Annotated in this window: 46 protein-coding genes, 1 tRNA gene, 1 other RNA gene and 3 pseudogenes (1 of these 51 cut by a window edge); 21 read left to right on the forward strand and 30 right to left on the reverse strand. The window is 70.8% G+C overall.

The annotated features are described in order from the left end of the window. Both ACFY9V_RS31890 and hppD read right to left on the reverse strand, forming a co-directional pair. Positions 1 to 503 carry the 5' portion of an FAD-linked oxidase C-terminal domain-containing protein gene (locus ACFY9V_RS31890; protein WP_355343057.1) on the reverse strand. The gene continues 868 nt to the left of window position 1, outside the view, so only the first 503 of its 1371 coding nucleotides appear in the window; the start codon lies at positions 501 to 503; its stop codon lies off the left edge, out of view. A 66-nt stretch (positions 504 to 569) separates the two neighbouring features. Continuing rightward, complete coding sequence (hppD, locus tag ACFY9V_RS31895) at positions 570 to 1685, reverse strand: 4-hydroxyphenylpyruvate dioxygenase (protein WP_355343054.1); 1116 nt, start codon at positions 1683 to 1685, stop codon at positions 570 to 572. 124 nt (positions 1686 to 1809) lie between these two features. Here hppD and ACFY9V_RS31900 point away from each other — a divergent pair, with 124 nt between their 5' ends. The 7 genes from ACFY9V_RS31900 (at position 1810) to ACFY9V_RS31930 (ending at position 8408) form a co-directional block, all read left to right on the forward strand. After that, entirely contained in the window at positions 1810 to 2280 is a 471-nt protein-coding gene (locus ACFY9V_RS31900; protein ID WP_093716663.1) for an Lrp/AsnC family transcriptional regulator, read from the forward strand. Positions 2281 to 2321: 41 nt separating this feature from the next. Beyond that, positions 2322 to 2969: an ABC transporter permease gene (locus tag ACFY9V_RS31905; protein ID WP_355343051.1), complete on the forward strand. Its 648-nt coding sequence runs from the start codon at positions 2322 to 2324 to the stop codon at positions 2967 to 2969. Further along, a complete protein-coding gene (locus tag ACFY9V_RS31910; protein WP_391163962.1) occupies positions 2962 to 4257 on the forward strand; it encodes a betaine/proline/choline family ABC transporter ATP-binding protein in 1296 nt (431 codons plus the stop codon). The genes ACFY9V_RS31905 and ACFY9V_RS31910 overlap by 8 nt, the downstream gene beginning before the upstream one ends. Further along, a complete protein-coding gene (locus ACFY9V_RS31915; protein ID WP_391163963.1) occupies positions 4254 to 5201 on the forward strand; it encodes an ABC transporter permease subunit in 948 nt (315 codons plus the stop codon). The genes ACFY9V_RS31910 and ACFY9V_RS31915 overlap by 4 nt, the downstream gene beginning before the upstream one ends. Next, positions 5198 to 6169: a glycine betaine ABC transporter substrate-binding protein gene (locus ACFY9V_RS31920; RefSeq protein ID WP_391163964.1), complete on the forward strand. Its 972-nt coding sequence runs from the start codon at positions 5198 to 5200 to the stop codon at positions 6167 to 6169. The genes ACFY9V_RS31915 and ACFY9V_RS31920 overlap by 4 nt, the downstream gene beginning before the upstream one ends. A gap of 143 nt (positions 6170 to 6312) precedes the next feature. After that, a complete protein-coding gene (locus ACFY9V_RS31925; RefSeq protein WP_391163965.1) occupies positions 6313 to 6924 on the forward strand; it encodes a helix-turn-helix domain-containing protein in 612 nt (203 codons plus the stop codon). Between the two features lie 158 nt (positions 6925 to 7082). Beyond that, positions 7083 to 8408 (forward strand): MFS transporter, encoded by a 1326-nt coding sequence (locus tag ACFY9V_RS31930; RefSeq protein ID WP_391163966.1) that lies wholly within the window; start codon positions 7083 to 7085, stop codon positions 8406 to 8408. 7 nt (positions 8409 to 8415) lie between these two features. Here the strand turns inward: ACFY9V_RS31930 and ACFY9V_RS31935 are convergent, their stop codons facing one another. From ACFY9V_RS31935 to ACFY9V_RS31950, 4 genes are all read right to left on the reverse strand, one after another. Further along, positions 8416 to 9210: a S16 family serine protease gene (locus tag ACFY9V_RS31935; RefSeq protein ID WP_355343036.1), complete on the reverse strand. Its 795-nt coding sequence runs from the start codon at positions 9208 to 9210 to the stop codon at positions 8416 to 8418. 523 nt (positions 9211 to 9733) lie between these two features. Next, positions 9734 to 10474, reverse strand: coding sequence for a helix-turn-helix domain-containing protein (locus ACFY9V_RS31940; RefSeq protein ID WP_355343033.1), 741 nt, complete (start codon positions 10472 to 10474; stop codon positions 9734 to 9736). Between the two features lie 242 nt (positions 10475 to 10716). After that, positions 10717 to 12507: a DEAD/DEAH box helicase gene (locus tag ACFY9V_RS31945; RefSeq protein ID WP_355343030.1), complete on the reverse strand. Its 1791-nt coding sequence runs from the start codon at positions 12505 to 12507 to the stop codon at positions 10717 to 10719. 180 nt (positions 12508 to 12687) lie between these two features. After that, positions 12688 to 14100 (reverse strand): MFS transporter, encoded by a 1413-nt coding sequence (locus ACFY9V_RS31950; protein ID WP_391164002.1) that lies wholly within the window; start codon positions 14098 to 14100, stop codon positions 12688 to 12690. A gap of 312 nt (positions 14101 to 14412) precedes the next feature. On the opposite strand from ACFY9V_RS31950, the gene ACFY9V_RS31955 reads away from it, so the two are divergent. After that, a tRNA-Cys gene (locus ACFY9V_RS31955) sits at positions 14413 to 14487 on the forward strand. Positions 14488 to 15008: 521 nt separating this feature from the next. Then, positions 15009 to 15524 (forward strand): hypothetical protein, encoded by a 516-nt coding sequence (locus ACFY9V_RS31960; protein ID WP_391163967.1) that lies wholly within the window; start codon positions 15009 to 15011, stop codon positions 15522 to 15524. A gap of 42 nt (positions 15525 to 15566) precedes the next feature. On the opposite strand, the pseudogene ACFY9V_RS31965 reads toward ACFY9V_RS31960, so the two are convergent. Next, positions 15567 to 15722, reverse strand: a pseudogene (locus ACFY9V_RS31965) (site-specific integrase); the annotation flags it as partial. Positions 15723 to 15748: 26 nt separating this feature from the next. On the opposite strand from ACFY9V_RS31965, the pseudogene ACFY9V_RS31970 reads away from it, so the two are divergent. Continuing rightward, positions 15749 to 15976: pseudogene (locus ACFY9V_RS31970) on the forward strand (UTRA domain-containing protein); the annotation flags it as partial. A 16-nt stretch (positions 15977 to 15992) separates the two neighbouring features. Here ACFY9V_RS31970 and ACFY9V_RS31975 read toward each other — a convergent pair. Further along, positions 15993 to 16842: pseudogene (locus ACFY9V_RS31975) on the reverse strand (IS5 family transposase). Positions 16843 to 16900: 58 nt separating this feature from the next. Between ACFY9V_RS31975 and ACFY9V_RS31980 the strand changes: the two are divergent. After that, positions 16901 to 17395: a deaminase gene (locus tag ACFY9V_RS31980; RefSeq protein ID WP_391164003.1), complete on the forward strand. Its 495-nt coding sequence runs from the start codon at positions 16901 to 16903 to the stop codon at positions 17393 to 17395. 72 nt (positions 17396 to 17467) lie between these two features. Here ACFY9V_RS31980 and ACFY9V_RS31985 read toward each other — a convergent pair whose 3' ends face one another. Together ACFY9V_RS31985 and ACFY9V_RS31990 are read right to left on the reverse strand one after the other, a co-directional pair. Next, positions 17468 to 19612, reverse strand: coding sequence for a hypothetical protein (locus tag ACFY9V_RS31985; protein ID WP_391163968.1), 2145 nt, complete (start codon positions 19610 to 19612; stop codon positions 17468 to 17470). Between the two features lie 482 nt (positions 19613 to 20094). Then, on the reverse strand, positions 20095 to 21351 hold the full coding sequence (locus tag ACFY9V_RS31990) for a twin-arginine translocation signal domain-containing protein (protein ID WP_391163969.1): 1257 nt from the start codon (positions 21349 to 21351) through the stop codon (positions 20095 to 20097). 244 nt (positions 21352 to 21595) lie between these two features. Between ACFY9V_RS31990 and ACFY9V_RS31995 the strand changes: the two genes are divergently transcribed. The 7 genes from ACFY9V_RS31995 (at position 21596) to ACFY9V_RS32025 (ending at position 26528) form a co-directional block, all read left to right on the forward strand. Further along, positions 21596 to 22102, forward strand: a complete 507-nt coding sequence (locus tag ACFY9V_RS31995; RefSeq protein WP_391163970.1) for an ATP-binding protein — start codon at positions 21596 to 21598, stop codon at positions 22100 to 22102. Between the two features lie 271 nt (positions 22103 to 22373). Further along, positions 22374 to 22550, forward strand: a complete 177-nt coding sequence (locus tag ACFY9V_RS32000) for a hypothetical protein (protein WP_391163971.1) — start codon at positions 22374 to 22376, stop codon at positions 22548 to 22550. Then, positions 22544 to 23041, forward strand: a complete 498-nt coding sequence (locus tag ACFY9V_RS32005) for a DUF6907 domain-containing protein (RefSeq protein ID WP_391163972.1) — start codon at positions 22544 to 22546, stop codon at positions 23039 to 23041. Before ACFY9V_RS32000 ends, ACFY9V_RS32005 begins: the two co-directional genes overlap by 7 nt. A 132-nt stretch (positions 23042 to 23173) precedes the next feature. Beyond that, on the forward strand, positions 23174 to 24277 hold the full coding sequence (locus tag ACFY9V_RS32010; RefSeq protein ID WP_391163973.1) for a methyltransferase domain-containing protein: 1104 nt from the start codon (positions 23174 to 23176) through the stop codon (positions 24275 to 24277). 243 nt (positions 24278 to 24520) lie between these two features. Next, positions 24521 to 25204, forward strand: a complete 684-nt coding sequence (locus tag ACFY9V_RS32015; RefSeq protein ID WP_391047146.1) for an NAD(P)-binding domain-containing protein — start codon at positions 24521 to 24523, stop codon at positions 25202 to 25204. 119 nt (positions 25205 to 25323) lie between these two features. Continuing rightward, positions 25324 to 25770, forward strand: a complete 447-nt coding sequence (locus tag ACFY9V_RS32020; protein WP_391163974.1) for a carboxymuconolactone decarboxylase family protein — start codon at positions 25324 to 25326, stop codon at positions 25768 to 25770. Then, entirely contained in the window at positions 25767 to 26528 is a 762-nt protein-coding gene (locus ACFY9V_RS32025; protein ID WP_391163975.1) for an isocitrate lyase/phosphoenolpyruvate mutase family protein, read from the forward strand. The genes ACFY9V_RS32020 and ACFY9V_RS32025 overlap by 4 nt, the downstream gene beginning before the upstream one ends. 194 nt (positions 26529 to 26722) lie before the next feature. Here ACFY9V_RS32025 and ACFY9V_RS32030 read toward each other — a convergent pair whose 3' ends face one another. The 7 genes from ACFY9V_RS32030 to ACFY9V_RS32060 form a co-directional block, all read right to left on the reverse strand. Continuing rightward, the gene (locus tag ACFY9V_RS32030) at positions 26723 to 29032 is read right to left on the reverse strand and encodes a xanthine dehydrogenase family protein molybdopterin-binding subunit (RefSeq protein ID WP_355343012.1); all 2310 of its coding nucleotides are present in this window, start codon (positions 29030 to 29032) and stop codon (positions 26723 to 26725) included. Then, positions 29029 to 30804: a 2Fe-2S iron-sulfur cluster-binding protein gene (locus tag ACFY9V_RS32035; protein ID WP_391163977.1), complete on the reverse strand. Its 1776-nt coding sequence runs from the start codon at positions 30802 to 30804 to the stop codon at positions 29029 to 29031. The genes ACFY9V_RS32030 and ACFY9V_RS32035 overlap by 4 nt, the downstream gene beginning before the upstream one ends. Then, on the reverse strand, positions 30801 to 31673 hold the full coding sequence (locus tag ACFY9V_RS32040) for an FAD binding domain-containing protein (protein ID WP_355343006.1): 873 nt from the start codon (positions 31671 to 31673) through the stop codon (positions 30801 to 30803). Before ACFY9V_RS32040 ends, ACFY9V_RS32035 begins: the two co-directional genes overlap by 4 nt. Positions 31674 to 31940: 267 nt before the next feature. Beyond that, positions 31941 to 33572, reverse strand: a complete 1632-nt coding sequence (locus tag ACFY9V_RS32045; protein WP_391163978.1) for a family 20 glycosylhydrolase — start codon at positions 33570 to 33572, stop codon at positions 31941 to 31943. A 313-nt stretch (positions 33573 to 33885) separates the two neighbouring features. Beyond that, complete coding sequence (locus ACFY9V_RS32050) at positions 33886 to 35157, reverse strand: hypothetical protein (protein WP_355343000.1); 1272 nt, start codon at positions 35155 to 35157, stop codon at positions 33886 to 33888. Positions 35158 to 35193: 36 nt separating this feature from the next. After that, a complete protein-coding gene (locus ACFY9V_RS32055; RefSeq protein ID WP_093716639.1) occupies positions 35194 to 35493 on the reverse strand; it encodes a DUF3039 domain-containing protein in 300 nt (99 codons plus the stop codon). Positions 35494 to 35504: 11 nt separating this feature from the next. Then, the gene (locus ACFY9V_RS32060) at positions 35505 to 36083 is read right to left on the reverse strand and encodes a YqgE/AlgH family protein (RefSeq protein WP_188284071.1); all 579 of its coding nucleotides are present in this window, start codon (positions 36081 to 36083) and stop codon (positions 35505 to 35507) included. 279 nt (positions 36084 to 36362) lie between these two features. Between ACFY9V_RS32060 and murA the strand changes: the two genes are divergently transcribed. After that, positions 36363 to 37712, forward strand: a complete 1350-nt coding sequence (gene murA / locus ACFY9V_RS32065) for a UDP-N-acetylglucosamine 1-carboxyvinyltransferase (RefSeq protein WP_355342994.1) — start codon at positions 36363 to 36365, stop codon at positions 37710 to 37712. A gap of 63 nt (positions 37713 to 37775) precedes the next feature. Here murA and ACFY9V_RS32070 read toward each other — a convergent pair whose 3' ends face one another. The 7 genes from ACFY9V_RS32070 to ACFY9V_RS32100 form a co-directional block, all read right to left on the reverse strand. Beyond that, positions 37776 to 38057 (reverse strand): HU family DNA-binding protein, encoded by a 282-nt coding sequence (locus tag ACFY9V_RS32070; protein ID WP_355342991.1) that lies wholly within the window; start codon positions 38055 to 38057, stop codon positions 37776 to 37778. Between the two features lie 222 nt (positions 38058 to 38279). After that, a complete protein-coding gene (locus ACFY9V_RS32075) occupies positions 38280 to 39725 on the reverse strand; it encodes a malic enzyme-like NAD(P)-binding protein (RefSeq protein ID WP_391047160.1) in 1446 nt (481 codons plus the stop codon). A gap of 419 nt (positions 39726 to 40144) precedes the next feature. Then, positions 40145 to 42409, reverse strand: a complete 2265-nt coding sequence (locus ACFY9V_RS32080) for a UvrD-helicase domain-containing protein (protein ID WP_391047162.1) — start codon at positions 42407 to 42409, stop codon at positions 40145 to 40147. 161 nt (positions 42410 to 42570) lie between these two features. Continuing rightward, positions 42571 to 43188, reverse strand: coding sequence for an ABATE domain-containing protein (locus ACFY9V_RS32085; RefSeq protein ID WP_391163979.1), 618 nt, complete (start codon positions 43186 to 43188; stop codon positions 42571 to 42573). A gap of 64 nt (positions 43189 to 43252) precedes the next feature. Next, positions 43253 to 44431: a uroporphyrinogen-III synthase gene (locus tag ACFY9V_RS32090; RefSeq protein ID WP_391163980.1), complete on the reverse strand. Its 1179-nt coding sequence runs from the start codon at positions 44429 to 44431 to the stop codon at positions 43253 to 43255. Positions 44432 to 44921: 490 nt separating this feature from the next. Beyond that, a complete protein-coding gene (locus ACFY9V_RS32095; RefSeq protein ID WP_391117364.1) occupies positions 44922 to 45926 on the reverse strand; it encodes a helix-turn-helix domain-containing protein in 1005 nt (334 codons plus the stop codon). Between the two features lie 211 nt (positions 45927 to 46137). Further along, positions 46138 to 50049 (reverse strand): S8 family serine peptidase, encoded by a 3912-nt coding sequence (locus ACFY9V_RS32100; RefSeq protein ID WP_391163981.1) that lies wholly within the window; start codon positions 50047 to 50049, stop codon positions 46138 to 46140. 277 nt (positions 50050 to 50326) lie between these two features. Between ACFY9V_RS32100 and ssrA the strand changes: the two genes are divergently transcribed. Continuing rightward, positions 50327 to 50696, forward strand: a transfer-messenger RNA (tmRNA) gene (ssrA, locus tag ACFY9V_RS32105). Positions 50697 to 50822: 126 nt separating this feature from the next. Here ssrA and smpB read toward each other — a convergent pair. The 4 genes from smpB to ftsE form a co-directional block, all read right to left on the reverse strand. Further along, on the reverse strand, positions 50823 to 51302 hold the full coding sequence (smpB, locus tag ACFY9V_RS32110) for an SsrA-binding protein SmpB (RefSeq protein WP_355342970.1): 480 nt from the start codon (positions 51300 to 51302) through the stop codon (positions 50823 to 50825). An 18-nt stretch (positions 51303 to 51320) separates the two neighbouring features. Further along, on the reverse strand, positions 51321 to 52604 hold the full coding sequence (locus tag ACFY9V_RS32115) for a S41 family peptidase (RefSeq protein ID WP_391163982.1): 1284 nt from the start codon (positions 52602 to 52604) through the stop codon (positions 51321 to 51323). Between the two features lie 159 nt (positions 52605 to 52763). Then, a complete protein-coding gene (gene ftsX, locus ACFY9V_RS32120; protein ID WP_188284085.1) occupies positions 52764 to 53681 on the reverse strand; it encodes a permease-like cell division protein FtsX in 918 nt (305 codons plus the stop codon). 72 nt (positions 53682 to 53753) lie between these two features. After that, positions 53754 to 54443, reverse strand: coding sequence for a cell division ATP-binding protein FtsE (ftsE, locus tag ACFY9V_RS32125; protein ID WP_188284086.1), 690 nt, complete (start codon positions 54441 to 54443; stop codon positions 53754 to 53756). A gap of 330 nt (positions 54444 to 54773) precedes the next feature. Between ftsE and ACFY9V_RS32130 the strand changes: the two genes are divergently transcribed. Beyond that, positions 54774 to 54965, forward strand: coding sequence for a hypothetical protein (locus ACFY9V_RS32130; protein WP_355342964.1), 192 nt, complete (start codon positions 54774 to 54776; stop codon positions 54963 to 54965). Positions 54966 to 55108: 143 nt separating this feature from the next. Here the strand turns inward: ACFY9V_RS32130 and ACFY9V_RS32135 are convergent, their stop codons facing one another. Together ACFY9V_RS32135 and prfB are read right to left on the reverse strand one after the other, a co-directional pair. Continuing rightward, a complete protein-coding gene (locus tag ACFY9V_RS32135; RefSeq protein WP_391163983.1) occupies positions 55109 to 55750 on the reverse strand; it encodes a hypothetical protein in 642 nt (213 codons plus the stop codon). A 285-nt stretch (positions 55751 to 56035) separates the two neighbouring features. Further along, positions 56036 to 57154 carry a peptide chain release factor 2 gene (gene prfB / locus ACFY9V_RS32140; RefSeq protein WP_355342958.1) on the reverse strand — a complete coding sequence of 373 codons (1119 nt, stop codon included), beginning with the start codon at positions 57152 to 57154 and terminating at the stop codon, positions 56036 to 56038. Positions 57155 to 57497: the final 343 nt, after the last annotated feature.

Genomic DNA, 57497 nt, shown 5'->3' on the forward strand with positions numbered 1-57497 from the left:
TCGAGGCCGAGGACGTACTCGGCCGTCACCCCGTACTTCACGCAGCACAGGCCGCCCGCGCCGGTGCCGATGTTGCCGCCGATCGTGCACTGTTCCCAGCTCGACGGGTCCGGCGGGTAGGACAGGCCGTGCTCGCCGACCGCCCTGGACAGCACGGCGTTGACGACGCCCGGTTCGACCACGGCGATCCGGTCGACCGTGTCGATCTCCAGGATGCGGTCCATCTTCACCAGCGAGAGCACGATGCAGCCGTCCATGGCGTTGGCGCCGCCGGACAGCCCGGTCCGCGCCCCCTGCGGTACGACCGGCGCCCGGTGCGCGGTCGCGGTCCGCATGACGTGCTGCACGTCCTCGGTGCTGCGGGGCAGCACGACCGCCGCCGGGGTGCCGACGGCGGAGAAGCTCGCCATGTCCTGGGAGTACGCCGCGACGACGTCGGGGTCGGTCAGTACCGCCTCCGGCGGCAGGCCGCCGCGCAGTGCGGTGATCAGTTCATCGTGCATGTGTTCACCCTGACAGGCCGGGGCCCCGCCCTCAAGGGCGGGACCCCGCGAGACCACAGGGTGAGATCAGAGGTTGCCGCGCAGCTCCTGCTCCCGCTCGATCGCCTCGAACAGGGCCTTGAAGTTGCCCTTGCCGAAGCCCATGGAGCCGTGGCGCTCGATCATCTCGAAGAAGACGGTCGGGCGGTCCTGGACCGGCTTGGTGAAGATCTGGAGCAGGTAGCCGTCCTCGTCGCGGTCCACGAGGAGCTTGAGTTCGCGCAGTGTCTCGACGGGGACGCGGGTCTCGCCCGCCCATTCGCCGAGGGTGTCGTAGTAGGAGTCGGGGGTGTCGAGGAATTCGACACCGGCGGCGCGCATGGCGCGTACGGAGGCGACGATGTCGTTGGTGGCCAGCGCGATGTGCTGGACGCCGGGGCCGCCGTAGAACTCCAGGTACTCGTCGATCTGGGACTTCTTCTTGGCGACGGCCGGCTCGTTGAGCGGGAACTTCACCTTGAGCGTGCCGTCGGCCACGACCTTGGACATCAGCGCCGAGTACTCGGTGGCGATGTCGTCGCCGACGAATTCCTTCATGTTGGTGAAGCCCATGACCCGGTTGTAGAAGGCCACCCACTCGTTCATCCGGCCGAGTTCGACGTTGCCGACGCAGTGGTCGATGGCCTGGAAGAAGCGCCGCGCCGGGGGCTCGACCACCGGCTCGGCGGCGACGAAGCCCGGCATGTAGGGGCCGTCGTAGCCGGTGCGGTCGACCAGGGTGTGCCGGGTCTGGCCGTACGTGGCGATGGCGGCGAGCACGACGGTGCCGTGGTCGTCCTTCAGCTCGTACGGCTCGGTGAGGCCGGTGGCGCCGTGCTCGACGGCGTACGCGTACGCGGCGCGCGCGTCCGGGACCTCCAGGGCGAGGTCGACGACGCCGTCGCCGTGGGCGGCGACGTGGTCGGCCAGGAAGCGGCCGTGGTCGGTGGCGGGCTTGATGACGGAGGTGAACACGAAGCGCGCGCCGCCCGACTCCAGGACGTAGGAGGCGGTCTCGCGGCTGCCGTTCTCGGGTCCCGAGTAGGCGACGCGGCGCATGCCGAAAGCGGTGGAGTAGTAGTGCGCGGCCTGTTTGGCGTTGCCCACGGCGAAGACGACGGCGTCCATGCCCTTTACCGGGAAAGCATCCTGGGTCTCAGTCATGACAAAAGCGTCCCGCCGCTTGTCAGGGTGCGCAATAGTTCCGGATTTCAGTGGACAGTCTGCACAGCGGAAGCGAGGATCGACGGGTCAATCTGTGCAGCATGACCACGGAAGGCGGCGGGGTATGGGGATCGACGCGCTGGACGGGCGGCTGATCACGCTGCTGGACCGGGAGCCGCGGATCGGCGTGCTGGAGGCGTCCCGGCGGCTGGGGGTGGCGCGCGGCACGGTGCAGGCCCGGCTCGACCGGCTGAGGGCCAATGGGGTGATCCGCGGCTTCGGCCCGCAGGTGGACCCGGCGGCGCTCGGCTATCCGGTGACGGCGTTCGCCACGCTGGAGATCAAGCAGGGCCAAGGGGCCGACGTACGGGCGCACTTGACCACTGTGCCGGAGGTGCTGGAGCTGCACACCACGACCGGTCAGGGCGACATGCTCTGCCGTCTGGTGGCCCGTTCCAACGCCGATCTCCAGCGGGTGATCGACCGCGTTGTCGGCTTTGATGGGATTGTCCGGGCCGCCACGGCCATCGTCATGGAGAACCCGGTCCCGCTGCGGATCATCCCGCTGGTGGAGCAGGCGGCGCGCGACACGTAGACGCGCCACGCGGTCGAAGGAGACGGGGAGGTGGCGGCGCGGTGAGCTTCTGGCAGTACCTCTCCAACCGGCACCAGCAACTGCTCACCGACGCCTTCCAGCACGCCAGCGCCGTGTTCCAGTGCATGGTGCTCGCGACCGTGATCGGCGTCCTGATCGGTGTCCTGACCTACCGCAGCGACTGGGCGGGCAATCTCGCGGTCACCTCGACCGCGACCATCCTCACCATCCCGTCGCTGGCCCTGATCGGTCTGCTGATCCCGGTCCTGGGCCTGGGCGTGCCGCCGACGGTGACCGCGCTGACGCTGTACGGGCTGCTGCCGGTCGTCCGCAACTCCATCGTCGGGCTGCGCGGTGTGGACCCGGCGCTGGTGGACGCGGCCAAGGGCATCGGCATGTCGCGGGTGGCCCGGCTGCTGCGGGTGGAGCTGCCGCTGGCCTGGCCGCCGATCCTGACCGGTATCCGGGTCGCCACCCAGATGCTGATGGGTATCGCGGCGGTGGCCGCGTACGCCTCGGGCCCCGGCCTCGGCAACGAGATCTTCCGCGGCATCGCGTCGCTGGGCAGCGCCAACGCGCTCAACGAGGTGCTGTCCGGCACGCTCGGCATCATCGTTCTCGCGCTGCTCTTCGACGCCGCGTACGTGGGCATCGGCCGTCTGACCATTCCGAGGGGGATCCGTGTCTGAGCAGTGGTCACCGCAGGACCGGGAGCAGCCGGCGCCCGCCGGGGTGGCGGGCGCCACCATCGAGCTGGAGAACCTGACCAAGCGCTATCCGGGCAGCCAGGACCCGGCCGTGGACAGCGTCAGCATGGAGATCAAGGCCGGTGAGACGGTGATCTTCGTGGGCCCTTCCGGCTGCGGCAAGTCCACCACGCTGAAGATGATCAACCGGCTGATCGAGCCGTCGTCCGGGCGGATCAGGATCAACGACGAGGACGTCACCGCGATCGATCCGGTCAAGCTGCGCCGCAAGGTCGGGTACGCCATCCAGTCGTCCGGTCTCTTCCCGCACATGACGGTCGCGGAGAACATCGCGCTGGTGCCGAAGATGGTCGGCTGGAGCAAGTCGCGGGTCAAGGACCGGGTCGAGGAGATGCTCGACCTGGTGGGCCTGGACCCGCGGGAGTTCCACGGCCGCTACCCGCGCCAGCTCTCCGGCGGACAGCAGCAACGCGTGGGCGTGGCACGGGCGTTGGCCGCCGACCCGCCGGTGCTGCTGATGGACGAGCCGTTCGGCGCGGTCGACCCGATCACCCGCGACCACCTCCAGGACGAACTGATCAGGCTCCAGCACGAGTTGCACAAGACGATCGTCTTCGTCACGCACGACTTCGACGAGGCCATCAAGCTGGGCGACCGGATCGCGGTGCTCCGCGAGCACTCGCACATCGCCCAGTTCGACACGCCGGAGGCCATTCTCACCAACCCGGCCGACGACTTCGTGTCCGGCTTCGTCGGCGCCGGCGCGGCGCTCAAGCGGCTCAATCTCACCCGCGTGCGCGATGTCGGCATCGCCGACTTCCCCGCGGTGGGCGTCGACGAGCCGTTGCAGTCGGTCTTCGAGCGGCTGCGCACCAGCCAGCACAACGAACTGCTGCTGCTCGACCGGCGGCGGCGCCCGTACAAGTGGCTGCGGCGCGGCGATCTGATGCGCGCCAAGGGGTCGTTGGCACGGGCGGGCACGATCGTGCACGACACGGTGACGCGGGACGCGACGCTGCGGGACGCGCTGGAGGCGGTGCTGACCGACAGCGGCGGGCGGGTGGCGGTGACCGGGCGGCGCGGCGAATTCGTGGGCGTGGTCGACATGGAGACGCTGATGAACTCGGTGCAGGAGATGCTGGAGGCCGACCGGCTGACCGCGATGGAGCACCAGCACGAACTGGCCGAGTCGCAGGCCGGGCAGGGACACGAGGAGGAGCGGGCACGCGCCGAGCAGGAGGGCGCGGCGGGCGCGGAGCCGGCGTCATGAGCCCGGACAGCCCGGACCGCGCGACGGGGGCCAGCCGCGCCGACGGCGGCCGGTCCCACCCGTCGGGCCGGGACACCCGCGACGCCGGGGAGCGCCGTCCCCCCGGCGAGCACGACGTGCGGGGCCTGGCCTTCCGCGACGACGACGGCGGGACGGAGCACGAGGAGCACGAGGGCGGGCCCGCGCCCGCCGCGACCAGGCCGAAGCCCAAACTGACGTGGCGGAAGCTGGTGTTCACCCCGGTCGTGCTGGCCGCCGTGCTGCTCGCCACGTATCTGTGGATCACCAACATCCACCTGGACGCGATCGAGAAGAATTCGCTCGACGACGGCAATGTGCAGCTCCGGCTCTGGCAGCACGTGAAGCTGACCGCGATCTCCACCTTCTGGGTGCTGGTGATCGCCATCCCCGTCGGCATCGCGCTGACCCGGCGGCGGCTGCGCAGGGTCGCGCCGTTCGTGACCGCGCTCGCCAACATCGGCCAGGCCACCCCGGCGATCGGCCTGCTGGCGCTGCTGGTGATCTGGCTGGGCATCGGCGCCCGCACCGCGATCATCGGCATCGTGGCCTACGCGGTGCTGCCGGTGCTCTCCAACACCGTCGCGGGGCTCAAGGCCATCGACCCGACGCTGGTGGAGGCCGCGCGCGGCATCGGCATGTCGGCGCCCGGCGTGCTCGCCAAGGTCGAACTGCCGCTCGCCGTACCGCTGATCCTCGCGGGCGTGCGGACCGCGCTGGTGCTCAACGTCGGCACCGCCACGCTGGCCACCTTCGGCGGGGGCGGCGGCCTCGGCGACCTGATCACCTCCGGCATCGTCAACCAGCGGATGCCGGTGCTGATCCTCGGCTCGGTGCTGACGGTGGTGCTCGCGCTGTTCGTGGACTGGCTGGCCTCGGTCGCCGAGCAGTTGATGCGCCCCCGCGGCCTGGAGGTGACGGCGTGACGCGGCGGCGTACGGGGCTCGTGGCGCTCTGCGGCGCCGCCCTGCTGGCGTCCTGCGGGCTGACCAGCGGCAGCCCGCTGGTGGACAATGTCAAACCGGGCTCGATCGGGCAGGGCGAACCCCTCAAGGGCGCCCACCTGGTGATCACGTCCAAGAACTTCAGCGAGAACATCATCCTGGGCGAGATGATCGGCCTCGCCTTCAAGGCGGCGGGCGCGAGCGTGCTGGACCGGACGAACATCACCGGCTCGATCGGCGCCCGCGAGGCGGTCAAGTCCGGTCAGGCGGACGCGATGTACGAGTACACCGGCACCGCCTGGATCACGTATCTGGGGCACACGGAACCCATCAAGAACCCCCAGGCGCAGTGGCAGGCCGTGCACGACGCGGACCTGAAGAACGGCCTGACCTGGCTGCCGCCGTCCACGCTGAACAACACGTACTCGCTCGCCGTCAGCCAGCGCAACAACGCGAAGTACCACCTCAAGACGCTCTCCGACGTGGCCGCGCTGGCGAAGAAGGACCCCAAGGCCGTGACGCTGTGCGTGGAGAACGAGTTCGCCTCCCGGCAGGACGGGCTGCCCGGCATGATGAAGGCGTACGACATGGACATCCCCAGCTCGCGGATCCAGAAGATGGACGCGGGGATCATCTACACCCAGGTGAACAAGAGCGGTTCCTGCCTGCTGGGCGAGGTGTACACCACAGACGGCCGCATCCAGTCGATGCACCTGACCGTCATGGAGGACGACAAGCACTTCTTCCCCAACTACAACGCGGCGCCCGTCATCTACAGCAAGGCGTTCAAGAAGTACCCGGCCATCGCCAAGCTCCTCGACCCGATCAGCGCCAAGCTGGACACGGCGGTCGCGCAGAAGCTGAACGCCCAGGTGGACGTGGACGGGCAGGACCCGCACGACGTGGCGAAGAAGTGGCTGATCGCGGAGGGCTTCATCAAGAACGGGTGAGGGGGCCCTGCGGGGCTCGGGGGGTACGGCTCGCGGGGTACGGGCCGGGGGTACGGCTCGGGGGTACAGCTCGGGGGTGGATGCAAAGCTGTTTTGCAAAAGAGCGTTGCAAAGGTGCTTTGCACGCGCTTAAGGTGGTGTCCATGACGGACAAGAAGGACGCGGTGCCGATCGGCCCGATCTCGGACGAGGATCTGCTGACCCTCGACGCCAGGTCGCTGCGCGGCCTCGCCCACCCGCTGCGGATGCGGCTGCTGGCCGCGCTGCGCGACCGCGGCCCCGCCACGGCCTCCCAACTGGCCGACCGGCTCGGCGAGTCCAGCGGTGCGACCAGCTACCACCTGCGCCAGCTCGCCTCGTTCGGCCTGGTCGAGGACGACCCCGGCCGCGGCACCGCGCGCGAGCGCTGGTGGAAGGCGGTGCACCGGGGCCAACGCTTCGACAGCATCGGGGAGTTCGTCCGGCACCCCGACCCCGAGGTGCGCGCCGCGATGAGCACCTTCCTGGTCGAACACGCCACCAGCAGCGCCGAGCAGGTGGCGACCTGGATGAGCACGATGCACACCTGGCCGAAGGTCTGGCAGGAGGCGTGGGACTCCAGCCGCTTCACGCTGCGCCTCACGCCGCAGGACGCGGTGGAGCTGAGCGAGCGGGTGCACGCGCTCGTGGAGGCCTTCCGCGAGCGGGAGACGGACGGGCCGGAGGGTGAGCGGGTCCGGGTGCAGTTCCACGAGTTCCCGATCGCGTCCGACTGACCCCGCTCCCCCGCGCCGCGCGCGCCGTCACCGCACGCGCAGCCGTATCCGTACCCGTACCGGCTCCCTGTCCGTACCGGCTCCCTGTCCGCACCGGCCCGTAATTCCGTAGCTCCGTCACTCCGTATCAACGACCCATCGTCACGGGGGAATTCGCCATGCCCGCACGCACCGCGATACCGCACGCCCACCACCGGCCCGACGGGTCGGGACCGGCCCGCGACCGGCGCCCGCTGGGGGTGCTGCTGGCCGCCAACGTGGTCTCGATCGCCGGGAACATGCTCACCGTCGTCGCCGTCCCGTGGTTCGTGCTGGAGACCACCGGGAGCCCGGCGCGGGCCGGTCTGGTCGCCTTCGCGGCCACCCTGCCGGTCGTGCTCGCCGCGATCCTGGGCGGCCCGCTGATCGACCGGCTCGGCTACGCGGTCACGAGCGTCGTGTCGGACGTGGTGTGCGCGGCGGCCATGGCGGCCGTACCGCTGCTGCATCTGACCGTCGGGCTGCGCTACTGGGAACTGCTCGCGCTCGTCGGCGTCAGCGGCCTCTTCCACGCCCCCGGCGAGACCGCCCGCGAGGTGCTGATGCCCCGCCTCGCCGCACGCGCCGACACCACCGTGGCGCGGGCGTCGAGCGCGTACGAGGGCGCGTCGCGCGGCGCCCGTATGCTCGGCGCCCCGCTGGCTGGCGTGCTCATCTCGGTGATGGGCGCCACCAATACGCTGCTGGTCGACGCGGCGACCTTCGCGGTGTCCGCGGTGCTGATCGGGATCGGGGTACGGGACCGGACGCCGTCGGAGGCGCCGGAGCCGCCGAAGGAGTCCGCCGGCAGTTACCGGGCCGAACTGCGCGAGGGATTCGCCTACTTGGTGGCCGCGCGGCTGCTGTTCGCCATCGTGGTGATGGTGATGGTGACCAACGCGCTGGACCAGGCGTGGTCGGCGGTGCTGCTGCCGGTGGACGCCCGCGAGCACCTGGGCGGTTCGGTGAGCGTCGGCCTGGTCGCCGGGACCTTCGGCGGCGGCGCGCTGATCGGCTCGCTGACGTACGGCGTCGTCGGCCACCGGGTGTCGCAACGCGGCCTCTACATCGGCGCGTTCCTCATCAGCGGCTTCCCCCGGACGGCCGTGGCCGCCTTCGTGCCCGGTCTGACCCCGCTCCTGGTCACCTGCGCGGTGTGCGGGCTGGCCGCCGGGGTCCTGAACCCGATGATCGGCACCGAGATGGTCCGCCTGGTCCCCGAGCGGCTGCGCAGCCGCGTCTTCGGCGCCGTCACCTCCGGCGTCCTGGTCGCCGTGCCGCTGGGCGGCCTGCTCGGCGGCTTCCTCGTCCAGTACGCGGGCCTGCGCACCGCCATGGCCACCGTCAGCGCCGTCTATCTGCTCACGACGCTGAGCCCGCTCGTCCTGCCCGCCTTCCGGCACTGGAACGACGAGCCCGGCGACGCACCCGCCGTGTCGCCGGGCGCCGCGCGGGCGTCGGTCTAGCCGCCGTCTAGCAGGTCGGCAGCTTTCCGCCCTTGTCCAGGGCGGCCAGGGCCGCCAGCGCGCCGTCCAGGTCGTTGACCGGGACCAGCCTGAGCCCGTCGGGCAGCTCCGCCTTGGCGTCGGAGCACTCGCCGCGCGGCACGAGGAAGACGGTCGCGCCGTCGCGGCGGGCGGCCTGCTCCTTCAGCGGCACCCCGCCGACCGCGCCGACCTTGCCCGAGGCGTCGATGGTCCCGGTGCCCGCGATGGTCCGGCCGCCGGTGAGGTCGCCGCCGTGGCCGTCGCCGTTGATCTTGTCGATGATGCCGAGTGCGAAGAGCAGCCCGGCGCTGGGGCCGCCGACGTCGGCGAGCTGGAGATCGACCTTCACCTTGGACGGTGAGAGCCCGAGGTGCTTGAGCGCGGCCGTCGTCGCCGCGTCCTGCGAATCGGTCATCTCCTTGCGGTTCGCCTTCTCGATCTCCTTCACCGAGCCGCCGGTGGGATAGACCGAGTCGCGCGGCATCGCCGCCTGGTCCTTCTTGAACCACGCCTTCAGCACGTCGGTGACGTGCACCGAGGCGTCCGGTGACGTCGCCTGGATCGTCACCATCCGCAGTTGCCCGCTCGTCCTGCGCACCGGTGTCCCGCTCACCGTGATCACCTGCGTCCCCTGGTCCGCCCCCAGCACGTTCGCCGTCAGCCCCGGCTCCACGATCGAGATGGGGAGCGGGGCGAGGGCCGCGACGGCCAGCAGCCCGGCCGTGACTGCTCCGCAGACGGCCAGAGTCACGGTCCGCCGGGAGACGCTGCTTCTACGCATGCCGCCGACCCTATTTCACACCCCCCGCCCTCGCGGCCACGCCCCCGCACGACCAGCGCCCCGCCAGGGGCGCGAGGAACTGCGCGAGCAACCCACCACCGGCCGGTGGCCCGCCAACAACCGAACCGCCCCGCCGGGACCGGCAAAGCAACCGCCCCGGGGCCGGGCCCCAGCTACCCGCACGCACGCACGACCAGCGCCCCGCCAGGGGCGCGAGGAACTGCGCGAGCAACCCACCACCGGCCGGTGGCCCGGACCCAACCGAACAGCCCCGCCGGGGCCGGTGGTGACCTGCGGCAGCACCATGGCTGGCCGCGCAGTTCCCCGCGCCCCCCAAAAACACGGCCCACCGCCCCCAGCAAAGCACCCTCTCAAGGGCAGCGGCCCAAAACGCGTAGCTGGCGTCCCAGCAAAGGAGCCCCCTTGGGCCGGGCCCGTGAAGACGCGTAGCCGGCGTCCCGGCAAAGGACCCGGCACGGGCCCGGGGGCCTGGGGGCGCACCCTTGTGGGGAGGCTCAGCGCCCTAGCGCAGGGCGTCGGCGACCTCCGTGGCGGCCTCCACGACGCGCGCACCGACCCTCTCGGGGACCGAGTCGGCGAGCATGACGACGCCGACGCTCCCCTCGATGCCGGGGACGCCCAGGAGGGGCGCGGCGGCCCCGCTGGCACCGGCCTCCAGCTCGCCGTGGGTGAGGACGTACCGGACCGGCTCGGTGGCGGTGACGGTATGGGCGGCGGGCGGCCCCTCGGCCGGGCGGGCGCCCAGGGACTCCTCCTCGACGAACCGCTCCCAGCGCGACCCGTCGGGCGTCGGCTGCATGCCCCGCCCGGCGAGAATGGCGCGCCCCGCGGCCCCGCGGTCCAGCGGGTGCCGGAAGCCGGTGCGATAGGCCACGTGGTAGTCGGTCCAGGTCGGCTCCACGACGGCGACGGCCAGCGCCTCGCTGCCGTCGACGAGGGTCAGGTGGGCGGTCGCCCCGATCTCCTCGGCGAGCGAGCGCAACGCGGGCAGTGCGGCCTCGCGCAGCAGCGGGTGCACCTGGTGGGCCAGACCGAGCACGCCCAGTCCGACGCGCGCCCGGCCGCCGAGGTCACGGCGGACCAGCGAATGCTGCTCCAGCGTGGCCAGCAAGCGGTAGACCACCGTCCGGTTCACACCGAGTTTGGCGGCCAGCTCGGTCACCGTCAGGCCGTGGTCGGTGTCGGCGAGCAGCTTGAGAACCCGCAGGCCCCGGTCAAGCGTTTGAGACGTCTCCGCGGTCACGACGCCCCCTCCTCGTAGGCGGCGGCCATCTCCACGGCGGTAACGCACTGCCGGTCCCGCGGCAGTGCGCGGAGAGGCCGCCGGTAGTCGTCATACCGGCTGCGCTCCGCGGCTGCACTGCCACGGCGCGTGCGTGACCGGCACCGTAGCGAGCGGGTACCGCTCAGCGGAAGGGGTCGTCCACAATCCGGGCGCTGGCTTGACCCGACTTTGGAGATCCACCCTCTACAATACGGCCGACATCATCGCATTCGGGTCGCCCACTCCTGCACCTTCTTGATCCGCTCGCCGAGCTGTCCCGCCGTCGCCTCGGCGCTCGGCGGCCCGCCGCACGCACGGCGCAATTCGGTGTGAATCACCCCGTGCGGCTTACCGCTCTGATGGTTGTACGCGGCCACGAGCGTGTTCAACTGCTTGCGCAGTTCGAGCAGTTGGCGGTGGGTGACGATCGGGCGCCGCTCGGCGGGGAGTTCGAGCAGATCGGCCTCTTCGTCCGGCTTCTTCCGGCTGTGGGCGATCTGCCGGGCCTGCCGCTTCTGCAGCAGTATCTGGACCTGGTCCGGTTCGAGGAGTCCGGGGATGCCGAGGTAGTCCTGCTCCTCCTCGCTGCCCGGATGCGCCTGCATGCCGAACTCGGCCCCGTCGTACAGCACCCGGTCGAAGACCGCGTCGGACTCCAGCGCCTCGAAGGGCAGCATGTCCTCCTCGGTGGCCTCGTCCTCGGCCTTCTCCGCGTCCGCGAGGAGCTTGTCCTCCTCCGCGAAGGGGTCCTCCTCGCCCTGCTTCTTGGGCTTGTCGAGCACGTGGTCGCGCTCGACCTCCATCTCGTTGGCGAATTCCAGCAGCATCGGGATGGTCGGAACGAACACCGACGCCGTCTCGCCGCGCCGCCGCGACCGTACGAAACGGCCCACGGCCTGCGCGAAGAACAGCGGCGTCGAGATCGTCGTGGCGTACACGCCGACCGCGAGGCGGGGCACGTCGACGCCCTCCGACACCATCCGGACCGCGACCATCCACCGGTCCTCGGACTCGCTGAACTTCTCGATCCGCTTGGAGGAGCCGGGGTCGTCGGAGAGCACGACGGTCGGCTTGTGCCCGGAGATCTCCTTGAGCAGCTTGGCGTAGGCGCGGGCCGAGTCCTGGTCGGTGGCGATCACCAGGCCGCCCGCGTCCGGGATGCCCTTGCGGACCTCGGTCAGCCGCTGGTCGGCGGCCTTCAGCACGTTCGGGATCCAGTCGCCGGTCGGCGCGAGCGCGGTCCGCCACGCCTGCCCGATGGCGTCCTTCGTCATCGGCTCGCCCAGGCGCGCCGCGATCTCGTCGCCCGCCTTGGTGCGCCAGCGCATGTTGCCGCTGTAGCTGAGGAAGATCACCGGGCGCACGACGCCGTCGTTGAGCGCGTTGCCGTACCCGTACGTGTAGTCGGCGGCGCTGCGGCGGATGCCGTCGTTGCCCTCCTCGTACACCACGAAGGGGATCGGGTTGGTGTCCGACCTGAACGGCGTCCCGGTCAGCGCCAGCCGCCGCGTCGCCGGGTCGAACGCCTCCAGGCACGCCTCGCCCCACGACTTGCTGTCGCCCGCGTGGTGGATCTCGTCCAGGATCACCAGCGTCTTGCGCTGCTCGCAGCGGTTGCGGTGCAGCATCGGCCGCACCCCGACGCCCGCGTACGTCACGGCGACGCCGTGGTACTCCTTGCCGACGGGGCCCGCGCTGTACTCCGGGTCCAGCTTGATCCCTATCCGCGCCGCCGCGTCCGCCCACTGCGTCTTCAGGTGCTCGGTGGGCGCCACCACCGTGATCTGCTGCACCAGGTGGTTGTGGAGCAGATACGACGCCAGCGACAGCGCGAAGGTGGTCTTCCCGGCGCCGGGTGTCGCCACCGCGAGGAAGTCCCGCGGCTGCTTGGCGACGTACGCGTCGATGGCCCCCTGCTGCCAGGCCCGAAGCTTGTTCGCCGTCCCCCAGGGCGCGCGCCCGGGGAAGGCGGGAGACAGATGGTGCGGGTGCGATGCGGCGGTGGTAGTCACGGTCTCCGTTGAGGTTCGTCTCGCGGCGGGTCGGTACGAAAACCGCCTCAGCCTACCGGCCGCACCCCCTCACCCCCGTCCCGACGCCACCGCGCCGCCCGTGTGCGACTCAGCTCACATACGGGCGCGCGGACGCCGTCTCGTACGGTGATACGCCGTCCCGGTCGCAGGCGGTCGGTCTCACGCCGATTTCGGGTGGGGGCGCAGGCGGGCCGCTACGAAGGCGCCCACGAGGGCCAGGGCGGCGGCGGGGAGGAAGACGGCGGCGAAGGCGGCGGGGTGTGCCGTCGTGGTGGTGCTCGCGTCGGCCGCGGCGCCGACCGTGCCGCCGCCGAGGGCGGCGAAGACGGTGCCGGCGGCGGCGACCAGGAGGACGTTGGAGAGGGCGTCGGAGACCTGGAGGGCGGCGGAGTTGGCGCCGGCCTCCGCGGGGGCGGACTGCTCCAGCATCAGCACGCTGAGGGTGGAGATGACCAGGCCCATGCCGAGGCCGCCCGCGCACCAGGCGACGGCCACGATCCACACCGGTACGGACTGGACGAGCGCGAGGGAGGCGCCGCAGATGGCGGCGGCGGACAGCACCATGCCGAACTGCGCGAGGCGTTCGCGGACGGGCGCCAGGCGCGGGCGGGCCTGGACGTACGAGCCGAGCGCCCAGGTGAGCCCGGCGCCCGCCAGCGACAGCCCCGCCATGGTCGCGGACAGGCCGCGCTGGGTGACCAGCATCAGCGGGATGAAGCTCTCGGCGGCGATGAAGGTGCCCGCCGCGATCCCGCGCATCAGGATCACCGTGGGCAGCCCGCGCACCGCGCGGAAGGTGCCGGGCGGCAGCAGCCGCAGCGCGGACGGTACGAGCAGCACGATGCCCGCGACGGCCGGTATCACCGAGAGCGGGCTGATGTCCTGGCCCGCGTACTGCAACAGCGCCGCGCCCGTCGCGAGCGCCACCGCGTACCAGATCCGCCGCCCGTCCCGTACGGGCGGCGCGACCGGCTCGGGGGCCTCGGGCAGCGTCTCGGGGGCCGGGTCGGGGGCGTGCGCGGCCCGCCGCAGCGGCGGCAGCATGACGGCGAGCGGCAGCGCCACCAGGACCGGGATGGCCAGGAACACCCAGCGCCAGCCGAGGTGCTCGGTGACCGTCCCCGACACCAGCGGCCCGACGATCGACGGCACCACCCACGACGCCGCGAAGGCGGCCATCACCGAGGGCCGCAGCCGTTCCGGATACGCCCGGCCGACCACCACGTACAGCGCGACGATCACGAGCCCGCCGCCGAGCCCCTGCACGGCCCGGCCGAGCACGAACGGCCACATCGACTGGGCGGTCCCGCTGATCACCAGTCCCGCCGCGAATCCGCCGATGCCCGCCGCCAGCGGCGGCAGCGGCCCCGACCGGTCGCACCACTGCCCGCTGACCACCATCGCGAGCAGCGACGTCGTGAAATACCCCGAGAACGCGAACGCGTACAGCCCGAGACCGTCCAGCTCCCGCGCCGCGATCGGCATCGCCGTCCCCACCGCGGTCGCCTCGAACGCGATCATCAGCACCACCGACACGATGCCCAGGGTCAGCGCGCGGTACGACCGCCCCATCACGCCTTCCGGCGCGTCCGGGGCGGTCTCGGGGTCGATTCCAGGAAGCCGCTGGTCACGGCGAGTGTCGGAGGCAGTCACCAGCCAAGGGTAAGGGGCATCAGCCCCTTTCACCCCTGCCCTGCGACCCCCTTTCCCTCCGCCTTTCGCCCTACGCCCCGCCCTCGTCCCACCTCCGTCCCGGCCGCCTTCCCGCCCCGGCCCGCGCCCCCGTTCATGAACGCCGTATGGCAGTCCCGTTGCACACCCTCCCCCACCCTTGACCCACCCCCGCCCCACCCGCGAAGGTCGAACCACACCGCACACACACCTGGCCGTGTGCCCGAGTGGTTGAGGGACTCGCCTGCAAAGCGAGTTACGCCGGTTCGATTCCGGTCACGGCCTCCAGTCGCCTTTGACCAGGCAAATCAGAAGGGCGGCACCCAATGAGGGTGCCGCCCTTCTGGTGGTCCGTCTCAGTTCCCGTCTCAGTCAGACGTCCCAGGACGCGCGGGTACGGCCCGCCCCGAACCTGTAATGGCTTACGTAGCCGTCGAAGTACCGTAAAGCGCTTGTGTTGCATCGGCCGTACTCCTCGCCATGGGGCATGGCATCTCGAAACCGTAGCAAGCGGAAGAAGCAGGGGCGCCCAGATCCGAGACTGCGGCACACCTTCCTTGCCCAAGACGTTCCCCTTGGCGGCACTATCCAACATGCCCATAGAGCCGGAGCGGTTGTCGCTGCCATTCAGCCGGTGCCCCTTGACGACGGAACGCTAGTCCACTTTCCGTCACCGGACTTTGTTGTTTTCTATCTCGTCGAAGCAAAAAGGCACTCCGATCGGGGAGAGCAGCTTCGGAATCGCACCCTGTCGAGCGTCAGGATTGATTCGGGTGGGGGTCGCACAGTTCAGGACCAGCAGTTGGCGTTTGATCTCAGAGTTGGTCAGCGCCGTGTTGCTCGCCTACGCCGCAGTTGAGGCACTTCTGAACGATCTGATTGCGAACCTTCCAGACCAGGCCACACTGGACAAGGTCAACGCGAAGGGCGAAACCGTCACACTGGGGAAACAGGACATGGCACGTCGCCTGTCGACTCCGGAGAAGCTTGACAGAATCATCCCCTTGCCTACCGGAAAGCCAGGAATCAAAGGCACTGTCTACTGGGAGAGATTCCAGCATCTCCGCAGAACGCGTGATGGTCTAGTTCATCTCAAGGAAAGCGGTTATTCGAACGACCCGGCGCAGCCATCCGAATACGGCCGCCTACTTCGCGGCGAGGCGAGGAGCTGCACGCTTGATGCGATCGCAATTGTAGAAAAAGTTGGGCCCGCCTACTTGTCGGACGTAGCCCGCGCATCTTTGGGAATCCCATTGGTCAGTCCTCAGACCAGCACCGTCCGGAACCAGGTAGGCGACGGACGTACAGAAGCCCACGGCGCCTGAATCACAGAGGTCGATGGGCTTCTTGCGACCCGCAAGCCTGACTTAGCGAGCTGGCACGAGTGCTCCGGCCGCGCCATCGTCGTCATCGTCCGGCCGATCCGTCTCGGGCTTCCAGATCAGGCCGTCGACCTGTCGGGCGACGTCCATCCGTACCGCGTCCACCATGTGCTGATAGCGGGCGGTCATGGCCGTGACAGCACCAACTCTCAGCCGTCGGCGTCGAGGTCGTGTGCATGGTGGACCAGGTCACGGGAAGGATACCCACCGCTGTGGAGGCCCAACTGTGGGACCTTCCCGACGGCGTTCCGCTCCTGCTCTGCCGCCGAATCTCACTGGACGCTGACAACCAAACAGTCGAGATCTCCGACGCGGAGTACCCGGCCGATCGCACCGAACTGCGCTTCGCGACCACGCTCAAGCCCTGGCGGAAAAAGACAAGCTCCAAGTCCTGAAGCAGCCTAACAACGGCTAACACAACGAGCCGAGTTGTCGGTGGGTGATGAGGCAGCAGGCGAGTTTGAGGAACGCTTCGTGGATGTCGGCTCGCCGTTCCCATCGGATGCGCAGACGTCGGAAGCCGTGCAGCCACGCAAAACTCCGCTCGACCACCCAGCGGTAGGTGCCCAGTCCGGTGCCGTGCAGGGCGCCGCGGTGGGCGATCGCGGGCACGATTCCACGTGCGCTGACCTGGTCGCTGTAAATGTCGTGGTCGTAGCCGCGGTCGGGGAACAGCGAGTCCGGTCTGCGGCGGGGCCTACCGATTCGGCCGCGGACCGGTGGGATCGCGTCGAGCAAGGGCAGAGGTTGAGTGACATCGTTGCGGTTGCCGCCGGTCAGCAGGACGGCGAGCGGGGTGCCGTGCCCGTCGGTGATCAGGTGGTGCTTCGAGTCGGCCCGGCCTCGGTCGACCGGCGAGGGGCCCATATGGATCCCCCTTTTAGCGCTCTGAGATGGGACGAGTCGACCACGCAGCGGGACCAGTGCAGCCGCGAGGCCGCAGTCAGCCCGGCCAGCAGGGCCTCGTGCGGCCGCTGCCACACTCCGGCCTCGTTCCATTCCCTCAGACGGCGCCAGCACGTCAAGCCCGAGCCGAAGCCGAGTTCCTGAGGCAAGTACCCCCCTGGGTCCCGGTGTAAAGCACGTACAAGATCCCGCACAGCACATCCCGGTCCGGCAACGGCTTACGGCCCGGGTACCGGAACCTGCGCTCGCGCTGCGGCAGCAGCGGCTCCAGGTGATCCCACAGCTCATCCGACACGATCCACGGTGATGTCCCCACAGAGGACCGAACGCTCAACTGCCGCCCTGGAAACGGCAACCAGGAGCGATCCACCTCATTGTGTTAGCCGTTGTAAGGGAACATCATAAAGACTGCACTGTCGGAAGCAGATCGGGAATTCCTCGCTCACGCAATCGATCTGGCCCGTCACGCGCTCGAAGACGAAGGGGAGACGCCCTTCGGAGTAATTGTAGTGATAGGCGGAGAAACCGTGAGCGAGGGAACGAGCAGCGTCGTTAAACTTGCCGACCCAACCGCGCACGCCGAAGTGATGACCCTCCGCAGCGCTGGCAAGAGCCTCGGCCGGCACGTTTTCTGGGACGGCATCATGTACGCCAGCAGCGAGCCGTGCCCAATGTGCCTAGTTACCTGCTACTGGGCCCGACTACCTCGCGTCGTCTTCGGCGCTACGAGCCACGACGTTGCGATGAACGGCTTCGAAGACTTGCAGCTCTACCGCGAAATGACGTACCCGGAGGAACGACGTTCCCTCCGAGAGGATGCAGCCAGCGAAGCCCTCGGTCTCCAAGTAACCGAGGTGCTCCGCTCATGGTCCGCCGCTCTGCCTGAACCCGTAGTCACCGAGCTATGAAATTTTTTACGCGCGCGTCGCGCACGGCCTTCCGTTAGGGATTACCTCACGCAGACCCATAGAATATACTGATCACGAATTCCGGAAAAAGGCCAAAAGACGCCGAGAGACCTCGCTAACCGCAGGACTTGTTTCCAGATCCCTGAGCTGCGACCTAGAAAGCTTGAGCTTGGCGTACTCGTTGAGATCAAGAAGATACATACTCCTCGTCAATTTGACACACTGTATGCTTTGCAAAAAGTCCAGGACGCTTCGAGCGCGTTTATTTTCGCCAATAACCAGATTATCCATCATTGGCTGGTATACCGCCACTTCGCCGTCTTTAGCATTCTTGAAACGAAGGATAATTCTCCGAAATTCGAGAAAAAGCGCTCGCGCTTCTCGCGCATCTGACTGCACGCCCTGAAGATCAATCGTCTTCTGATACCGTGACCACGGGTACGGAAGATCGGACGAGAAAATTGCCAGGTCAGCGGTTTCGGCCTGTACTTTTACTCCTTCGCTGAGCACGGAGCCGACGTTCATGAGGACTGGGGTGCCACTTTCTCCGATATACACTTGCACGTCTTTGGCTGCGATCAGCAGATCTCGGCAGGACAAGTAGACGCCATCACCAAACTTAAACGAGATGTGATCCCCTCCAAGCATCACATCAGGCACATTGTAAATGTTGGCGCGACTCAGTTCGCGCGGGAAGGAAATACTTTTGGTTCCCTCATGAGTAAGGAACACAATAGGTCCAAGAGTAAACCCGTCTACATCGATTCGGGTAACCGCGAAGCTAGCAAGGAGTCGATTACCGTGCTCCACCACGGCGGTGAAAAGCTCATCCCCCGACTCGCACATTGATTTCAAAGACTCATAGATTGCACCCACTTCTTCAGAATGACAGTAGGCGAGGTCCTCTCCTGTGGTCTTCCCCAAGCTATAAGAGAAGTATCCGTACATAGGAGAGTGCTTCCATGAGGCCGAAAGTAGAGTCTTTCGAATACTTGAAGAAGCGGTCGAAGTGGTAATTGGACTGACAAGTGAACGAGCGGTCACGTAATCACGGAATATTACATTGAACCATCCGGCACCTCGGAGAAACGGGTGATTGGAGAGTTGCGTACTCACTGCACTTTCGTAAGAGTCTCGGAGTTCGACAGGGAGTGAGGCAGGGACATCGAGATCGAGTTGGAGATTCTCGACATAAGAAAGAAGGCGCGCGCACTGCTCCTCGGGTGAGTACATATTGGCAAGTAGCCTCGCAGCGCCATATCGCCGGAAGGGGCTCGTCTCCTTGAACTGATTCCGGAACTTGTCCTGCTCGCGCAACAATAGTTGATCAATCACGGCTGCGACTAAGTTCCAGTGCACAAGCCCTGGTCCGCTGTTATTTCCGAAGTCGTTCGTCAGTGAGGCGAAATTATCTACGGCTAGATATTCTGCCGCAACGTCGAGAACCGGTGCATACCCAAGAAAGTCTCGGACACCCTGATCAGCCCAGATATCTTCTTTCGAGGGGCTGATCGCCGACGCAAGCGCAGCAAAGAGGTTCTGACGAGCCGTTGAGAACGGCAACACGTGCTTGCGATGGACGGATTCTCTTCCCGTGTTGGAGTAAACCTCTACGAGACGCTTATCGAGATACCTCTCGGACTGCTCTTGATTGAATGCCTCTATTTCGTAACATGAAAACTGGAGACCCTGCTCCTTAAAAACACTTTGAAGTGACTGTGCACTTTCCGCGCGCGACATCACTATCATAGACGGGCCGTCGGTAATTTGAAGCGCCGTGTCCGTCAAGCCTCGTATAAAAGCCTTAAAATTAGCTTGCCCAGATCGTACCTCAGCCTCATCCAGCGCATCAACGAGGAGCACAGAATGCCCTTTTATTAGGGAAATCTGGAAATCTGCACTTGCTTGTATTCCGAGAGATTTGGAAAGCGCTCCTTCGAGTGTCCCTGTACCGACTTGAAGTGTAGAAAGATCCAGAATAGGCGCGTGAAGCAAATGACTCATATACTCTGCGGCCGTGCTCTTACCCACGGCTGCGGGTGCAGTGAGAAGTATGAGAGCCGGGTTTAGCGGTTCGCACGTCGACGCCTCACTTATCTCTGGCACCTCGTACTTCTCGTTCGACTCGCTGATGATCTTTAATCCGTATTCAGCCGACTTCAGTTCGAGCCAATCGCTGCGGGAGGCAAGGGCGGAGCAGAGGTCCGTGAGCAACATCATCGTTCTCCTTCAGTGGTCGTCTCGCAGTATGGATAGCAGTTCACTGCCGCTCCCGTCTGCCAAACAGACGATATTTTAGAACCGTAACTTCTGTACGTATATGTTGCATCTTGAGTCGAAGTCAGCGCTGGTGGCCAGGCAACAGCGATCTTGCCCCTAGCGTTGCCATCTCAGTTTCCGTCTCGTTCACGGCAGTACGGTGCCGTTCGGGGCTGTGCGGCTGGACGCTGTCATCTCTGCGTGCGGACGGGTGCGGACGCTGTTGAACGGTTCTGGATCGGGCGCTGACCAGCGTGGACGTACCTGCAAAGCGAGTTACGCCGGTTCGATTCCGGTCACGGCCTCCAGCCGCCTTTGACCAGGCAAATCAAGAGGGCGGCACCCGATGAGGGTGCCGCCCTTCTGGTTGTCCGTCGCAGTTCCCGTCTCAGTCCCGGACCCGCCGAACGTCTCAGCCTCTCGGCCACGTCTCCCGGTCATCAGCTCGCGAGTGCTTCGCCGAGCCTGGTGTGGGCGGCGCCGGGAAGCACTTGGTGCAAGGTCTCGGCGCGGGCTCGGACGAGGCCGTCGCGGTACGCCTGCGGTAGCCGTTCCCAGACGGCGACCGCCTTGTCGGCTGCCGCGGTCGGGTCGCCGTCGGAGTGGAGGCAGAGCGCGGCGTCCATCTCCAGCAGGGCGCGGGTCATGACGGACGGCGAGCGGGTGAGGGCGAGGGCGGCCTCCTGCTCGGCGTACGCCTCCCGTGTGCGGCCGAGGAGCGTGAACGCCTGGGAGAGGTGGACATGGTGCTTCTGGAGGGGGTAGCCGAACCAGGTGTCGGCGGCCTGGGTGCCGTCCAGGTGTTCCGCGATGAGGCGGGCGTCGGCGACGGAGCGGAGTGCTCCCTGCCGGTCGCCGATGGCGGCGAGGGCGCGGGCGTTGACGGCCGCTGCCAGGGCCGCCGCGGCGGACGGACTCTGCCCGGCTTCGGCGCGGGCACGACCCGCGAGATCGGCGGCGGCTTTCGGAGCACCGTAGTTGAGGGGCACCATCGCGTGCCGTGCCAGTGCCCAGGCGAGCATCTGCCGGTCGCCGGACTCGCGGGCGGCCTGCTCGGCGGTGCTGAACCAGCCGTGCGCGTCGCGCTGGTCGCTGCGGTCGTGCTGGATGATCGCCACAAGCCCGGTGATGCCAGCGGCTGTTCGGGCAAGGTCGGCTCGCGCGGCAGCCGCGTGCGGACGGCTCAGGACGTCCCGCAACAGGTCGAGGTCGTCCCGCATCTGCGTCAGGACGACGGTGGGCGGACGGCCGCGATAGCCGCCGCGGTGCCGCTCGAAAGCACCGTCGAGATAGGCGAGGTCACCGGCATCGGAGCCAGTTAGCGCCGCGTTGATGCCCTGGCGCGCTTCCGCGATGCCGGGCAGAGCCACCGCACCCGTCGCCGCCGCTGCCGCCGCCGCACCGAGGAACTGTCGTCGATCCACCTCCGTGCCCTCCTCTCCCCCCTCACCACTATCCGGGCGGTTCCGAAGTCTGCGCCACTGCTTACTCGCCGCGACCGCCCGGACGATCTTCTCCACCGGCAGGCCGTACGCCTTCGCCAGCAGGGGGTGCCAGGCGGGGACGGGTAAACGGCGTTCGGTTTCCCAGCGTTTGAGGTTCTCCCGGTCGAACCAGCGGCCGTCCTGCGCCTCTTGCAGGACAAGGGCCTGTTCCTCGCGGGTGCGTCCTGCGGACTCGCGCACCGTCCGCAGCATGGCGCCGATGCCATCATGCCCGCCTCCCCAGTGTCTCAAAGTCCGGCAACGGATCCTGGCCCCCCAAAGCGGCCCCCCGGTGAAAAACGCACCCCTCGCCGGCACCCGCAATCATGCACAGCCAGCAGTTGACTGAGGGCTCGAACGACAGCAACGGTACGCAATCGGACGACTACGTCTTCCCCTTCGCGCACCGATCCCACTCCTCCATCACGGCTTGCCCCCGGTCGAAGGGTCCCTCGTCATGCGCGCCCACTCCAGCAACTTCTCCATGGTTAGCGATCCCTCGTCCGTGCCTGCCGCCCGGCGGCGAGTCGAAAAGCTGACCACCGACTGGGGTCTGCGGCTGGACGAGGACAGCGCTCTCGCACTGGCCACGGTCGTGTCCGAGATGGTCACCAACGCACTCCAGCACAGCGACGGACGGGAATTCACCGTCGAAATGAAGGCCAGCGCCCGCCTCATCCATGTCGAGGTCCACGACGACTCCTCAGCCCTCCCGCGAATGCTCTTGGCCGCGGACGACGCGGAAGACGGCCGCGGAATGTGGCTCATCAATCAACTGGCCGCCGAGAGCGGCGCGGAGCCCACGAAGCGCGGCAAGCGGGTCTGGGCCACGATCACAATTCCCGGACAGCCGCGCTGCCGCCGCCGACTCCTGCTCCTCCCCGGACGGGCAACGCGAGCCGTCGCCAGCCGATGGGCACGTCCTCGCCGCCACCCGATATCGGCCAGCGCCCGCACTAGTTGACATCGCGGGTCACTCTCGACCCCGACGCGCGACGACGCCTCACCACAGCCCGTATCCGTATCCGTATCAGCAAGGAAAGCCATTTGTGATGACGCTCCTCCCCATCTGCGGCGAGACCACCAGGCTTCCGGTGCCCCTCATCCAGCAGGCTCTCCGCCTCCCGGGGCGGCACAGGACTGCGGATGACGCCGATCTTGAGCAGGACTTACGGTGCCATCTCCAACTTCACAGTGCTGGAGACCACTTCGCACTCGTCATCAGCCTGCCGGGCGTGACCAGCGGAGCCGTGTGGGCCCGCTGGTCAGATGGCGCACGCCCCATCGCCCTCGACGTGCTTCCGGACTGTCCGTCGATCAGCGCGGACTCACGCGAGCCCTGCTGCGAATTCGCCGACCACCCCGGAGCACACAGTTACCAACTCGACTCCATGCCCGTCGAGACATGGTGACGGCACCGAGCAGGACCTGGTCGATCAGCACCAAGAGCGGTATCACCGTGACCGGTTACCTGCCCTCCTGGGCCGCCGAAGATCCCAGCAGAACGGACATCCTTCCCGAGAGGCTCTCCACCGAGCTGATCGACCTGACGCACTGGAGCCCCTTCGACGGGCAGCCGATACGCATCCACAACCCTGCGTACGCGGACGACAACGGCCGGGCCGGCGAGGCCGAGGCCAGCGTCTTCAGCGGCAGCATCACTTGCTACCCCTACAGCGAAGACGTACAGGAACGGGTCCCGTTCGCCAATGTCCGCGTTGTCGACGACCTCTGGATCGACAACCTCACACCCGACGACATCGTCGCCCTCGCCGTCAAACTCCGCGCCCAAGCCGACTACTTCGAGAACGACGTCGCTCCCGCTCTCCAACGTGCCCGAAGCGACTGGGAATCCCACCAACACTTCCGTGTGCGCAATCACGAGCAATCCGCGGTGAGTTGAAACGCTGCCCTTCCTGGCGTTGTGAGGGAAGGACGGATCCGTCCGTGGAGAGGTCGCCGGAACACTACGCGCACGGTGTCTCGCGTAGCGGATAGCGGATAGCGCAGCAATTCGAGCAAAGGAGATGTGCCGTTGACGGACGATTGGGCGGCGGCTTTCGCGGCGGTGCCGCGGGCGGCGTTTCTGCCCGAGGTGATGTGGCCGTTCGACCTCACCGCACAGGCCAGTGTGGCCGTGAGCAGGGCGGAGGACCCGGCGGCGTGGCTGGGGTACACCGAGGCCGATGTGCCGATCGTGACGCAGTGGGACGACGGGCGGCACAGCGGGACGGCGCCGGGGAAGGTGTCGACGTCTTCGGCGTCGATGCCGTCCGTCGTGTTCGCCATGCTCGGCGACCTGGAGGTGCGGCCCGGGAACGCGGTGCTGGAGATCGGCACCGGGACGGGGTGGAACGCGGGGCTGCTGACGCACCGGCTCGGCGGCGAGAAGGTCACGACCGTCGAGGTGGACGCGGCGGTGGCGGCAGCGGCCCGGGAGTCGCTGCGAAGGGCGGGGCTCGGCCCGACGATGGTGACGGGGGACGGATACGGCGGGCACCTGCCGGGCGCGCCGTACGACCGGGTCATCGCCACGTGCGGGATGCGCGAGATCCCGTACGCCTGGGTCGAGCAGACGGCACCCGGCGGGATCGTCGTGGCGCCGTGGGGGACGCATTACGGGAACGGTGACGCCGTGGCACGGCTGGTCGTCGGGGACGGGGCGGCGTCGGGGCGGTTCACGCGGCTGGTGGAGTTCATGAAGCTCCGCGCCCAGCGGAGGGCTGCCGTACGGCACGGCGATGACATATCGCAGGAGGGCACGGACGGCGCCGACGCGTCCACGACCACAGTCACCGAGGCGGAATTCCTCACCGGGCGGTACACCGCGGGCCCCTTCGCGTTGGGGCTGCGGGTGCCCGGGTGCGTACAGGCCGCGGCCGAGAAGCGCGGGGACACGCGGCCGGTCTGGTTCTACGGTCTCACCGACACGTCATGGGCCGTCGTGACCTTCCGCGACGGCCGGCCCGCGTCCACGGTCCACCAGTACGGGCCGCGTCGGCTGTGGGACGAGGTGGAGGCCGCCTTCCGCTGGTGGACGGGCCGGGGAAAGCCGGGGGTCGAGCGCTTCGGGCTGACGGTCGACGCCGACGGGCAGTACGTGTGGCTGGACGATCCGGCCGAGTCCTGGGGTATCTGAGCGACATCACTCTCCAGGCACGAATCGGGGAGAGGCTCCTGGACGGCTTCCGGGCCGGGCCGGAGCCCCTGCCGAAGACGCCGCCGAAGACGCCGCCGAAGGCGAAAACCCTGCCCGCGCCACCCCTGACCGCCGCCCAGCTCGGCGACGTGCTCCTCGCACTCGGGCCGCACCGGCGCCGCTGACAGGGTGAACGACCGGACCGGCGGAAATACTGACGTGGCCGTGGCGGTTGCCGCCGGTATGGCGACTTTGGGACTGATCGGCAGCGGAAACATCGGCGGCACCCTGGCTCGGCTGGCGGTCGACAGCGGGCTCGACGTGGTGCTCAGCAACTCACGGGGGCCGGAAACCCTCGCGGACCTCGTCGCGGAGCTCGGTCCACGAGCCCGCGCGGGCACGGCGGCGGAGGCCGCCGCCGCCGGGGACTGGGTGGTGGTGACGGTCCCGGTCAAGGCGTACCCGCGGATTCCGCGGGAGCCGCTGGCGGGCAAGACCGTGATCGACACCGGCAACTACTACCCGCAGCGCGACGGCGACATCGCCGAGCTGGTCGAGAAGAAGACCACCGACAGCGGGCTGCTCCAGGGGTATCTGGACGGTGCCCACGTGGTGAAGGCGTTCAACAACATCTTCTTCAAGCACCTGGCGGCGCTGCCGCGTCCGGCGGGAGCGGCCGACCGCAGCGCCCTGCCCATCGCCGGTGACGACGCCGACGCGAAGGCGCACGCCGCTGAGCTGCTCGATCTGCTCGGCTTCGACACGGTGGACGCCGGGCCGCTCGCCGAGGGCCGGCGGTTCCAGCCCGGCACGGCGGCGTACGGGCTGCCCTACGCGGACAAGTCGGTCGCCGACTTCATGGCCGAGCCCCCCGCGCCGGCCTCCGTCGCCGACATCGAGGCGGCCCTGGCGGCGGCGGAGAGCTGAAGCCGGGTCAGCCAGGCCCCGAAGCCGGGCCGCCCGTCCGCTCCCGCCGCGATTGGCCCAGGGATTTGGGGCGGGAGTGGTACAACGGCGCGGGGCGATCAGGCCGTAGCGTCGTCGGTATGAGTGAGCGAGTGGATTACGCGAAGCACGCGCCGGACGCGTTCCGGGCGATGCTGGGGTTCAGCCAGGCGGCGGCGAAGGGGCTCGACCCCGTGGTCGCGGAACTGGTGAAGATCAGGGCGTCGCAGATCAACCGGTGCGCGTTCTGCCTGGACATGCACATCAAGGACGCGCGGAAGGCCGGGGAGAGCGACCAGCGGATCTTCCTGCTGAGCGCGTGGGAAGAGGTCGACGGCGTCTACAGCGAGAAGGAGCGGGCGGCGCTGGCGCTGACGGAGGCGGTGACGCTGCTGACGGACGGGTTCGTGCCGGACGAGGTGTACGCGCGGGCGGCGGAGCACTTCGACGCGGACGAGTTGGCGCGCCTGGGGGCCGCGATCGTGGCGATCAACGCGTGGAACCGGTTCAACGTGACGTTCAGGACGCAGCCGGCGGCGAGCACGTGAGCGGCGCCGGGGCCGGGGCCGGGGCGGGGGCCGGGGCGGGGGGCGCGAAGGCGCTGCTGGCGCTGCATCACGGGCGGGACGCCGCCGATCCGTTGGTGCTGCCCGGGCCGTGGGACGCGGCCAGCGCGCGGGTGTTCGCGGACGCGGGCTTCCCGGCGCTGGCGACGCCCAGCGCCGGGGTGTCGGCGTCGCTGGGGTACGAGGACGGCGAGGCGCCCGCCGACGAGATGTTCGCCGCGATCCGGCGGATCACCCGCGCCGTGGACGTCCCCGTGTCGGCCGACGTCGAGGCCGGATACGGGCTGGCGCCCGAGGAGTTGGTCGAGCGGCTGCTGGAGGCCGGGGCCGTCGGGTGCAATCTGGAGGACTCCGAGCCGGGGTCCAGGGGGCTGGTCGAGCCCCGGCGGCAGGCGGACCGGCTCGCGGCCGTACGCGCCGCCGCCGGGGACGCGTTGGTCGTCAACGCGCGCATCGACACGTTTCTGCGCGGCGACCGTACGACCGGGGCCGCCGTCGAGCGCGGGCTGCTCTACGCCGCCGCCGGAGCCGACTGCGTCTACCCGATCCTCGCCCCGCCCGCCCTCCTCGCCGAGATCGCCGAAGCCGTCCCGCTCCCCCTCAACGCCCTCTGCCGTCCCGGCGGGCCGTCCCCCCGCGAGCTGGCCTTCCTCGGCGCCACCCGCGTCACCTTCGGCGGCGGCCTCCAGCAACAAGCCCTGGAAGCCGTCCGCGACATGGCGACCGGCATGCGCCTGTGACCCGCCTGGCGCGCGCCGCGTAAAGGCGCCGGGCCACGTTGTCCAGGGGCGCGGTGGACCGGCACGCTCAGCCGCGGCCGCGCCCCTGACAAGCTCAACCCGCCCGGGATAGCTCCGCTACGAGGCCGCCCCGGCGCCTTGCGCTCGCACGTACCGGGCACCGCCTGGACCGCCCATGATCCGCCGGACAGGCGCTAGTTCTGGGGTTTGACCACCGCGGCTTGGGGGCGGATGGGGAGGCGGGGGATGGGGCGGGCGGTGGCGGCGCGGACGGCGGCGGCCACCGCGGCGGGGGCGGTGACGACGGGGACCGCGGAGACGGCCTTGGCGCCGAAGGGGGCGAGGACGTCGCGCTCCTCGACCAGCCGGATGATGCGGACCGTGGGGGCGTCGAGGGCGGTCGGCAGGGAGTATCCGGTGAGGCTGGGGCGTTTGACGATGCCTCGGGGCGCGCGGAGGTCCTCCATCAGGGCGAGGCCGACGCCCTGGGTGATCCCGGCCTCGATGCGGGCGGCGAGCTGGCGGGGGTTGAGGATGCGGCCGACGTCCTGGGCGACGGCCATCTCGACCACGCGCACGGCGCCCAGTTCGATGTCGACGTCGACCACGGCGCGAATCGCGCAGAAGGTGAGGCCGACGAAGGCGTCGCCCTGGCCGGTGTCGTCGAGCCGGTCGGTCGGGTGCGGGCGGCACTGCGCGGTGGCCCACAGCTCCTTGCCGTCGAGGGTCTCGGCGACGGTGGTGGACAGCACACCGTCGTACGAGGTGATCTTGCCGTCGGCGATGGACAGCAGCTCCACGGACATGCCGAATTTGGCGGCGAGCGGCTGGAGCAGCTGGGTGCGGACCATCTTGGCCGCGCGCTCGACCGCGCCGCCGGACACCCAGGTGTGGCGTCCGCGCGCGGAGGGTCCCGACGGCGGCTGGTCGGTGTCGGACGGCAGCACCTGGACGTCGTCGATGCCGAGGACTTCCTGGACGATCTGCCGGGCCAGCGTGGTGAATCCCTGGCCGGTCTCGACGGCGGCGCAGATGACGGTGGCGCGGCCGTCGTGGACGCGTACGGTCGCGGTCGACACCTCGTCGGCGCCCTCGGCGCCGAGCACGTGGACCATGCCGAGCGCGTAGCCGACCCCGCGCCGTACCGCGCCCGGCTCGCCCGCGCCCGAGGTGCCGCCGGGCAGCAGCCACTGCGACTCGTCGTCGCCGTCGGGCAGCGGGGGCAGCTCGGCGTCGCGTACGGCCTTCAGCAGCTCGCCGACGGGCGCGGGGCAGGTGACGGTCTGGCCGGTGGGCAGCAGGTCGCCGGTGGCCAGGACGTTGCGCATCCGGATCTCGGCCGGGTCCAGGCCGACCTTCGCGGCGAGCTTGTCCATCTGGCCCTCGTACGCGGCGCAGACCTGGAGCGCGCCCTCGCCGCGTACGTGGCCGGACGGCGGGTTGTTGGTGCGTACGGCCCAGCCCTCGACGAAGACGTGCGGGACGACGTAGGGACCGGCCGCGAAGGCCACGGCGGCGGCGAGCGCGTCGGAGGAGGCGTCGGCGTACGCGCCCGCGTCGAGCAGGATCTGCGCCTCGACCTTGACCAGGCGGCCCTCGGCGTCGGCGTGGTGGCGGTAGCGCAGCAGTGTGGGGTGGCGGTGGGCGTGGCCGAGGAAGGACTCCTCGCGGGTGGCCACGAATTTGACCGGGCAGCCGGTCTTGAGCGCGAGCAGGCCGAGCGGGAGCTGGACGCCGGAGTCCTCGCGGTCGCCCATCGCGCCGGGCACGCCGGTGACGACGACCTTGACGCGGTCGGGTTCGAGGCCGAAGCAGGCGGCGGCCAGGTCGCGGTCGGCGTGCGGGTCGGTGGAGGCGACGTACAGCTCGACGCCGCCGTCCGGGCGCGGGACGGCGAGTCCGGCCTCGGCGCCGATCGGGGCCGGGTCCTGGCGGCCGACCCGGTACAGGCCCTCCACGATGACGTCGCCGATCGCGTCGGGGTCGCCGAAGCGCAGCGGGATGTGCCGGATCAGATTGCCGTCGGGGTGCAGTGGCTCGGCGGCGAACGCCTTCTCGGGGTCGGTGACCGGCTCCAGCACCTCGTACTCGACGAGGATCGCGGCGGCGGCCAGCCGGGCGGTGTCGGGGTGGTCGGCGGCGACGGCGGCGATCGGCTCGCCGTGGTGCCGCACCAGGTCCTCGGCGAAGACCGGGCGGTCCGCGACCCGGCGGCCGTGCATCGCGTCGCCCGGCACGTCCTCGTGCGTGACGACGGCCCGCACGCCGGGCATCGCGACGGCCTCGCTGGTGTCGATCCGGGTGATCCGCGCGTGCGGGTACGGCGAGCGCAGCACGGCCGCCCACAGCAGCCCCTCGGCCCACAGATCCGCCGCGTACGGGTAGGTGCCCTGCGCCTTCTGGAGCGCGTCGGCCGAGGGCAGCGACGCGCCGATCCCCCGTACCGCCCCGGCGCCCGCCAGGGTCTCCGCGACGGGCCCCGGTCCGTCGATGATGCCGGTCATACGGCGCCTCCCGAGGGGCCGCCCTGGTGCGGGACGCGGGCGGCGGTGGAGGAGGCCGCGGACGCCGGGTTGTCGGGGTCGTCGGCGGCGGCCTCGCGGGCGGCGATGACCTGGTCGACGGCGTCGAGGACGCCGCGGTAGCCGGAGCAGCGGCAGAGGTTGCCGCACAGCGCCTGGCGGGTCTCCAGGTCGGTGGGTTTGTGGTTGCCCTCCAGCAGGTCGTGCACCGTCATCGCCATGCCGGGGATGCAGAAGCCGCACTGTACGGCGCCGGATTCGGCGAGCGCGCGCTGGACGTCGGAGGGGCGGCCGTCCACGGTCAGGCCCTCGACGGTACGGACCTCGCTGCCCGCCGCGGTGGCCGCGGGCACCAGGCAGGAGGCGACCAGACGGCCGTCGACCTGGACGGAGCAGGCCCCGCACTCGCCCTGTTCGCAGCCGTCCTTGGCGCCGGCGAGGCCGAGGCGTTCGCGCAGCACGTAGAGCAGTGACTCGCCGAGCCAGGCGTCGGTCACCGGGCGGTCGGCGCCGTTGACGCGCAGGACGTAGGAGGCGAGGGGGTGTTCGCTGTGGGTCTCCTCGACGGGTTCCGGCTCCGGCTCCCGCTCGGCCTCGTCGGCCGCGAGGTCGCCGTCCGCCTCCGCCGTACCGGAATCCGGGGCGAGGGGGTCGGGGGCGAGGGCGTCGGGCGTGAGGCCGTCGGGCGCGGGCGCGGGCCCGTCCACGGCGTCGGGGAGCGGCCCGGCCGGGGGCAGTTCGCCCGGCGCGAGTCCGTCCGGTACGTGGCCGTCCGGCGCGAGGCCGTCCGGTACGTGGCCGTTCGCCACCAGTTCCTCGCCGCCGTCGAGCGCGGGCAGCGCGGACAGGCCGTCCAGGCCGCCCGGCAGGGCGTCGAGGCCGCTGAGACCGTCGAGCGCGGACAGGCCGTCGACGCCGTCGAGCGCGCCGATCCCGGTGAGCGGGGTGAGGCCGTCCGACAGGCCCTCGGGGTCGTGCAGCGCGCCCGCGCTGCCGGGGCTCTCGGGGTCGCCGGGGGCGCGCGTCCTGGCCGCCGGGTCGTGGCCGGTGCCGTAGTCGGCGTCGTGGCCGGTGTGCGTGAACGCGCTGTCGGCGGTGGCCTGGTGGCCCGCGCCGGGCGGCGGGCCCTCCGGGTCGTCGACGGCGGCGGACCAGGCGGCCTGGGTGGGCGGCCAGGGCAGCCCCTCGTCAACTCCCGCGCCCAGGCCGGTGCCCAGGCCCGTGCCGGGGTCGATGCCGGTGCCGACGCCGCTGAAGTCCCACTGCCCGGTGAGCTGGTCCTGCGGTGCGCCCTGCCCGGCCTGCGCCTGGGCGGCGGCCTGAGCGGCCGCCTGGGCCTGCGCGGCGGCCGCCGCGCCCTGCCCGAACATCCCGGCGGGGAAGGACTGCGTGGGCGCGGGCGACGGCGCCTGGTCCCACGGCGAGGCGAAGGAGCCGACGGAGAACTCCCCCGAATCGCCGTCCGCGTCGTCCTTTATGACCGGGATCGACCACTGGGTGACCGGGTCGCCCTCACCGGTGACGGGCGGTCCCGCCGGGCCGTGCGCGCCGAGCGGGTCCTCGCCCGGCCGCGGCTCCGGCGGCAGTTGGGCCGCGAAGGAGACGTGCATGGTCTGGTCGGGGTCGTAGTCCCCGCCGCCGGGAACCGGCTGCCAGGTCCCCGACGTGCCGGGCGACGTGCCGGACCCGCCGGACGTGCCCGACCTGTCGTCGGTGCCGGGTGCGCCCGGCTGCGGCTGCGGCTGGTCGGTCATGCCAGTGCCCTCCCGAGCGCTCGACGGGACAGTGCGGCCACGGTACGGCGTAGCTGGACGGCGGCGGGCGGCAGTTCGACACCTTCCTGGTCCGGGATGCACGCGGCGGCCACGTACTCGCCGAAGGCCGTGCACGCCTCGGGGGCGAGATTGCGGTCGCCGTCCCAGTCGATGAGGCCCGCGACCCACTGCTCGGCCTCCAGGGGCCGCAGCGGCACCGGCGCGACCGCGCCCACCGAACAGCGCACCTGGCGGCGCGCGGGGTCGACCACGAGCGCGACGGAGGCCACCGCGCGCCCCGGCCCGGTGCGCCCGGTGGCCTTGAGGAAGGTCTGCGGCGCGTGCAGCAGCGGAATCCTCACGAAGGCGAGGAGTTCGCCGGGGCGCAGCGGGTCCATGCCGGTGAGCAGGTGGCTGACCGGGAGTTCGCGGTCGCCCTCGGGTCCGGCGACGATGACGCTGGCCTCCAGCGCGGCGAGCACCGGGAGGGCGTCGCCGGTCGGGGCCGCGGTCGCGATGTTGCCGCCGAGGGTGCCCGCGTTGCGGATCTGCGGCGGTCCCGCGGAGCGGGCGGCGGCGGCGAGCGCGGGGATGAGGGCGGCGAAGTCCGGCCGCCCCATCCGCGCGTGGGTCAGTCCGGCGCCGAGCAGCGCCGCGCCGTCCGCGTACTGCCAGCCGCGGATCTCACTGATCCGGCCGAGGCCGACCAGCGCGTCCGGGCGCAGCAGCCCGGAGTTCACCGCCGCCATCAGGTCGGTGCCGCCTGCGACGGGCACGGCGCTGGGCATGGCGGCGAGCGCCTCCACCGCCTCGTCGAGCGAGGACGGCAGCGTCACGTTCTCCGCCGTCCGCCGTGCATACGTGCTCACGCAGCCTGCTCCTTCCCGGCCTTCCTCCGTCGCGCGGTAGCCGTACCGTACGTGCTCACAGCCTGGACGTGGCAACTCTGGCACATGTTCCACGGTGGTCAACGCGAGGGTCCACGAAGTACCGATCCGTCCGTCACGGGCGCGATCGTACGGCTCTGACGGAATCAACCGCTGTGCCGGAATTGCCATCCTTCGGGTGTGTTGCGACGGTACGCCACTCCACCGTGCCAGCTCCGCCCGCGCCGGGTGCGGAAGTTGCGGAATCAGTCACACGATCGGGGGCGGACCGTCCTTGGGACGGCCGAGGACGCCGGGGCGGCGCTGCCACGGCAGCGGGCCGCCCGGCGGCCTGTACTCCACGCCCAGGGCGTCCAGTCGGGCGTAGTGGGTCCGCATCCGGGCTTCGAATTCCGGCCAGTCGCGCTCGTCGGCGGCGGGCAGGTCCGACCAGGCGACCTCGGCGAAGGCGGCGAGCCGCGGGAAGGCCATGTAGTCCAGCACCCGTACGGAGTCCATGACTTCGGTCCAGATGTTGGCCTGGGTGCCGATGACGTGCGCCGCCTCCTCCTCGGTGAGCTGCGGCGGAACCGGCTCGAAGCGGAAGACGTCCTCCAGGCCGCGGGCGTGCGCGATCGGCACCGGCTCCTCGGGGTCCTCCGACTGCCGCCAGTCCAGGTAGACATGGGTCTGGGGGCACATGACCACGTCGTGCCCGGCCTTGGCCGCCGCGATGCCGCCGGCGTATCCCTGCCACGACGACACGGCGGCGCCCTCGGCGAGGCCGCCCTCCAGGATCTCGTCCCAGCCGATCAGCCGCCGGCCGCGCTCGGTCAGCCAGTGGTCGAAGTGGCCGATCATCCAGCTCTGCAGTTCGTCCTCGTCCTCCAGGCCCAGCTCCTGCATCCGCTCCTGCGCCGAACGCGAGGCGCGCCACTGGTCCTTGGGGCACTCGTCGCCGCCGACGTGGAAGAACTCGCCGGGGAACAGCTCCAGTAGCTCGGCGAAGACGTTCTCGTAGAAGCGCAGGGTGCTCTCGGCGGGCGAGAGCACATTGGGGTTGACGCCCCACGTGGTCAGCACGGAGAGGGCCGAGGTGTCGACGACGTCGGTGTTGCCGAGCTCCGGGTACGCGGCGATGGCGGCCTGCGAGTGGCCGGGGATGTCGACCTCGGGGACGACGGTGATGTGCCGCTCGGCGGCGTACGCGACGATCTCGCGGATGTCGTCCTGGGTGTAGTAACCGCCGTGCGGGCGCTCGTCCCACAGCGGCGACTCGCGCAGCCCGACCTTCGTGCGCTCGCGCCACGCGCCGACCTCGGTCAGCTTCGGGTAGCGCTTGATCTCCACCCGCCAGCCCTGGTCGTCGGTGAGGTGGAAGTGCAGCACGTTCAGCTTGTGGGCGGCCATCAGGTCGAGGTACTTGAACACGACGTCCTTCGGCATGAAGTGCCGTGCCACGTCGAGCATGAAGCCGCGCCAGGCGAAGCGGGGGGCGTCCTGTATCTGGCAGGTCGGCACGCGCCACTCGCGCTCCCCCAGGGGCGCCCGGCGGAAGGCGTCGGCCCCCAGGAGCTGGCGCAGGGTCTGCGCGCCCCAGAAGACGCCGGCGGGGCTCCCGCCGAAGACGTGCACGCCGGAGTTGGGCGCGGCCATGATGCGGTAGCCCTCGGGGCCCAGGTCCCTGGCCACCGCGTCGTCCACCGCCAGCCGGATCACGTCCTTCCCGGACGGCTCCACCGGCGCCAGCGGCAGGCCCGTCGCTGCCGCGAGCACTCCGCGCAGCCAGCGCGCGGCGCCTTCGGCGCCGGGGGTCGCGGTGAGGGTCGTCTCGGGCCCGAGGACGAAGGCGTCGTCGGTGCCGTACGGGGTCTGATGGCGCGGGGCCGGAATGAGGTCCATGGGGGCCATCCTGACCCGTAATCCGCGATTGGCATAGACCAATCCCGCAGCTGCCTGGCCGAGGACCGTTCTCCGACCGCGGAAGCGTCATGCCTGGTCGCGCAGTTCCCGCGCCCCTGAAGCGCTCGGCTCACCCGCCCGCGGCAGACTTGCCCCGCCCGGGCGCGGGCAAAGACGACGGGCACGGGCCCCGAAGGGGCGCCGGGGGCACCTCCCAGCGGTAGCTGGGGGGAGGAACTGCGCGGCCAGCCCCCACCGGCCGGGAGTGCGGGGGCTGCCGGAGCGGGGCACCGCGTACCCGGCCCGGGAAAGGCTAGAAGGCGGCAGCCGCCCTCTCGCGTTGGGCGCGCACGGCCAGCAGCACGGTGAGGGTCACACCGAGGAGCAGCCACGCCAAGTGGGCGATGGTGAGGGCCTGCCACGCGGAGTGGGGCACGTCGGGGGCGGAGGCCAGGGCGAGGGTGGCGCCCAGCAGCGCGAACACGGCCGCGAGCTGCACACGCCCGTTCCAGCTCCGCAGGAACGCGCGCTCGGCGAAGGGCCCGCCGTACCACCAGCGGACGGCGAGGCCGACGACGACCACGGCGGCCAGACCGGCCGCGGTCACGGCGGAGACCGCCCACAGCGGCCACGGCGCGCGCTGCCGTTCCTTGTCGCAGGGCAGCACGGTGGTGACCAGCGGCACCAGCGGGAGTACGGCGACGGCGTTGATCTCCCGGACCCGCCGCAGCCAGGGATCGGCGGCCAGCTCCGTACGGACGGTGGCACGGATGCCCCGCAGCCGGGCGGGCAGCGGCGTACCGGAGCGGCGCCCGGCCACCGTCAGCAGGACCACGATCAGGACCAGGGCCGCCGCGGCCCCGGCGGCGGTGGCGATGATCTGCCAGACGTCACCGGTCGCGATCCGGAAGAGCTGCACGCCCACCAGCAGGGCCACGGCGATGATCCCGGCCAGTGCCCCGCCGCGCGGCGCGGTGAGCTGGCTGGGGTCGGCGCCGAGCATCAGCGCCCGCTCCACCGCGCTCTGGTGCTCGGCGCGGTGCCGCTTGGGCACCCGGCCGAGCAGCCCGCGCCCCGAGGTCAGCGAACGGGCCAGCGCGACCTGCGCCTCGGCCTCCTGCGGGGCGAGCGCGACCGCGCGGCGGGCGGCGGCCACCGCGTCGGGCACCCGGCCGAGCCGCCGGTAGACGTCGGAGAGCAGCACCGACGGCTCCCAGCCGTCGGGGTCGGCGCCGGTGGCCCGCAGCGCGACGGTCAGCGCCGCGTGCGGCTCGTCCAGCGAGAGCAGCACGACCCCGGCCAGCACGAAGACGTCGGCCGCCTCCGCGGGCCCGGCGAGCGCCAGTGCCCAGTCGACCGACTCGCGGGCCTCGGGGCGCCGCTTCTCCTGCGCGAGGATCCAGGCGCGCAGGAGGTAGCCCGCGCTGCCGTTGCGCTCCACGAAGGCATCGCTGACGAGGGCGTGCGCCTCGGCGAACCGGCTCTGCGCGACGAGCGAGTGCACCCGCTCGCCGTCGCTCGCGTCGTCGTCGCCGGGCGCGTCCGCCGCGCCGAACGCGCCGTCGTCACCCTGACCGCTGTCCACGTCCGCCCCTGTTTCCGCCGGCGAGGAGCGCGGACGTCAGCTCTTGCCGCCGCTGCCCTTGCCGGACTTGTCCTTGTCCCCGCCGCCCAGCGGCATGCCCTCGTAGATCTCCTTGCACATCGGGCAGACCGGGTACTTCTTCGGATCGCGTCCCGGGACCCAGACCTTGCCGCAGAGCGCGACGACGGGCGTGCCTTCCAGCGCGCTCGCCATGATCTTGTCCTTCTGGACATAGTGCGCGTAGCGCTCGTGGTCGCCGTCACCATGGGAGAGCTGCGGGGTCGGCTCGACCAGAGTGCCGGTGCCCGCCCCGCGCTCGGGCTCAAGAGTGCTCATAAGACTCAAGACTAGTTGAGAGACGGATCGTCGGGATACGTGGCCACCATGGCCAGCTCGTTGCGCTGCCTGCGCAGCACCGAGCGCCACAGTTGTTCGGGATCGGGCGAGGACACGTCGCCCGGCTCGGACTCGATCACGTACCAGGCGCCGTCGACCAGTTCCTTCTCCAGCTGGCCGGGCCCCCAGCCGGAGTATCCGGCGAAGATCCGCAGCGAGCCCAGCTCGGCGGCGAGCAGTTCGGGCGGCGCCTCCAGGTCGACCAGGCCGATCGCGCCGTGCACCCGCCGCCAGCCCAGCGGGTCCGCGTCCTCGCCCTCGCGGACGTCGCCCGGCACCACGGCCAGGCCCAGCGCGGAGTCCAGCGAGACCGGGCCGCCCTGGAAGACCACCGGGGGCGCGCCCGCCAGCGGCGCCCAGGGCAGCAGGACGTCGCCGACGCCGACCGGCGTGGGCCGGTTCAGGACGACGCCGAGCGACCCCTCCGCGTCGTGGTCGAGGAGGAGCACCACCGCCCGGTCGAAGTTGGGGTCGGCGAGCGCCGGCGTGGCGACGAGCAGTCTTCCGGTGAGCGAGGACACCTCGGTCATGGGACACATGATCCCGCACAAACCCGCTGGGCGGAGCGGCAACCGCCACTCCCGGACATCCGCCGCTACGGCGCGACACGCGGTACGGCGCGCGCGGCAGCGGACGGTGTGCGGTCCGCCACGCACCGCGCTGTAGCGAAGTCATGACACTGGCCGAGGTTCACGGCAGCCGGGACGGGTCAGTAGGCGCATTACCATTTCTTCCTGCGCTCCGCGCGGCGAGCACCCCGGCCGCGCCCGGCCTCCCCCGTACCAACCGTTCCGAAGATCGCGAGATCCATGACCGACATCGCCGATGTACTGCTTGTTCATGGCGGAACCCCCCTCGAGGGCGAGATCCGTGTCCGCGGTGCGAAGAACCTCGTGCCCAAGGCCATGGTCGCCGCCCTGCTCGGCAGCGGACCGAGCAGACTCCGCAATGTCCCCGACATCCGTGACGTACGCGTCGTACGCGGGCTGCTCCAGCTCCACGGCGTGACGGTGCAGAGCGGTGAGGAACCGGGCGAGCTGGTCCTCGACCCGACGCGCGTCGAGAGCGCCAACGTGGCCGACATCGACGCCCACGCGGGCTCCTCCCGGATCCCGATCCTGTTCTGCGGCCCGCTGCTGCACCGGCTCGGCCACGCCTTCATCCCGGGCCTGGGCGGCTGCGACATCGGCGGCCGGCCGATCGACTTCCACTTCGACGTGCTGCGGCAGTTCGGCGCCACGATCGAGAAGCGCGCCGACGGCCAGTACCTGGAGGCGCCGCAGCGGCTGCGCGGCTGCAAGATCCGGCTGCCGTACCCGTCGGTCGGCTCGACCGAGCAGGTGCTGCTCACCGCGGTGCTGGCCGAGGGCGTCACGGAGCTGTCCAACGCGGCGGTCGAGCCGGAGATCGAGGACCTGATCTGCGTCCTGCAGAAAATGGGCGCGATCATCTCGATGGACACCGACCGGACGATCCGGATCACCGGCGTCGACAAGCTCGGCGGCTACAACCACCGGGCGCTCCCCGACCGCCTCGAAGCCGCCTCCTGGGCGAGCGCGGCGCTGGCCACCGAGGGCAACATCTACGTCCGCGGCGCCCAGCAGCGGTCGATGATGACCTTCCTCAACACCTTCCGCCGGGTCGGCGGGGCCTTCGAGGTGGACGACGACGGCATCCGCTTCTGGCACCCGGGCGGCCCGCTCAACGCCATCGCGCTGGAGACCGACGTGCACCCCGGTTTCCAGACCGACTGGCAGCAGCCGCTGGTGGTGGCGCTCACCCAGGCGTCGGGGCTGTCCATCGTGCACGAGACGGTGTACGAGTCCCGGCTCGGCTTCACCTCCGCGCTCAACCAGATGGGCGCGCACATCCAGCTCTACCGCGAGTGCCTGGGCGGTTCCGCCTGCCGCTTCGGGCAGCGCAATTTCCTGCACTCCGCGGTCGTGTCGGGCCCGACCAAGCTCCAGGGCTCCGACCTGGTCATCCCCGACCTGCGCGGCGGCTTCTCATACCTGATCGCGGCGCTGGCCGCGCAGGGCACCTCGCGCGTGCACGGCATCGACCTGATCAACCGGGGCTACGAGAACTTCCTCGCCAAGCTGGAGGGCCTGGGCGCCCACATCGAGCTGCCCCAGCCCGCGGGCGCGGTCGCTTCCTGAGCGGTACGCCCCATGCGAAAGGGCGGCTTCTCCCCCGGGAGAAGCCGCCCTTTGGCGATGTGATTACTTGCCCTTGGCGGCTTCCTTGAGCTTGGAGCCCGCCGAAACCTTCACGCTGTAGCCGGCCGCGATGTTGATCGGCTCACCGGTCTGCGGGTTACGCGCGGTCCGAGCGGCACGGTGGGTGCGCTCGAAGGTCAGGAAGCCGGGGATGGTGACCTTCTCGTCGCCCTTGGCCACGATCTCACCGACGGTCTCAGCGAACGCGGCCAGTACGGCGTCGGCGTCCTTGCGGGTCACCTCGGCGCGCTCGGACAGAGCGGCCACCAGCTCACTGCGGTTCATATCTGTACTCCCGTGTTCTTTCTGCCATGGGGGCGCGAGCTCGAAGCTGTTGCTGTGTGCCTCACTGCCCAGGTGTGCATCCTGCCCCCATATATGGGGGGAAAGCCAATCCACCGACCGCGCGAGTCGCACAAAAAACGATGCGATTGCACGGGGACACCACGGGGATGACGGATTGTCGTCACATGGTCGACGCATCGAATCCGTTTGTCGGACGGATTGTCAGACCGCCCCCGGCGCGGTCGCCGCGGCGGCCACCGCCGGTCCCTGCGCCTTGGCCGCGTCGCGTACGGCGTCGGCGACCGCGCCCGCGACCTTGTCGTTGAAGACGCTGGGGACGATGTAGTTGGCGTTCAGCTCGCCCTCCCCCACCACGTCCGCGAGGGCGTGCGCGGCGGCCAGCATCATCTCGGTGTTCACGGTGCGGGACTGGGCGTCCAGCAGGCCGCGGAAGACGCCGGGGAAGACCAGGACGTTGTTGATCTGGTTGGGGAAGTCGCTGCGCCCGGTGGCGACCACGGCGGCGGTCTCGCGGGCCACGCCCGGGTCCACCTCGGGGTCGGGGTTGGCGAGCGCGAAGACGATCGCGCCGTCCGCCATCCGCGCCACGTCCGTACCGTCCAGGACGTTGGGCGCGGAGACGCCGATGAAGACGTCGGCGCCGGTCACGGCCTCCTTCAGGGTGCCGCTGACGCCCTCGGGGTTGGTGTTGTCGGCGATCCAGCGCAGCGGCGAGTCCGGCGACGCCTCCACCAGGTCGTCGCGGTCGCAGTGCACCACGCCGTGGATGTCGGCGACCACCGCGTGCTTCACTCCGGCGGCCAGCAGCAGCTTGAGAATGGCCGTACCGGCCGCGCCCGCGCCGGACATGACGACGCGTACGTCGCCGATCTGCTTGCCGACCACGCGCAGCGCGTTGGTGAGCGCGGCGAGCACCACGATGGCGGTGCCGTGCTGGTCGTCGTGGAAGACCGGGATGTCCAGCGCCTCGCGCAGCCGGGCCTCGATCTCGAAGCAGCGCGGCGCGGAGATGTCCTCCAGGTTGATGCCCGCGAAGCCGGGGGCGATGGCCTTGACGATCGCCACGATCTCGTCGGTGTCCTGGGTGTCGAGGCACAGCGGCCAGGCGTCGATGCCGGCGAAGCGCTTGAAGAGGGCCGCTTTGCCCTCCATGACCGGCAGCGCGGCCTTCGGGCCGATGTTGCCGAGGCCGAGGACGGCGGAGCCGTCGGTGACGACGGCCACGCTGTTGCGCTTGATGGTCAGGCGGCGGGCGTCCTCGGGGTTCTCCGCGATGGCCATGCAGACCCGGGCGACGCCGGGGGTGTAGATCATGGAGAGGTCGTCACGGTTGCGGATCGGGTGCTTGGACTGCATCTCGATCTTGCCGCCGAGGTGCATGAGGAACGTACGGTCGGAGACCTTGCTCACGGCGACGCCCTCGATGCCGCGGAGCTTGCCGACGATCTCGTCGGCGTGCGCGGTGGAGCTGGCGGCGACGGTGACGTCGATGCGGAGCATGTCGTGGCCCGACGCGGTGACGTCCAGGCCGGTGACCGAACCGCCCGAGGACTCCACCGCGGTGGTGAGCTGGCTGACCGCGGTCCCGCTGGCGGGGACCTCCAGCCGTACCGTGATCGAGTACGAGACGCTTGGCGCCGTTGCCATGACGGACCTTCTTCCGGTTCCTCTGCTGCTGGTGGTGCTGCCCGTCGATCGTTGCACCTACCGACGGGTACGCGTAAACCCGCGTGGGGTGAAGATTGGAAGAATACTTCCGCGATGCGGGAGCGGCGCAACCGGGTGGACCGAAGAAGAGATTTTCGTCCGCCGGGAAGAGGTTCCCGTAGCCGTTTGTTAGCCTGAGTACGGCACCGGCTCGATCCAAGCCCCCGGGCCCAACCTTAGGCGCTTCGAGCGCCCACTTGCCGCGAGGCGAGCATGGCGGGCCGGTGTCGTGAACGTCACGTGGGCGCCCCCTCTTCCGGAGGGGGCGCCTACGGCGTTTTCGGACCCGTGCCAGGACCCCGTTGTCGGACCTGTTCCCGGACCCGTGCCAGGACCCGTTGTCGGACCCCGGCGCCCGGTCAGGGGCGCAGCAGGTCCGGCACTCCCTCGGCGTCCGGCAGATCGCCCTCGGCCGCGAGGACCATCAGGCGTTGCGTCGCCCGCGTCAGGGCCACGTACAGCACCCTCAGCCCCGCGGGCGACTCCTCCGCGATCTCGGCGGGGGACACCACGAGCGTGGCGTCGTACTCCAGGCCCTTGGCCTCCAGGCTGCCGAGCGCCACGACGCGCTCGCCGAGCCCTTCGAGCCAACCGCGGGCCTGGGCGCGGCGGTTCATGGCGACGACGACGCCGACCGTGCCGTCGACCTCCTCCAACAGCCGCGCGGCGCACCGGCGTACGTCCGCGCCGAGGTCGTCGCCCGCGACCGCGTACTGCGGCAGGACACCGGTGGAGCGCACCGCGCGCGGCGACTGCATGCCGGGCATGGCGAGCGCCAGCACGGTGGCGGCGACCTCCGCGATCTCGGCGGGGTTGCGGTAGTTGACGGTGAGGGTGAAGCGCCGCCGGGGCCGGGTGCCGAGCGCCTCGTCGCGCGCCCGCGCCGCCTCGTCCACGTCCGTCCAGGAACTCTGCGCCGGGTCGCCGACGATCGTCCAGGTGGCCGTACGGCCGCGGCGCCCGACCATCCGCCACTGCATCGGCGTCAGGTCCTGCGCCTCGTCCACGATGACGTGCGCGTACTCGGTGCGCTCCTCGTCCAGCCGCTCGGCCCGGCTGCGGCGGCCCGCGTCGTGCCGGTCGGCGAAGGTCGTGACCTCGTCCAGGCCGGTGAGCTGGTCCAGCGGGTCCGCCTCGCGGCGCTTGGGGCGCGGCACCGGGCCGAGCAGCGTGTCGAGTTCGTCCAGCAGCGCCACGTCGTGCGCGGTGGCGCCGGTCCTGCGCAGCGAGCGCGCCACCCGGCGGACCTCCGGCGGGGACAGCACCCGGCGCGCCCAGCGGGCCAGCCGCTTCTCGTCGGCGAGCGCGGCCAGCACGGCGCGCGGCTGGAGCACCGGCCACCAGGCGTCGAGGAAGTCGGTGAAGTCCTGCTCGGTGCTGATGTCCTCGTCGAAGCCCTGGCGTTCCTCCGCGGCCAGCTCCGGATCGTCGAAGCGGCGGCCGGTCTTGCGCCACAGCGCGTCCAGCAGCAGGCGGCGGGCGCGCGGGCGCAGCAGATTGACGGGCGCGGTGCCGCCGAGGGTGTTGTGGCGGATGCCCGCCAGTTCCTGCTCGGACAGCTCCACGCGGCGGCCGAAGGCGACCACGCGCAGCGTCGCCGGGCGGCCGGGCGTCAGGTCGAGCGCGCCGCGGGCCGCGTTGCGCAGCACCTTCTGCATCCGCAGCGAGCCCTTGATCCGGGCGACCGCGGGCTCGTCGTACAGATCGGCGGAGACGCCGTCGACCAGCGAGCCGACGGCGCGGATCGCGACCTGGCCCTCCTCGCCGAGCGACGGCAGCACGCCCTCGGTGTACGACACCAGCAGCGGGGTCGGGCTGACGCACAGGATGCCGCCCGCGTACCGCCGCCGGTCCTGGTAGAGCAGGTACGCGGCCCGGTGCAGGGCGACCGCGGTCTTGCCGGTGCCGGGGCCGCCGGTCACCTCGGTGACGGACGCGGCGGGCGCCCTGATCACCATGTCCTGCTCGGCCTGGATGCTCGCCACGATGTCCCGCATGGTGTGGCTGCGGGCCTGGCCGAGGGCCGCCATCAGGGCGCCGTCGCCGACGACCGGCAGCCCGGTGGTCAGCTCGGGGCGCAGCAGGTCGTCCTCGACGCCGAGCACCTTGCGGCCCTTGGAGCGGATCACCCGGCGGCGCACCACCCGCCCCGGCGCGACCGGGGTGGAGCGGTAGAAGGGCGCGGCGGCCGGGGCCCGCCAGTCGATGACCAGCGGCGCGTACTCGCTGTCCAGGACGCCGATCCGGCCGATGTGCAGGGTCTCGGCGATGTCGGCGGTCCGGTCCTCGCGGACGGCGTCGTCGGCGGGTTCGACGGAGGTGAAGGCGCCGTCGGCGCCCTTCTTGCCGTCCTTGCCCCGCAGCAGGTCGATCCGGCCGAAGAGGAAGTCCTCGAACTCGCTGTTCAGCCGGTTGAGGTGGACCCCCGCGCGGAAGACCTGCGCGTCGCGTTCGGCGAGCGCGCCCGGCGTGCCGACGTGGCCGCGCTGGGCGGCGTCCTTCATCAGGAACTCGGCTTCGTCGATCTTCTCTTCGAGGCGGTGGTACACCCGGTCCAGATGCGCCTGCTCGACGGCGATCTCCTGATCCCGGACCCCCAGGTGGGCTGTGGTCTGCGCGGCCACGCAGGACCCCCTTCTTCATTGCGTCATGCGCCGCCCACGTACGTGACGGGGCACGTGGGGCAGCCTGCAACCGTACGCGACCTGCGGGCTTCTGCACACTCCGCCGTGCGGTCGGGTCTGAGGCGCGGTCAGTTTTCCGGCGGCCCGGGGACCCCGGCGGGTCAGCCCTGGGGCGAGGTGAGAGTCCCGCGCGTGGTGGTGCGACGGCGGTGCCGGGCGACGCGCTCGCGGTTTCCGCAGATCTCGCTGCTGCACCAGCGGCGGCGCCGGCCGCGGGAGGTGTCGAGGTAGACCAGCGAGCAGTTCTCGCCCTCGCAGCGGCGCAGTTGCTTACGGGCCAGCGGGTCGGTCAGCAGCGCGACGGCGTCGCGGGCGACGGCCGCGAGCAGTCCCGCGGGCTCCGGGGGCGCGGCCAGCGTACGGATCAGGGCGCCGCCCTCGCCGGTGACCGCGCGCGGGGCGGGCGGGGCGGCCAGCGCCGTCGCGTTCAGCTCGGCGATGTCGGCGGCGGCGGGCCGCTCACCGGCGACCTCGGCGGTCACGACCCGGCAGACGACGGCGCGCAGGCCGCGGAATCCGCTCAGCCAGCCGTCGTCCACGGCGAGGTCCGGCCGCGCCGCCTCCCCGGGCGCGCGCGGCACCAGGCCGGTCCCGTACAGCCACGCCGCCAGCCGGTCGGGCGTGCCGAGCCGCTCCCGCTCGGGACGACCGGTGCGGGTGGCGACGAGATCGAGACACAGCCGGCCGGTGTCGAACCGTAGCGGGCTCGTTCCACTCATGGTCAGCCGCCTTCCCGCCCGCCCGTCACCTTCCCCCCAGGGTGCCCGGCGGCCGTCGCGGGGTCTAGGGCGTGTCCGGACCGCTGTGGCCGCGCTCGCCTGAGTCGAGGGAGAGCCGGTAGCCGCGTTTGACGACGGTCTGGATCAGCTGGGGGGCGCCGAGTGCGGTACGGAGCCGGGCCATGGCGGTCTCGACGGCGTGTTCGTCGCGGCCGGAGCCGGGCAGGGCGCGCAGCAGGTCGCCGCGGGCGACGACCCAGCCGGGGCGGCGGGCCAGCGCCCGCAGCAGGGCCATGCCCGCGGGCGGCACCGGCCGCAGCGTCCCGTCCACGACGACGGCGTGCCCGCGGATCTCGACATGGTGCCCGGCGACGGGCAACGGCCTTACGCGGCCGGGAAGTTCGCTGGCGATGAGCTGCACCAGCGGTCCGAGCCTGAAGCGTTCGGGGTGCCGGGTGGGCACGTCGTGGCCCTGGAGCGGCAGCGCGGTGACCGGGCCGACGCAGGCGGTCATGACGTCGTGGCGGAGCGCCGCGAGGAGTGCGTCGCAACGGCCGCGCTGCCGGGCCCGGTCGAGGAAGGAGGCGGCGGCCGGGGCGCTGGTGAAGCTCAGCGCGTCGACCGACCGGGACAGGACGGCGTCGAGCAACCGGTCGACGGGCCCGAGGTCTTCGGGCGGCACCCAGCGGTAGACCGGCACCGCCACGACGGTCGCCCCGGCCGCCCGCAGCGACTCGACGAAGCCGGGCAGCGGCTCGCCGTGCAACTGGACGGCGACGGTGCGGCCCTCGACTCCCTGCTCCAGCAGGCGTTCCAGGACCTCGGCCATCGATTCCGAGGCCGGTGACCACGCCTCGCGCAGCCCGGCCGCGCGCACCGCGCCGCGCACCTTGGGCCCGCGGGCGAGGAGTTCGACCGCACCGAGCCTGCGCAGCAGCGCCTCGCCCAGGCCCCAGCCGTCGGCGGCCTCGATCCAGCCGCGGAAGCCGATCGCGGTGGTGGCGACCACGATGTCGGGTGCGTCGGCGACGAGTCGCCTGGTGGTCTCCAGCAGTTCGGTGTCGTCGGGCAGCGGCACGATGCGCAGGACGGGCGCCCGCAGCACGACCGCGCCGCGCCGCTCCAGCAGCGCGGCCAGCTCGTCGGCTCTGCGGGCCGCCGTCACCCCGACGGTGAACCCGGCCAGGGGCGGCACCCCGCCGCCCCGGCCCGGATCGCTGTTCCTGGTCGCCTGCGCCTGCATGGCTCCGCCCCACTTTTGCTGGAGTTACGCGTGCCGGACGGCGGGCGGACCGTCCCTGATCCGCCGCCGCCCTCCCGGCCACCCCGCCGGAGCCGCATCGTCCCAAGACGGGGTGACGGGGTCGATTCACCGGGATGACCCGGATGTTACGGACGCCTCCGCCGCTCACACCCGCGCGCGGACGGCGATCCCGGCAGGCGCCGTCCGCCCGGCCCCGCCCGCCGCCCGCGCCGGTCGCCGCAGGTATACGGCCCACGTGACGGCGTAACAGAGCGCGGAGGAGGCGAGGAAGGAGAACGAAGGCGGGGAAGGAGACGAAGGCGGGGGTGGACTGTCGGGCCCGACGCTGGAAACGGCCGCATGACCGCCCCGTGCCCCGAGGTGACACGTGCGCAACCATGCGCTCGCCCGCGTCCGCACCCGGCTGTGAACCGGCCCTCGTGGGGGGGAGTCAGGGCTGGGTGTCAGGGCTTGGTGCCGGGGCCGGGTCTCAGAGCCAGCCGCGGCGGGCCGCCTGCCAGGCGAGCTGGGTGCGGGTGGTGGCGCCCGCCAGTTCCATCATGCTTTGCACGCGCCGCTGGAGGGTGCGGCGGCTGAGGTTCATCTGGGTGGCTATCGCCTTGTCCGCGACCCCGGCGACCATCAGCGACAGCAGCCGCCGGTCGGTGGACGACAACGGGTCCGCGGGACCGACGTCGGCCGCGCCGGTGACCGCGCCCGAGGCGTCGACGTGCAGCGGTACGGCGTCCTCCCAGTAGCGCTCGAAGAGCGCGATGAGCGCGTCGAGGAGGCTGCTGTCGCGGACCAGCGCGGTGGACGGTTCCTCGGGGCTGCCGTGCGGGCCGCCGGGGACCAGCGGGAAGATCGCCACCGAGCGGTCGGCGACGGCCAGCCGCAGCGGGAGGTGCGGGACGGCGCGGGCGATCTCGCCCTTCCGCACGGCCGCCGCGATGTTGCCGACGGCGCTCTCGTCGTCGAAGAAGTCCCGTTCGTAGAGCACCCGGTAGCGGACCCCGCGCTCCAGCGCGTCGAACTCGGCGGTGTTGCTGCCCGACGGCATCGCCACGTACTGCGCCTTGCAGAACCACAGCATCTCGTCGCGCGCGTCCGCCTGGATCTGCCGCAGCCGCTGGCGCAGCGCCTCCGCCCCGGTGATGACCTCGATCAGCAGTCCGGCGTCCCGGCGGCGCGCGGTGGCCCGGTAGCTCTCCAGCAGGTCGGCCGCCGCCGAGCGCGCCAGGTCCAGGGCGTCGGCCCGGTGCTTGAGCTGCGGCAGCAGCGCCACGTCCGGCGGGTAGGCCCGGTAGCGCGGCGGCCGGCCGTCGGAGGCGCTGGCCATGGCCTTGGCGACGAGACCGGTCAGCGCCGACAGCGCGGTGTCCGGGCTCAGGCCCGAGTACTCCGCGATCTCCCGCGCCGAGGCGCTGTCCATCGTCACCAGCAGCCGGTACGCGGCCTCTTCGGCGTCGGTGATCCCGGCGGCCTCCAGGGCCATGGCACCCTCCTCGCGGGTACGGGGGCTGGGTGAGCAGCCACCGTACTACGAGCGGAGATCACCACCGCGGCCCGGCGAAGCCCGTGCCGGGAGCACGCGCCGGAACCACGCGCGCCGGGACCACGCGCCGGGGCGAGCGGGCACCCCACTGGCCCGCTCGCCCCGGCTGTCGAGGTGGCGTCGGATCAGCGCCACCGGCTCACGTGCCCGTTCACCCCCGCCACAGATACGCGCGGCGTACGGTCTGCCGCACCTGGTCGCCCGCGGCGTCGCGCGCGGTGACCCGCAGCGTCACGTACGCATCGCCCCTGGAGCGGGCCGACTTGGTGAGCCGGGCGTCGAAGGTGTTGTGACCTCGGCCGTCCACGCGCGCGCCGGTCCAGGTCCGCCCGTCGTCGTACGACGCCTGGACCTCGACCTTCACGCCGGTCGGCACGGCCGCCCCGTCCTGGGCGCGGACGGTGAGACCCACGGTGTGCGAACTGCCCTTGCGCACCGCGTTCCAGGCGTCGACCGGTACCGCGTAGTCGACCTGGAGCAGCGGCAGCAGCGTCGGTCGCGCCGCGGTGCCGGAGCGGAACCACCACGAGGTGCTGGTGTCGGTGGCGTAGCGCCACTCCGGGGAGACCCGTGAAGTCGCCACGTCCAGGCGGTAGTCGGCGGTGCCCGCGGGCACTTCGAGGTCGGCCCACGGGGAGTCGGCGGCGGCGATCCGCCGGCCGTCGCGGAAGAGCGTGGCCTTGGCGGAGTCGCCCTCGACGGGGGCGTCCTGCGCGCCGCTCGTGCCGGAGGCCGTACGCGTGCCGGAGGCCGGGCTCGTACCGGCCGCCGTGCCGAAGCCGCCGAAGTCGCCGCCGACCGCCGCGCGTGCCCAGTGTCCGGCGCCGGAGTCGGTGAACTCCGGTATGCGCAGGTCGAGTACGTCGCCGTTGCGCACGCTCGGGTTGCGCGTGCCGCGCGGGATCGAGGGCCGCACCACGGCCTGCTGCCACGCCTGGTCGGGCTGCTTGCCCGCCCGGTAGGTGGTGGTCGTGTCGACCATGCCGGCCAGCAGCGGCTGGTCGATGTCGAAGGTGGTCTCCTGGTTGACCCGGTGCATCCACCAGGTGCCGTTGGCGCTGACGTACTCGGTACGCGTCACGCCCGTCGGCACGTTCCGCGTCGCCTCCCACGCGAAGTTCTGGTACGGCCGCCACGCGAAGCGCTGCTCGGCGGCCCACGGGGCGCCGCCGTTCTCGGCGTACGTCGTCCTGATCACCGCGCTGTTGGCGGCGGTGACGGTGTGGACGACGCGCTGCGGGATCTGCTGCGCGGACGTCTGGAACACGTCGTACAGATACGGGCTGACCGCCGTGCCGCCGATCCGTACGGTGACGGTCTTCACCGGCTTCTTCGCCAGTCGCGCCAGCAGCGCGTCACCGGCCGCCTTCCCGATCCGTATCGTCGGCACCGCGTTGCGCTCGCCGGTCGGGTACCAGCGGGTCCAGCCGAAGTCGGAGAAGTGCACGATCATCAGTCCGCGCACGCCCGCCGTGGCCGCGGCTGCCGCCAACTCCCTTTCTCCCTCGCCGGATTCGTTGCGGACGACGGCCAGCTTGCCGCGCGCCCCGCTGAAGTCCGGCGCTTCCAGGGAGCCCGCGTCGACCGCCGTCAGATTCACGCCCTTGCTGTCGAAGAGCGGTGAGTACGAGGTGTAGTAGCTCTTCAGCCTCAGTCCCGTGCCCGGCGCCTCGGTGGTGAGCTGCGGCGCGGCGAGCTGCCAGCGGGAGGAGAACTCGAAGTCGCCGTCAGTGACCTTCGCGGTGGGGCTGACGTAGAGCTTGCTGAGGATGCCGGTGAAGAACTCCTCGCTCTCGGTGAGGCCCCTGCCCTCGATCTGACGGTACGTCTGGTAGTAGGGGATGCCGCTCTGTTCGGCGGGCCGCGGCGTACGGATCTCGACCTGCGTGGTCCTGCGGGCGTCCACGGTCACGGCCGTGTCCTTGGTGAGCCTCACCTCGGGCAGCACGACCAGCCGTTCCTCCATGCCGTCGTCCGTCATCTCCTGGAAGGACGCGCGGACTTGGTACGTGCCCTCTTCGAGGTCGGAGGCGGAGGTGCCCTTGCTGTCGCCCGACGGGTACAGCAGACCGCTCGCGCCCCAGATGCTGATGGTGGGGTGGGCCGGAGCGCCGTGCGCGTCGTAGGCGGTGACGGTCAGGGTGTGCAGCGGGCCGTGGGCGACCAGGCCGAGCGTGGTGTGGACGGCCGCTCCCGCCGTGCCCCCGGCCGGTGTCGCCGTCAGATAGCCGTAGTAGGAGCCGTACGTCACCTTGGCCGGGTCGAGGGTGAGGTCGGCGCGGGCGGTGCCGTGGGCGGGGACGGTGACCTTCGTGGCGGCGGCGGAACCGTCGCCGATCCGTACCGCGCCCGCGTTCACCCCCCGGCCGCCCGACGTCCTGAGCGCCAGGCCCAGCGTCAACGTGACCGGCGCGGCGGAGGTGTTGGTGTACGTGACCGGGTAGGTGGCCTTCGGGTCGGTCGCGTGGATGTCGCCGAGGAAGACGGTGCCGGTCGCGGTGAGCGTGCCGAGCGCCGCCGCCGACACGTCGATCCGGCCGCCGCCCTGGTCGGTCACGGCCTGCCCGTCCACGGTGTGCGCGGTGCTGATCAGCGCGTCCTTGAGTTGGCGCGCGGTCCAGTCCGGGTGCCGCTGCGCCAACAGGGCCGCGGCGCCCGCCACATGCGGGGTCGCCATCGACGTCCCCGACAGGCTGACGTAGTACGGGTCGACCGGGTCGCCGAGCGTCGTGCCGCTCGCGCGGGCCGCCACGATGTCCACGCCGGGCGCGGTGACATCGGGCTTGACGGCGCCGTCGCCGTAGCGCGGGCCGCGGCTGGAGAAGTTCGCCAGCGCGTCCTTGCCGTCGACCGCGCCGACGGTCAGCGCGTCGTCGGCGACGCCCGGGATGCCCACGGTCTGCTGCCCGTTCTCGCCGTTGTTGCCCGCCGCGACGACGAAGAGGGTGCCGCTGGCCTCGCTGATCTCGTTCAGCGCCAGGCTCATCGGGTCGGTGCCGTCGCTCTCGTCGTCGGCGCCCAGGCTCATGTTGACGACCTTGGCGCCCTGGTCGGCCGCCCACTGCATGCCCGCGATGACCTGCGAGTCGTAGCCGTAGCCGTCGTCCCCGAGGACCTTGCCGACCAGCAGATTCGCGGCTTTGGCGACGCCCTTGCGGGCACCGCCAGAGGCCGCTCCCGTACCGCCGACGATGGACGCCACGTGCGTACCGTGTCCGAAGTGGTCGCCGGTGCCGGTCGGGCTCTCGGTGAAGTCCTCGGCCTTCGCGACGCGGTCCTTGAGGTCGGGGTGGGTCTGGTCGACTCCGGTGTCCAGCACCGCGACCTTGACGCCCGTGCCCTCGTATCCCGCCTTCCACAGCGGCGGCGCGCCGATCTGGTCCATGCTGTCCGCCGCCGCCCGGACCCGGCCGTCGAGCCAGATCTTCGGGACGGCGGCGGCCTTCGCGGTGTCGGCCGGCCCGGTGCCGGCCGCCGCGGTGCCGGTCTTCCCGGTGTCCGTTCCCGCGGGCACGATCTGCTGCCAGAAGGCGGCGAGCTTCGCGTCGGGGACGGTGAGGGAGTGGGCCCCGATGCTGCCCAGGTCATGGGTGGGGGCGCCGGGCGCGGCCAGCGCGGTCAGCCGGTCGGCCGCCGCTCCCCCGGACCCCGCGACGATCAGCGGCAGCGAGGCCCGGTGCTCCTCGTCGTACCGCTGCTCCACCAGCGCCGTCACGTCGAACAGCCGCCGGTCAAGCCGCCCCGACCGTACGAGGGGGTCGGCGTCCGACGGCAGCACGGTCAGCCGCCCGTCGGCGTCCGAGGTGTGGAAGACGACGCGCTCCCGTCCGGCGCCCGGCTCGACGGAGGCGGTGTGCCGGCCGTCCGCGGTCGTCGTCACCCGCACCCGGTCGCCGGTGATCAGCCGAACCGTGGCGGTGCTGTCGGGGGTTGTCCCCGGCTGTGCGCCCGATGTCGGTACGGGTTCGGCGCCGGGTACGGCGACGGCCGCGGTGGGTACGGCGGCGGAGACGGCCAGGATCAGCCCTGTCGACACGACCGCCGCGAAGCGGGTTCGTCTCATCGGTCCAGCCCCTTTCCATGCATGTGCACGCGATGCTGGAAAGAATCCGGTGGGGCCGGAGGGTGTGTCACCCGTTTCCGGTGGCACGGATGTGACGTGGCACAACGGCGCCACCCGCGCCGCCGCCCCCTCCCCGGTGACGGCCGGGTGGCCGCGCGCTTGCTCCCGGGCGTGCGCCGGGCCACCCACGGGGGAATGCGCTGGCCCGTGTGACCGTTGATCCCGTACGATGGAAGCAGCCGCCACCCTCGGGTGGTGCACCTTGAAAAATCAACATGGGGATGATCGGTTTCGACTGGGGATGTCGAAGCAGGGGAAGCGAGCCGAGGAAGCGGCAATGATCTCGTTAACCATATGTCGCAACCAATAATCGCCAACACCAAGCGCGATTCCTTCGCCCTCGCTGCCTAAGTAGCGACTTGCGAAGTGTCAGCCCGGGGGTGATCCCGACCCGGATCCTGGCATCATCAAGGGATCTAAACTTCTAGGGCCGGTCACGGGCCTCAGAAGGAAATCAAACAGTGACTGAGCCCGTCGGCAGCTTGTCCGCGTGACAGCCGGGGCCGAGAAAAGCACAGCGGACTGCGCTCGGAGAAGCCCTGATTCCGCACCACAGGACGCGGGTTCGATTCCCGCCATCTCCACCACCCCATGTGACAACGGCACCCTCCTTCGGGAGGGTGCCGTTTTGTCGTTTCAGGGCGAGCCGACGTCGTGACGTCGTGTCACCCGCGTCTCCCCCGGGCGCGTCGAGGCCGGCGGCCGGGGGCGGCTCAGCCGCGCTGTTTGCGGCGCACGGCCGAGATGGCGCGGTCGGACTCGCGGCGGTCCTGCTTCTCGCGCAGGGTCTGCCGCTTGTCGTACTCCTTCTTGCCCTTGGCCAGGGCGATTTCGACCTTGGCGCGGCCGTCCTTGAAGTACAGGGCGAGCGGCACGATCGTGTGCCCGGTCTCCTGGGTCTTGTGGACCAGCTTCTCGATCTCGGCGCGGTGCAGCAGCATCTTGCGGCGGCGGCGCGCGGAGTGGTTGGTCCAGGTGCCCTGGGTGTACTCCGGGATGTGCACGTTGTGCAGCCACGCCTCGCCGCCGTCGAGCTGCGCGAAGCCGTCCACCAGGGAGGCGCGTCCCTGGCGCAGGGACTTGACCTCGGTGCCGGTCAGCACGAGCCCGGCCTCGAAGGTGTCCAGGATGAGGTAATCGTGCCGCGCCTTCTTGTTCTGCGCGATCAGTTTGCGACCCGTCTCTTTTGCCATAACCGGGCCATTGTCCCACTAGGAGGGGGGTCCGAGGCCAGCGAATACCTCGTGACTCTCGGCGAGCGGGTCCTCACCGGAGGGGACGGTCACATCGGGGTCGATGCCGCGCCCGTCCACACTGCGCCCGTCCGGCAGCCGGTAGTGGCCGACGGTCAGCTCGGCGACCGACCCGTCGGGCAGCGTGCTGGGCATCTGGACCGAGCCCTTGCCGAAGGTGCGCGAGCCGATGACGACGGCCCTGCCGCGGTCCTGGAGGGCGCCGGTGAGCAGTTCCGCGGCGCTCATCGTGCCGCCGTCGACCAGGATGACCAGCGGGACGGTGGTGTCGCCGCCCTCGGCCGCGTAGAGGGCCTGCTGCTCGCCGTGGACGTCGTAGGTGGCGACGAGGCCGCCGTCGAGGAAGGCGGAGGCCACCGCGACCGCCTCGGTGACCAGGCCGCCGGAGTTGCCGCGCAGGTCGAGCAGCACGCCGTGCTCGGAGTCCCGTACCGCGTCGCGTACCTGGTCGCCGACGCCGAGCGTGAAGGCGTCGATCTTGACGACCGTGGGCGCGTCGGCGGACCGCGTCACGGTGACGGCGTCGGTGTCGAGCGTGGCGCGACGTACCGTGACCGTCCAACTACGCTGTGCCCGCTGGACTCCCAGCTGCACGACGCTGCCGGGGACGTTGTCGCCGCGCAGGTCCGCGACGACCTCGGTGACCGCGAGGCCGGTGCACTTGACCGGGCCGATGGTGGCCAGCAGGTCGCCCTCGCGCAGGCCCGCGCGATCGGCGGGGCTGCCGGGCTGGACGCGGGCGATCTGGATCCGGCCGTCGTCGATCCGCCGCACGGACAGGCCGACACCGACGTAGCGGCCGTCGAGCGCCTGTTGGAGGCCCGCGTACTCGCGGGCGGTGTAGAAGGACGACCAGCGGTCGCCGCTGCGGCTGACGAGCTTCGCGGCGGCGAGCGGGCCGACCTTGCCGTCCTGGATCTCCTCGGCGATCCGGCCGGTGTCGACGTGGTCGCCGTTCGTCCCGTCCGGCTTCGCCCGCGAGCCCGTGGGGGTCTCGGAGGCCGCAGGGGACGACGGGGCGGGCTCGCCGCCGTGGGGCGGGGCCGGCGGCTTGCCGTCATCCTGCCGCCCGTCGGCGACCGGCGCGGCGGCGATACGGGTGGCGCGGGCGGCGGTCCGGGCGTCCGGCGCGGTGAGTCCGCTGGCCGCCGCACCGGTGGCCAGCAGAGTGCTGAACACCAACGTCAGAGTGGCCCCGCGGCGCAAGCGGCGGGGCGTCCCGAACAGCGACGGGCCGGACATGGCCGGAAGTCTAGGACAGAAACGGGCGGCATACGGATAGTTGCCGCTACCTCGGCGGGGCATGATCCGCAACCCGGTACACCGCCCCCCTGGGACCCGTCCCCCGCCGTACGGCCCCGCGAAGGGCCCGGCACGACGGCCGGGCCCGGCCCGCGGGCGTCAGACCTTCAGATACCTGCGCAGCGCGATGAAGGCGGCGATCGACGGCATCACGACGCCGATCAGCAGCACCAGCGGCAGCACCGCGACCACCGAGTCCCAGCCGAGGAAGGAGACCAGCGGGATCTTCTCCTGGAGCTTCAGACCCGCGTCGATCATGAAGTACCGGCCGCCGAGCAGCATTCCGCACGCCAGCCCCGCGCCCACGAGTCCGGCGAAGGCCGCCTCCATGATGAACGGCATCTGGATGTAGAAGCTGGAGGCGCCGACCAGCCGCATGATGCCGGTCTCTCTGCGGCGGCTGAAGGCGGACACGCGCACGGTGTTCACGATCAGCAGCATCGCGACGGTGAGCATGAAGGCCAGCACCACCCAGGCGGCCAGCGTCATACCGTTCAGCAGCGAGAAGAGGTTCTTCAGCACGGCCCGTTGATCCTCAACGGACTGCACCCCCGGACGCCCGTCGAAGGCGCTCGCGACGACGGTGAACTTCGTCGGGTCCCTGAGTTTGACCCGGTAGTTCTCCTGCATCTGGTCCGGGGTGATCGAGGCCGCGAGCGGGGAGCTCTTGAACTGCTCCTGGTAGTGCTTGTACGCCTGCTCGGCGTTCTCGAAGTAGACCTTCTCCACGATCGGGAGCTTTTCCAGGTCGGCCTTGATCTGGGCCTTCTGGTCGTCGGTGACGGCGCCCTTGGCGCAACTGGGCGTCGTCGACGCGTCGCCCTTGTTGCACATGTAGATGGTGACCTGGACCTTGTCGTACCAGTAGCCCTTCATGGACTTGACCTGCTTGTTGGCCAGCAGGGCGCCACCGGTCAGGGCGAGGGAGAGCGCGACGGAGATGATCACCGCGAAGGTCATGGTGAGATTGCGGCGGAGTCCTACGCCGATCTCCGACAGGACGAACTGGGCGCGCATGGTCTCTGGTTGTCCTTTCAGGGGGGTGGTGACTACTGCTGTACGGCAGTACGTACGCCGTACGCGCGGCTCTCAGTGTTGGTAGCCGTAGACACCGCGCGACTGGTCGCGCACCAGCCGCCCCTTCTCCAACTCGATGACGCGCTTGCGCATCTGGTCGACGATGTTCTGGTCGTGGGTCGCCATCACCACGGTCGTGCCGGTCCTGTTGATCCGGTCCAGCAGGCGCATGATGCCGACCGAGGTCTGCGGGTCGAGGTTTCCGGTCGGCTCGTCCGCGATCAGCAGCATGGGCCGGTTGACGAAGGCGCGGGCGATGGCGACGCGCTGCTGCTCACCGCCGGACAGCTCGCCGGGCATCCGGTCCTCCTTGCCCGCGAGGCCGACCAGGTCGAGCACTTCGGGCACGGTCTTGCGGATGGTGCCGCGGGCCTTGCCGATCACTTCGAGGGCGAACGCCACGTTCTCCGCGACCGTCTTGTTGGGCAGCAGCCGGAAGTCCTGGAACACGGTGCCGAGTTGGCGCCGCATCTGCGGCACCTTCCAGTTCGACAGCCGGTTGAGGTCCTTGCCGAGGACGTGCACCATTCCCGTGTCCGTGCGCTCTTCGCGCAGGATCAGCCGCAGGAAGGTCGACTTTCCCGAGCCGGACGAGCCCACCAGGAAGACGAACTCACCCTTCTCGATCTCCAGCGAGACGTCCCGAAGTGCAGGACGGTTCTGCTTGGGGTAGGTCTTGGTGACGCTGTCGAATCGGATCACGTTCGCACCAGGTTTGCGGGGACGGGTGGACAGGGGATGTGGGGGCGACACTACGCGACCGAGCCAGGGGTGCGCAGTCGCCGGGGAGGGTTGGTGGGCTTGCCCACAGGGCACACGCGGACAAACCCGTCATTGACCCCTTACACCTCAGCGCGGTCGGCCGCCACCGGAGGTCCGCTCCCCCGCCCGCGCCGCTCTCGCGGACCCCGCCGGAGCCGCCGTACGGCCGCCGGTCCACCGGGGGCCGCGCCGAATCCGGCGGAAGCTGGCAGAGTGGAACAAGGAACACTTCGGCCTCCCGGGGCGTTCACCGGACGAGGAGGAGATCGCATGACGTGCGACCGGCTGGTGTGCGCCAACTGCGCGGGTCCGGTGAGCGAGGGCCGCTGCCCCGTCTGCCGGGCGAACCGCGCCCGCCTGGAGCGGGAGAATCCCTGGTCCAACATCTCCCCCGCCACCTTGATAGCCCTGCTCGTGGCCCTGCTGACGGTGGTGCTCGTGGTGGAGCACGCGACCGCGTAGAGCAGTCCCGCGGGCGGCACGTGAGAAATACGTGAGAGGTACGTCACATCCACGGGTGGGCGAGCTGAGACAGCACGGAGGGCCCGGAACGCATCGCGTTCCGGGCCCTTCGTCGTACGCGTCAGGTGCGGTCGCGCGGCGCCTCAGGAGGCGTCGCGGCGCTCCTTCAGGCGCGGGGCCAGCTTGAAGCCGACGCCGCCCGCCACGAGGGCCGCGGCGCCGATGAGCATGTACGTGGTGCCGTCGGAGCCGGTCTCGGCGAGCTGCTGCGTCGTCTGGCTCTGCGGGACCTGCTGGGTGTTGTCGGTGCCGGGGTTGTTGTTCCCGCAGTCGACGCTGTCACCGGTCAGGGTGCAGGTGTTGCTGTTGCCCGTCGCGCTCGGGCTGACGCTGGGGCTCGGCGAACCGCTCGGACCCCCGTCGTCGCTGCCGCCGCTGACACCGGCGATGGAGCCGGGCGCGGTCGTCGGAGGCGTGGTGGGCGGAGTGGTCGGCGGCGTCGTGGGAGGCGTCGTCGGCGGGGTGGTGGGGGGCGTGGTCGGCGGCGTCGTGGGAGGCGTCGTCGGGGGCGTGGTGGGGGGCGTGGTCGGCTCGTCGGTCGGCGGCGTGGTCGGTTCGTCCGTCGGGTCCGTCGTGGGCGGGTCCACCACCGCGGCGGCCGACGGCGGCGCGTCGCTGCTCACCGCCGCCTGAGCAGCCCCCGCCACGGTCAGGGACGCACCGGCCGCGATCACCGCGACGGCCGCCACGCGCGTGACGCGTACCCTCGTGCTCTGCTTGGTCATGTCTCAACTACCCCCGGTAGACGTCGGCTTGAAGCACGCGCCGCTGCGGGCACGGTCGATTACGCCGCTTTCGCGCGCATGCCGGACATCACCTTTGTGGCATTCACCGGGAGCGTCAAGGTCATTAAGCGCAAAGTGCCCCAACTGTCCCGTCTTGCCCGGCACTTCAGCACACGTCTGTGACACGGCAGACAGATGGGATCAAGGCAACGGCCGTACGGCGGGGCCGTATCGCCCTCTCAGCCGTACGGCGCGGGGCCGTATCACGCGGTGATCCGCTCCCGATTACGCGGTGGCCTTCTCGCGGGACTTGCGCCAGCGGATGCCCGCCTCGATGAAGCCGTCGATGTCGCCGTCCAGGACGCCCTGCGGGTTGCCGACCTCGTACTCGGTGCGCAGGTCCTTGACCATCTGGTACGGGTGCAGGACGTACGAACGCATCTGGTTGCCCCAGGAGTTGCCGCCGTCGGACTTGCCGAGGGAGTCCATCAGGGCCTGCTCCTCCTGGCGGCGCCGCTCCAGCAGCTTGGCCTGGAGGACGTTCATCGCGCTCGCCTTGTTCTGGATCTGCGAGCGCTCGTTCTGACAGGAGACGACGATGCCGGTCGGGATGTGGGTGATCCGCACCGCGGAGTCGGTGGTGTTGACGCCCTGGCCGCCGGGGCCCGAGGCGCGGTAGACGTCCACGCGCAGCTCGGACTCGTCGATCTCGACGTGGTCGGACTGCTCCACGACCGGCAGCACCTCGACGCCCGCGAAGGACGTCTGGCGGCGGCCCTGGTTGTCGAAGGGCGAGATCCGCACCATGCGGTGGGTGCCCTGCTCGACGGAGAGGGTGCCGTAGGCGTAGGGGACCTTGACGGTGAAGGTGGTCGACTTGATGCCGGCCTCCTCCGCGTACGAGGTCTCGTAGACCTCCGTCGGGTAGCCGTGCCGCTCGGCCCAGCGCAGATACATCCGCTGGAGCTGCTCCGCGAAGTCGGCGGCGTCGACACCGCCCGCCTCGGCGCGGATGTTGACCAGCGCCTCACGGGCGTCGTACTCGCCGGACAGCAGGGTGCGGACCTCCATCTCGTCCAGCGCCTTGCGCACCGACTCCAGCTCGGCCTCGGCCTCGGTCTGCGCGTCGGCGTCGTCCTCGCTCTCGGCCAGCTCGAAGAGGATGGACAGGTCGTCGATCCGGCCGCGCAGCGCCTCGACCTTGCGCAGCTCCGCCTGGAGGTGGGAGAGCCGGCTGGTGATCTTCTGCGCGTTCTCCGGGTCGTCCCACAGGGACGGCACCGCGGCCTGCTCCTCCAGCGCGGCGATGTCGGCCCGCATCCGGTCGAGGTCGAGGACGGCCTCGATCGACCCCATGGTCGAGGACAGGGACTTCAGCTCTTCGGAAACATCGACGATCGCCACGGCTCCAGCCTACCGGCTGGTCGAGCGGACCCGCCCCGGCCGGGAGCCCGCCGGCCGCCGGGAGGGCCCGCGATCCGGTGCCGGGCGGGCCGGATCGCGTCAGATGTGGGCCGTGGTGCGGGTGAGGGTGCCCGACGGCGTCCTGGAGTACAGCTCCAGGGTGTGCGCGGAGGCGGCGGCGCCCAGGGCCGCGTCGGTGGGCGCGGTGAAGGGCGCGGTGGCCCAGTCGCCGTCCAGCGAGGCGGCGTCGCCGTCGAGCGCGGCGGCGGCCTGGGTGCCGGGCGTGAAGGCGAAGAGCCGGCCCGAGGCGGCGACCGCGTCGGGGCGCGCGGAGGTGTCCAGG

It is taken from the genome of Streptomyces sp. NPDC008317 (genome assembly GCF_042955955.1).
Taxonomy (GTDB): Bacteria; Actinomycetota; Actinomycetes; order Streptomycetales; family Streptomycetaceae; genus Actinacidiphila.

Excerpts from the sequence above, each read along its gene's own strand:
- hppD (WP_355343054.1), bottom strand. The coding sequence starts at position 1,685 with ATGACTGAGACCCAGGATGCTTTCCCGGTAAAGGGCATGGACGCCGTC.
- ACFY9V_RS31900 (WP_093716663.1), top strand. The coding sequence starts at position 1,810 with ATGGGGATCGACGCGCTGGACGGGCGGCTGATCACGCTGCTGGACCGG.
- ACFY9V_RS31915 (WP_391163963.1), top strand. The coding sequence starts at position 4,254 with ATGAGCCCGGACAGCCCGGACCGCGCGACGGGGGCCAGCCGCGCCGAC.
- ACFY9V_RS31925 (WP_391163965.1), top strand. The coding sequence starts at position 6,313 with ATGACGGACAAGAAGGACGCGGTGCCGATCGGCCCGATCTCGGACGAG.
- ACFY9V_RS31930 (WP_391163966.1), top strand. The coding sequence starts at position 7,083 with ATGCCCGCACGCACCGCGATACCGCACGCCCACCACCGGCCCGACGGG.
- ACFY9V_RS31935 (WP_355343036.1), bottom strand. The coding sequence starts at position 9,210 with ATGCGTAGAAGCAGCGTCTCCCGGCGGACCGTGACTCTGGCCGTCTGC.
- ACFY9V_RS31950 (WP_391164002.1), bottom strand. The coding sequence starts at position 14,100 with ATGGGGCGGTCGTACCGCGCGCTGACCCTGGGCATCGTGTCGGTGGTG.
- ACFY9V_RS31985 (WP_391163968.1), bottom strand. The coding sequence starts at position 19,612 with ATGTTGCTCACGGACCTCTGCTCCGCCCTTGCCTCCCGCAGCGATTGG.
- ACFY9V_RS31990 (WP_391163969.1), bottom strand. The coding sequence starts at position 21,351 with ATGCTGCGGACGGTGCGCGAGTCCGCAGGACGCACCCGCGAGGAACAG.
- ACFY9V_RS31995 (WP_391163970.1), top strand. The coding sequence starts at position 21,596 with ATGCGCGCCCACTCCAGCAACTTCTCCATGGTTAGCGATCCCTCGTCC.
- ACFY9V_RS32005 (WP_391163972.1), top strand. The coding sequence starts at position 22,544 with ATGGTGACGGCACCGAGCAGGACCTGGTCGATCAGCACCAAGAGCGGT.
- ACFY9V_RS32015 (WP_391047146.1), top strand. The coding sequence starts at position 24,521 with ATGGCGACTTTGGGACTGATCGGCAGCGGAAACATCGGCGGCACCCTG.
- ACFY9V_RS32020 (WP_391163974.1), top strand. The coding sequence starts at position 25,324 with ATGAGTGAGCGAGTGGATTACGCGAAGCACGCGCCGGACGCGTTCCGG.
- ACFY9V_RS32030 (WP_355343012.1), bottom strand. The coding sequence starts at position 29,032 with ATGACCGGCATCATCGACGGACCGGGGCCCGTCGCGGAGACCCTGGCG.
- ACFY9V_RS32035 (WP_391163977.1), bottom strand. The coding sequence starts at position 30,804 with ATGACCGACCAGCCGCAGCCGCAGCCGGGCGCACCCGGCACCGACGAC.
- ACFY9V_RS32045 (WP_391163978.1), bottom strand. The coding sequence starts at position 33,572 with ATGGACCTCATTCCGGCCCCGCGCCATCAGACCCCGTACGGCACCGAC.
- ACFY9V_RS32055 (WP_093716639.1), bottom strand. The coding sequence starts at position 35,493 with ATGAGCACTCTTGAGCCCGAGCGCGGGGCGGGCACCGGCACTCTGGTC.
- ACFY9V_RS32060 (WP_188284071.1), bottom strand. The coding sequence starts at position 36,083 with ATGACCGAGGTGTCCTCGCTCACCGGAAGACTGCTCGTCGCCACGCCG.
- murA (WP_355342994.1), top strand. The coding sequence starts at position 36,363 with ATGACCGACATCGCCGATGTACTGCTTGTTCATGGCGGAACCCCCCTC.
- ACFY9V_RS32070 (WP_355342991.1), bottom strand. The coding sequence starts at position 38,057 with ATGAACCGCAGTGAGCTGGTGGCCGCTCTGTCCGAGCGCGCCGAGGTG.
- ACFY9V_RS32075 (WP_391047160.1), bottom strand. The coding sequence starts at position 39,725 with ATGGCAACGGCGCCAAGCGTCTCGTACTCGATCACGGTACGGCTGGAG.
- ACFY9V_RS32085 (WP_391163979.1), bottom strand. The coding sequence starts at position 43,188 with ATGAGTGGAACGAGCCCGCTACGGTTCGACACCGGCCGGCTGTGTCTC.
- ACFY9V_RS32090 (WP_391163980.1), bottom strand. The coding sequence starts at position 44,431 with ATGCAGGCGCAGGCGACCAGGAACAGCGATCCGGGCCGGGGCGGCGGG.
- ACFY9V_RS32095 (WP_391117364.1), bottom strand. The coding sequence starts at position 45,926 with ATGGCCCTGGAGGCCGCCGGGATCACCGACGCCGAAGAGGCCGCGTAC.
- ACFY9V_RS32100 (WP_391163981.1), bottom strand. The coding sequence starts at position 50,049 with ATGAGACGAACCCGCTTCGCGGCGGTCGTGTCGACAGGGCTGATCCTG.
- smpB (WP_355342970.1), bottom strand. The coding sequence starts at position 51,302 with ATGGCAAAAGAGACGGGTCGCAAACTGATCGCGCAGAACAAGAAGGCG.
- ACFY9V_RS32115 (WP_391163982.1), bottom strand. The coding sequence starts at position 52,604 with ATGTCCGGCCCGTCGCTGTTCGGGACGCCCCGCCGCTTGCGCCGCGGG.
- ftsX (WP_188284085.1), bottom strand. The coding sequence starts at position 53,681 with ATGCGCGCCCAGTTCGTCCTGTCGGAGATCGGCGTAGGACTCCGCCGC.
- ACFY9V_RS32130 (WP_355342964.1), top strand. The coding sequence starts at position 54,774 with ATGACGTGCGACCGGCTGGTGTGCGCCAACTGCGCGGGTCCGGTGAGC.
- ACFY9V_RS32135 (WP_391163983.1), bottom strand. The coding sequence starts at position 55,750 with ATGACCAAGCAGAGCACGAGGGTACGCGTCACGCGCGTGGCGGCCGTC.